Genomic DNA, 47,123 nt, shown 5'->3' on the forward strand with positions numbered 1-47,123 from the left:
TCACCGCCAGCCCAGCGGCCACACTCATCGCCAGCAGGCCCTCACGGGCCGCGCCGGCGACATCGGCCAGCGCGACACACACCTCGTCAGGCAGATCGGAGAAATTCATGGTGTCGGCCTGCGCGGCCGCGTGCAGAGTAGGTACGGTCTTCATGGCGGTCCCCTTCCTTCGGGTGTTCTTGGTCGTTCACCCGAGACCTACCACCAGGCAGGCCTCAGGTGGGGGACCGCCACCTCAAGTTCCACGAAGACCGGGACAACCTCCGTCCCAGGGTCATGACGTCCCGGGAAGAGGCGCAGTCGTTCGACCGGCTGGCGGCGCAGTACGACCGACTAGGTGAACTGAGCAACGATGCTGTCGGCGACTGGCTGCCGTCAGTGATCCCTGCCGGACCACAGCTCGGCCGGGCGCTCGACCTAGGCTGCGGCGCCGGCCGGCACGCAGTACGGCTGGCTGACCGCTTTGAGAAGGTGGACGCGGTCGACCTGTCCGCGGCGATGATCCGGCTGGCCCGGCGCAAGCGACCCCGCTCCAACATCTGCTACCTGGAGGCGGGGATCCTCGACGTCGAGGGCAGCTACGACTTCATCGTTAGCTCCGCAACCCTCCACCACGTCCCCGACCTGCCCGTAGCCCTCAGCCACATCAAGAGCCTGGTGGCACCGGGCGGGCAGGCTGTGCTCGTGGACACTGTGTCCCCGCGCCCAGCCAACCCGCGCTGGTGGCTGTACGGCGGCCAACTCCGCAAACTGGCCCACAACCTGGTACTGCGCGGGCGCGCCGAGGCCTGGGAGATCTTCAAGCTCTCCACTGGCGAATGGCTCGACCACCGGGTCAGTGACCGGTACTTGAGCCGCCAGCAGTTCGAGGAGATCTACGCAGCCGCCTTCCCCGGCGCGGGCTTCACCCGGGTCGGCAACGCCCACGCAATGCTCTGGGCTAGGGAGCGATGTTCTGGTTGAGGTGGAACAGGTTGTTGGGGTCGTACTTGCGTTTCACGTCCACTAGTCGCTCGTAGTTGCCCTTGTAGTTGTCAGCGATCCGGTGCTGGTCGTCGCCGGCCATGAAGTTGATGTAGCCGCCGGCCTCGGAGTGCGGCGACACCGCGTCGTAGTACCCGCGTACCCAGTCGATACCCGCGTCGTTCTGCGCCGGGTCCGGCCACATCCCCGCGATCACTGTCGCGAAGTTGGCTTCCCTGTAGGCGAAAGCGGTCGCATCGGCCGGTACTCGGTGGCAGGCGCCGTCGATCGGATAGATGTGCACTGTCGAGTTCACAGCCGGTAGACCCGGTGCATGCTGCAGGTGAGCCTGGATAGCGTCGTCTGTGAGCTCGGTGACGAAGTTGGCCTTCCAGTAGTGCTGCAGGCCTGGCGGCACGAGTGCATCGAACGCACTGTTCAGTGCGGGGTACGGCATCTGCCCCACCATCTCTGCGACCACAGGGGCGAACTGACGGAACTTGTTGACCTCCTGCTCGCCTTTCTCCGGATTACCTGCCCAGCAAGCCACTATCAGCGTGAAACAGTCACCGTGACGATCCTCGGGGATGAACGGCAGCGGTGGCGCCAACTGGAACGCCGGGAACCCGCCTAGCTGCTCTGGAGCATCCTTGATCAGGTCCCGGAATCCAGCGAGCACTGCGGCTCCGTCGGACATCTCGAACAGCATCGGCCCGCCGTAGACGGTGTCCACTGGCTCCAGCCGGAACTCAAGCGCAGTAACCACGCCGAAGTTGCCGCCGCCACCTCTGAGGGCCCAGAAGAGATCCTCGTGTTCCTTCTCGCTAGCCGTCAGGAACCGGCCGTCGGCGGTTACTACGTCTGCGGAGATCAGGTTGTCGCAGGACAGTCCGAGCCCGCGCGCCAGGTAGCCGATACCGCCGCCGAGCGTCAGCCCGCCGACACCGGTTGTCGAGATGATGCCGCCAGTGGTCGCCAGCCCGAAGGCGTGAGTCGCCGCATTGAAGTCGCCCCACGTCGCGCCGCCGCCGGCGCGCGCAGTACGGGTGACTGGGTCGACTCGGACGTTGCGTAGTGTGCTCAGGTCGATGACCACGCCGTCGTCACAGGTACCGAAGCCCGGCACGCTGTGGGAGCCGCCACGGACCGCCAGGTCCAGGTCATTCGCGGCCGCGAAGGCGACGGCTGCCATCACGTCACCGGTGTTCTCACAGCGCAAGACGGCCCGCGGGTGCTTGTCGTGCATCGCGTTGTAGACCTTGCGCGCCTCGTCGTAGCCCTCGTCCGCGTCCGTGAAGACAGGGCCTCTGGTCCGTGCCTTCAGGTCCTCGATCGTGTACTCACCCATGACTCCTCCACGGTCCTGCGGGCTTTCCCGATGTTTCGACCGGCGCGCGGTTCGAGACAACGCCGACCAGACCGGCTAGCCACCCCTGCGAACGCGATGCGTGAGTTCCCCCAGTGAGCATGTGTTCCCCCGGACGGCTGCCAGACCTCCCCCTGACAATTCCGCTAGCCCGAATCTCCCCCTCGCCCCAGCCATAGTCAACCCCTGCCCGTGCGCCCAGGTGTGGATCCGGCGGATCCCAGCCGGACCCTCCGCTACGGCGATGGCCAACTCGCCGGCAAACGCGCCCAGGTGATTGTCACGACCGGTTCGCCGCCAGAGCCCCTCGGTCCGCGCGGCATCAACGGCGAAGATCTCGTACTCCGGCCCGAGCACGCACCCGGAGAGAGCGGTCTCTCAGTCCATCGCCAGTAGCGGCGCCCTGGCAGCAAACAATCTTTGCGCCTCCCCGGAGTCAACCTCACCCGGGCGGCTGCCGTAGCCAAGCAGCTCGCCACCCCAGCTCATGCCGAGGTAGCCGGCACTCAACCGAAGCGTGCCGAGCAGCGGATCCACGTCGACCACATCGTCCGCGGTGTGCGCCGTCACCGCCCACATCGTCTTGCCACGCATCCGCTCCCGGAAGTCCACGCCAGGAACGCGCATCCACGCCGACCAGTAGTCCAGGTACAGCTTCACGCTCGTGGACACGCTGTACCAGTACAGCGGACTCGCGATCACCAGATCCGTCGCCGCCAGGGTTGCGTCGAGCAGTTCCCGCTCGTTCCCCACCGGCTCCGGATAGACCCCAGAACCCTCGTGCCGCAGATCACGGAACGGTGCCAACGGCAACTCCGCCAACCGCAACCACGTCTGCTCGACGTCGGGAGCCAGCCCAGCAGCCGCCGACCGCGCCAGCGCTTCGGTGTTGCCGTTCGCCCGGCTACTCCCGAGCAGAAACAGAAATCTCTCAGCCATCATCAACTCCATGCTCATGCAATTATTGCACGAGCCTACAACCTGCATACGCCGTACGTCGAGGGTCTTGGTACTGGATTGCACTATTGGGATATGAAGCTGCGCCGGCTGGGATTCGTCGCTCTGGTCCTCTCGGCGGCCGTCGCCTGCTCGTCGACTCCGACGGCCGACCCCACTCCGAGCCCTCCGCCGTCCACAGCGCCCACCGCCCCGGCCCCCTCGAGTGCGCCGCCGAGCAGCAGCACCCCGTCCACTCCCGCCGACCCCGTGTCCCTCCAGGCGCTGATGGCGAAGAAGTACGACGGCCGCGACCTCCGTCCCGGCCGCGTCCTGGCCCGCACCGACGCCTACACCCGGTACTACGTCACCTACGCCAGCGGCAAACTCACGATCTCCGGCATCCTCAACGTCCCGCTCACCCCCGGACGCCACCCCGCCCTCGTCCTCAACCACGGCTACATCGACCCAGCCGTCTACACCAACGGTCGTGGCCTGATGCGCGAGCAGGACTACCTCGCCCGCCGCGGGTACGTCGTACTGCACACCGACTATCGCAATCACGCGCAGTCGTCGAAGGACCCACAGTCCGAGGTCAACGTGCGCCTCGGCTACACCGAAGACGTCATCAACGCGGTCCTCGCCCTGAAGGCTTCCCCGTACGTCGACCCGCAGCGCGTCGGGTTGTTCGGCCGGTCGATGGGCGGCGGCATCACCTACAACGTGCTCGTCGCGCAACCAGGTCTCGTCAAGGCCGCGGTGGTCTACGCGGCGGTCAGCTCCAACGCCGTCGACAACTTCAACCGCTGGACCCGCCCGGAGCCCGAGATCGCAGCGGCCGTCATCCGCGCCCACGGAGACCCGGCCAAGAACCCAGCCTTCTGGCGCAACCTGTCGGCCGTCAACTTCTTCGACCGGATCACCGAACCGCTACTGATCCAGCAGGGCTTGGCCGACTCCACCTGCCCACCGATCTGGGCCCAGCAAACCCTTACAGCGTTGAAGAAAGCCGGCAAACAAGCCACCCTCCACACCTACCCCGGCGAAGAACACGCCTTCGCCGGAGCCTGGCCGACCTCAATGGCCAGAACCGTCGCCTTCCTCAAACAACAAGGTGTCTAGGGCAACGACGGCAGGTCCCATTCGTCGTTGCGTAGCTTGAGGATCGCCCACCCCACCGCGGCGAATCCGACAGCCTGCAACCCCCACCCGATCAGGTCGAGCGTGTGGTTGGGAATGATGACCGCGGCAACGAAATGAATCGGCTGCGACACGATCACCGCGACCGCCGCCCACCGCGCGACCACCTGCGACCGCCACAGCGCGACACCGAGCAGGATCGTGCCCAAGACGTGTCCCAGGACGAAGATCACGGCGGCGAGCTCGCCGGTCGGATGGACCGCCTCGGCGATCCGCGTGAGTGCGTTGGCATCCAGCCCGGCGTCTGCGCCAGCCCAGAGGAGCTGATCCGCCCCGCCCAGCCAGCCGAGCGACAGATAGCCGGGAACCAGCAGCGCGAGCGCGACCAGGGTCAGCTTGGGCGCCCGCCGCCGAGTCAGCTTGCCGGCAGCAAACGCGGCCGGCACCAAGGTCAGTACTGCGACGAGCCCGAACCACAGCACCGCCGATGCGCGCCCCGGCTCCGCGATCGCCTTCGCGGACATCGTCGAGATGTCGTCGACCGTGTCGTAGGGCAGCACGTACCGCAGTACTGCGACCGCGGCCGGGCCGATTGGCAACAGGATCGCGGCGGTCCAACGGCTGATACCGCGGGTGTCGGCCACGGTCGTAGTACCGGCTGTTGCGGTGGTCATCGCGCACCTGCCAACTCGCGAGCGGGCACCAGCAGGAGCGCCGTACCCAGCGCGGTCAGTCCGACGGCGAGCGCCGCGGCGATCACGGCGGCCGCGGGCACATCACCCGCGAAGAAGGCCGGTACTGCGCTCAGCGCCGACAGCACCCGCAGAACGATCAACGGTACGACGGCCCGCCGGGCGCCGCGCCAGGCGAACCCCACGAGCACCAGGCTGGCCAGCCCGAGCGCGGATCCGATCAGCGCAACCTCCATCGGCGGGTGCTCGCCATCGGTCAGCAGCGGCGCGGCCAGATCACCCAGCGACAGCAGTCCGAGCACGATCAGCCCGGCGCGAAATGTTCGAGACATCGTCCAACCTCCCCTGTACTGCGGCCCGGTCGGGCCGTTCCCTCACGATCAGGCCCGGGCTGGTCCCGACGCCTGAGGTGCGGGTCACTGACCAGCAGGAGATCGCCCGGCACCCGCGGGAACCCGTTCCCGGGACGCCGGGACGCCTCAGGGCGCACACTGATTCTCATGACGGACGGCAGCGAGCGCACAACCCACCGCCGGGTGCTGGCGGGCGGGCTGGGTGGGCTCGCGGTGGTCGAGGTTGTGGCCGGGGTGGTTCTCGCGGTGGTGGTCGGCTGGTCCTTCGACGCCGCACTGGACAGCTTCCTGATCACCAACGGGCTGATGGGGCTCACCTTCGCGACCTGCGGCGCGGTGATCGCCTGGCATCGGCCTTCAAATCCGATCGGGTGGCTCTTCATTGCCGACGGCATCGGTCATGCGACCACCGCCTTCGGCGCGCCGCTGGCGCAACTGCTGCATGACAACGCGGCGCCGCTCGAAGCACAGCGCGTGCTCGCAACAATCATCATGTGGTCCTGGCCGTGGTCGATCGGCTTGTTCCTGCCGCTGGCGCTGTTGCTGTTCCCTACCGGCAGGCTGTTGTCGCCGCGCTGGCGGCCCGTTGCCATCGGCATCGTCGTCACGGCGCCGCTGTTCGCCCTCGAGATGGGTGGCGGCTCGGAACCACTCTTCGACGGTGGTCCGGCGGGCTACCCCCAGTTCGCCTCGTACGACGACCTGCAACCGTTGTGGACGGCAACCGAGCTCCGCGGCCTGCTCGCCTACGGCCTGGCCATCGCCTGTCTCGTCATCCGCTATCGACGGGCTTCTGAAACGGGCCGGCGGCAACTCTTGTGGTTGCTGCTGGCAACCATTCTGGTGATCGCCTTCATGACGCCGTGGGCCTTCGTGACCGGTACGCCGATCCTGGTTCTGCTCGCGATTCCTCTCATCCCGATCTCTGTCGCGGTCGCGATTCTTCGCCATCAACTGCTCGACATCCGGCTGGTCGTCTCCCGCGCACTCACCTGGGCCTTGCTCTCAATCGTTGCCATCGGCGCCTACGCAACGCTGGTCGCCATCACCGACTCCTTCATCTCATCCCGCTTCGGCCGCTCCGCCACCGTGACTGTGCTCGTCGCGCTGCTGATCGCGCCCGTACTTCCACGCCTGCAACGGTTGGTCGATCGAGCCATGTACGGCGATCGCCGCGACCCGGCTCGCGTTGCCTCCCTCGTCGGTGAAGAGTTGTCGTCAGGGGTGGCCGGCGGCATGTCCGGCGTTGTCGAGGCGGTGCGTTCCGCTTTGCGTCTCCCGTACGTCGCGGTCGCGGCCGATGGGACGCTCGTGGCATCCGCCGGGGTCGCGGGCGACGTAGTACCGATGGAGCTCTCGTACGGCGGTACTACGGTCGGCTCGCTGCTGGTCGGGTTGCGGTCGGGTGAGTCCGGGTTGTCGCAGACCGACCGGAACGTGCTCGCGCTGGTCGCAGTACCGCTCGCTGTTGCTGTGCACGCGACCTCGTTGTCGTCGGAGCTGCAGGCGTCGCGGGAGAGGTTGGTCGCGGCGCGCGAGGAGGAGCGGCGGCGGTTGCGGCGGGATCTGCATGATGGGCTGGGTCCAACGCTGACTGGGATCGCGTTCACGGCTGATGCTGCGGCAAATCTGGTCTCGGCCGATGCTGAGCGGGCGTCGGAGCTGTTGGGGACGTTGCGGACGGATACGCGGGCGGCGATCTCGGATGTACGGCGGTTGGTGGATGACCTTCGTCCGCCTGCGCTGGACGAACTCGGGTTGGTGGGTGCGTTGCGCCAGCGGGCGGATCAGCTGTCTTGGCGTGCGGACGGGGCGTCCGTTTCGGTGCAGGTGTCGGCGGAGGGGTTGCCCGCGTTGCCGGCGGCGCTGGAGGTTGCGGCGTACCGGATCGCGACTGAGGCGCTGACCAATGTCGTCCGGCACTCGCGGGCGACGGCCGCAGTACTGACGTTGCGCTGCGGCTCGGAACTGGAGGTCGAGGTGACCGACGACGGCCCACCGAACGGCGCCTGGAAGCCCGGCGTCGGCCTGCAGGCCATGCGCGAGCGCGCCGCCGAACTAGGCGGCCACTTCGAAGCCGGCCCATCGCCCACCGGCGGCCGAGTCCACGCGAGCTTTCCTATGGTGAACTCATGACCACCGCCGACTCCACGCCCTCACCTAGGCCGTCGCCACCTGCACCCGCGCCGTCGCCTCCATCCCCACCTGGCCCCAGGCCGTCGCCCTCGCCTGCGCCGTCACCCCCATCACCACCTGGCCCGAGGCCTTCGCCCGCCCCGTCACCTCTATCGCCACCTGTCCCCGCACCCTCCCCTTGGCCGCGACGCCCGGCTTCGTCCGCGTCTTCCTCCACACCTCCGCCTGCACTCAGGCAACCTCCTTCGCCTTCGCCCGCGCCCACGTCTTCCCTTTCACCCCCGCCTGCGCCTTCGGCGGCGGACACAGGTGACCACAGCGCAGTGCGCGTTGTGCTGGCAGACGACCACCCAGTGGTGCGCGCCGGTCTCGCCGCGCTGCTCTCATCCCTCCCCGGCATCGAAGTAGTCGGCGTCGCCGCAACCGGCCGCGAAGCCATCCGCGAGGTAGTGACGACCCGCCCCGACGTCGCAGTTCTCGACCTGCAGATGCCCGACCTCGACGGCTTCGCCGCAACCCGCGAACTAGCGCGCTCCGCCCCAGAGGTCGCAGTACTGGTCCTGACGATGTTCGACGACGACGACTCGGTCTTCGCCGCCATGCGCGCCGGCGCCCGCGGCTACCTGGTCAAGGGCGCCGAACAGGACGAGATCGCCCGAGCCATCCGTGCCGTCGCCGCCGGCGAAGCAATCTTCGGCCCCGGCGTCGCGCGCCGCGTACTCTCCTTCTTCGCCACACCCCCTGCGCCAGCAGCAGAACCGTTCCCGGACCTCACCACCCGCGAGCGCGAAATCCTCGACCTCTTAGCCGCCGGCCTCTCCAACACCGCCATCGGCACCCGCCTCAGCCTCGCCTCCAAGACCGTGGCCAACAACGTCTCCACCATCTTCACCAAACTCGCCGTAGCCGACCGAGCCACCGCCATAATCCAAGCCCGCAACGCCGGCCTCGGCAACGCCTAACTCGACAGTCCTTCGACGACCGCTCCCCGTCGGCCGCTCGGAGCGCATCTGTTTGACGGCCAACCCCAAAGCCGGTTGATCAAGCGGTTTGCGAAGGCCACCTACCGAACAAGTCCTCCCTCACCCCCGGTCCAACGCGCGACTGACCTCGACTTTGACCACTAGCCGCCTACAGTGCGCCAGCCGTCAGGCGGCGCGCCACGCCAACCACTGAAGACGCCCGCCGTGCGCAAGATGCGGGCCGGTCGCGGACCGCCACCACTATCAAACCCGCCACCAACGCCCCGACACGCCGGGGGAAAGCGCTTGCGAGCCAGGTTTGACAGTGCTGGCCGCCCGCCTGACCTCCCGTCTTGGGAGCTGGCTCCGCAGCTCCGTCCAGATCACGATGTCCGCCACCCGCGTCAACGCCATCGGCTGCTCGCGCACCTGGTATTCCGCCGCCAGCCTCCCCCAACCACCCGCGGTTGGCGATCAAGTTCGCGTGCGCGAGCTTAGGCATCGCCGCCTGCTCCTCCGTGCAGTCCTCCAACGGCGGCAACCCCCGAGCCTTTCAACTCCCCCACCGACCTCGGCTCTCGTCACTTACCCATTGCCTCTCCTACTGCTCGATCGCCCGGCGATACCGCTCTCCGATCACCTTGAGATGCTCCACCAGACCCTGCGGTGCAGTGACCTGGAAGTCGATACCCAGCATCCCGATATACACGGCCACCACCTCCAAGCTCTCCGCGCCCGTGATCAGCACGCACGTCTCGTCGTCCACCGGCTCGACGATTCCCACCGCCGCGTGGATCCGCGACAACACCTCCTCGGCCGACGCGAAGACAGTGATCCGCGCATGCACCTTCCACCCGGTAGTCGCGACGTCCCGCAGTACGAAGTCCATGTAGTCGTCCTCCGGCATCGGCCGCGGCTTGTACCGGCGCCCGGTCGCCATCCGCAGGTCCATCCAGTCGACGCGATAGGTGTGCCACTCGCCGGCCTCATCGCGCGCCACCAGATACCAGTACCGCTGCCAACTCACCAACCGATACGGCTCCACCAGAATCGGCAACGAGGGAGCGCTCTCCGGTACTGCGTAGTCGAACCGCAGGTAATGCTCATCCCGGATGGCCGCCGCGATCGTCGTCACCACCGCCGGATCGACCTCAGGATCCGGCACGTTGGACCCGGTGTTGTCCGGCCCCTTCGACAGCGTCGTGTGGATCGCGTTCACCTGCCGCCGAAGCCGATGCGGCAGCACCTGCTCGAGCTTGGCCAAAGCGCGAGCACTGCTCTCCTCCATCCCACTCACGCCGGCGCCCGTCCGCAGCCCGACGGCGACAGCAACCGCTTCCTCGTCGTCCAGCAACAGCGGCGGCAGCTTCGCCCCCACCCCCAACTGGTAGTACCCAGCCGCACCCCGAGTCGCATCCACTGGATAGCCGAGCTCGCGCAACCGATCGATGTCGTTGCGAATCGTCCGCGTACTGACCCCCAACCGCTCCGCCAGCTCGGACCCCGGCCAGGCCGGCCGCGACTGCATCAGGGCCAGCAGCGACAGCAACCGCGACGAAGTTTCACGCATGCGAAAAATAGTACTTCAATTGGGAATCTAACGTTCCTATATGGCTTCTACGGTAAAGCCATGAACAACAACGGCAGCTCCCCCGCAGAGATCCGCTCCTTCCGCGTCGAGATCGCCCAGGCCGACCTGGACGACCTGAACACCCGGCTCGCCCGCACCCGCCTCCCCGAGGCCGCGCCCGGCGACAACTGGGACCTCGGTACTCCGAACCACTACCTGAGCGAAATGGTCGAGCACTGGCAGAACGGGTTCGACTGGCGCGAGCAGGAGGCGCGGATGAACGAGTTCCCGCACTACCTGACCGACATCGACGGCCAGACCGTGCACTTCATCCACGTACCGTCCGCCGAGGCCGACGCGACTCCGCTGCTGCTGATCCACACCTACCCGGGCTCGTTCGTCGACTTCCTCGACATGATCGGCCCGCTCACCGACCCGGTCGCCCACGGCGGCAAGGCCGAGGACGCGTTCTCCGTTGTCGTCCCGTCCATCCCGGGCTTCGGCTTCAGTACTCCGCTCGTCGACCGCGGCTGGACGATGGCCCGGGTGGCCAAGACCTTCGACGCCCTGATGCGCCGCCTCGGCTACTCGGAGTACGGGTCGCACGGCAGCGACGGCGGCGCGATGATCTCCCGCGAGCTCGGCCTGCTGAACCCGGAGGGCTTCCTCGGCCTGCACGTTCTCCAGCTCTTCTCCTTCCCGAGCGGTGATCCGAGCGAGTTCGAGAAGTTCACCCCCGAGGACTACGCGGCCCTCCAGCACCTCGAGTGGTTCCAGTCGGTCGGCGGCTACAACGCCATCAACTCCACCCGCCCGCAGACCGTTGCCGTCGGCATCTCCGACTCCCCGGTCGGTCAGCTCGCCTGGAACGAGCTCTTCAACAATTTCGGCAACGGCACCAGCCTCGTCAGCCGCGACCAGATCCTGACCGAGGTCTCCCTCTACTGGTTCACCAACACCAGCGCCGCAGCCGGTCGCTACCACTATGAAGAAGCCCACGCGGGCACCGAGCCGGCCATCAACTCCGCCCCCACCGGCGTAGCCGTCTTCGCCGACGACTTCAAAACCATCCGCCCGCTGGCCGAACGCGACAACACGAACATCGTCCACTGGAGCAACTTCAAGGACGGCGGCCACTTCGCCAGCCTGGAACGCCCCACCGACGTCACCGAAGACCTCCGCACCTTCTTCGCCGGACTGCGCAACGCCTGATCGACCCAAGAGAGCGGGGCACCTCACCAAGGTGCCCCGCTCTGGCATCTGCCCAGCTACCTCTCGACCTGGATCCCGCCGATGACCTTCGGGATCGTGGCGTCCACGATCAGCACGTCGTGCTCGTAGTTGTAACCCCCTGCGTAGATGCGCTGGTTGTCATGGCTGACCTCGACCCTTATCGCCACGCCACCGTCGCTCTCAGCCGTTCCGATCACCTCACGCGCCTTGGTATCGATGACGGTGATCATGTCCGTGAAGCGCTGCCCGTCAGACCGCGCACTCAGTACGACGTACCGGCTGCCATCGTCAGTCAGTGCTGCATCCCTCGACCCTCCGGACAGCGGCACAGGCGCCGGCCGGGGACTCTCGACGTTCGTGTTGACGACGGAGTACGAACCCGCCGACAGCACATACAGGTAGTTGTCCCGCGTGATGCTCAGGTCGATCGGTTGCCCGGTGATCTTGTATGGCGACCGCGCCGGCCGCATCGTCTCCGCGTCGAGCACGGCAACGGTCGACGATTCGCGACTCGCTACGTAAAGGCGCTTGCCGCCCTGTCCCACGATCAGGGAAGACGGCGTGTCACCACTGCTGACAGGACCTCCGACCGTCGCCAGCTTCTCCGTGTCGACGACCGTGATCGTCGCCGCCTTCGAACTGAGCACGAACAATCGCTTGGTTTCCGGACTCAGTGCCAGATCAATCGGTTCAGGCCCGACCGGTATCGGTGCGCCGAGGACCTTCCAGTTGTCGACATCGATCACCGACACCGAGTTGGACCGGGTGTTGGCAACGTACAACCGACGTCCGTCAGGAGCGAGCACCAGCCCGAGCGGGTCCTTGCCGACCTTGAGGGCTTCGCCTTCAGTGTGCTGAGAGTTGGTGTTGATCCTGAGGATCTCGTCGTTGCCGGAGTCGGCCGCATAGAGGACGTCGTTGTTCGGTCCGACCGTCAGTGCGATCACGACCGGCGTCAATGGACCTTGCGGATCCACGACGATCACCGCACCACTCAGTACCACGGGAAGCGCGAAACCCGCACCGATCCCGGCCAACCACCGGCGCGCCGGCTTCTTCACGGACTCGACAGCCGCTTCATCGCGCTCGACAGCCACCTCATCGCGCCATCCGACGACGGCCAGGACCCCGAGCGACACCCACGCGGCGAACAGTACGACGACCGCCATCGTCGGCAATCCGAATCCCGCGACGTCGCGGTAGATCCCGATCAGACCCGCAACGCCCGCCAGCACCCAACCACCCAGAAACGCACGTCCCTGCTTCATCAGAACCGCGATCAGCGGTCCGGCGATCGCGAGCTCGGTGGAGATGATGGTGAGCGCGACCGGATAGAAGCGCCGCCACTGGAAGTCCAGGCGCGACTCGTAGCTCACGGAGTACTGAATCACCAGCTGAGCCAGCGCACCGATTCCGCCCAGCGCGATCACCAGCCAGACCCTGCGACCGCGCAACCGTCGTACGTCGACCCGCAGCTCGCCGGCGCGACGGAGCTGCCACAGACTCGCCATGCCCGCACCGATCCATGCAGCGTGCCCGACCCCTGCAAAGCTCGCAACGATCGGTAGCGACCGCAGCTCAGCCCCTTGAACGATCCAGAGCTGATGCCACGACAACCCAACCAGAAGCAGTGCGCCCAGTACTCCGAACGCTGCGGTTCCGGCGGCCAATGCGACGCCAAGGCGCCGCTGAAGAACAACAGACGCGCAGAGCACGACGGCTGCGGCAACGAGGTACCAGGCGATCCGGGTGCTCCAGTTGTTCTCTGCGAATCCGGCCACCACCGCTCCCACCAGCGCCAGCGCGGCCACCAAGCTGAGAATGGAGATCGGCCAAGGGACAGTTGCCGGGATGAGGCTCATCCCACGGCTCACCCAGCGGCTGACCGACTCGCCCAGCACCGCGCCGATGGTGACGTTCGTCGGCTCAGCCCACGTTCGCTGCCTGGTTGGTCGCGGACTCGGCGTGGCGATCGGCAGCGGAGGCGCCGGCGCGTCGAGAGCAGCGCGGGCTGCTGCGGACACGGCTCGGCTATCGTCTTCGAGGAGTTGCTCGAGGCGGCTGTTCGCAGTACGGCGGACAAGGTCGTTGCCGGACCATCGCAGCTGAGCGAGCTGTCCCACCGCTGCTTCTCTTGCCCCAGGCAACGGACTGACGACAGCCTCGGCCAGATGTCTCGGCAAAGTCCAGTTGACGTTGGCTGCGATGATCGTCCGGCCCTCGACCTGATCCAGCTTCTTCGGCCGCTGGTTCGGCTGCTCGGCGGTGACCCGGTCGTAGACAAAGTTGTAGAGCTCGTCGACGGTGATGTCGCCATCACCGTCCAGGTCCGCAGTACCGTCTCGCAGCCCGTCGACCAGGTGACGGGTGAAGACCGACTGCGCCGCCTCCCCGTGAATCGTGCTGCCCTCGAACGCGTACTGGGTCGAGTCCGATGCGGTCAGAACCGTTCGCCCGCGGCCGCCGAGCTTCTCCAACGTGTGGACGGCAGAGTCCGATTTGGCGAACTGCTGGGTTTCGTACGAGCCGCTGTAGCAGCAGTCCAGGATGAGGATCTTCTGGCGGGACAGGCTGTCGGCCATGGCCTCGTCGACGAGCTGCGCCGACAACGCTGTGAACCTCAGGCGATCCCGCTTCGTGTTGGACATGGCCAGATGCAGCCGCCCGTTGTCGTCCTTGAGCCCATGACCGGTGAAGTAGAGCAGCGTGAGATCGTCGCGCCGGCTCTCACCGTAGAACTCCGCGATCGCCTCACCGACCTCATGCGTCGGCGCATTGACGAGAGTGCGTACTTCGAAGCCCGCGATCTCAGGATCCTCGAGCACGGTCGCGAGTGCTTCCGCATCGTGCGCCGGGGTGGTCAGTCTCCTGAGCCCGGTGTCCTCGTACTCGTAGGTGGCGATCAGCAACGCAAGCCGGCGGCCCATCGACTACCGATCCGCGTGCTTGGCGAGGAACACCTGCAGCAACTGCTCACGTTCGCTGAAACTCGGCCGATCCAACTCGATCGAGTCGTCCCCGACCTTGATGCTGATCCGCTCAGGCCCAGTTCGCCGGCCGAGCCAGTCCCGCAGTACCGCGATCAAGGTCGGGATCATCCCGCCCGCTCCGACCAGCGCCACGGCGATCGCTCCGGTCGTCGCGGCATCGCCCTTGCTGTTGCCGGGAGCATCCGCAGCCACCGGCCGGGTATCGAACTCCTGGTCGGCAAGCTCGCTCCGAAGCTGCCGCGCGAGCCGGTCCACGCGTTCCGCATCGAACTCGTCATCGCCCAGCACGACGATCTCGACCCACCGCACGTCTCCCACGAACTCCCCCACCTCATCAGCCGCCCCCGCGTTCCGGCCAACATGATCCTCGGCTGCCCACCCACCCACAAGCACCAACACCTAACAGCGGGTGACCGGTGTCAGCATCAGTTGGATGAATGCTGCCGGGTCGGGCTGCCGCTGCCGCCGTTTGTGGTGTTTCCTCGAATCAAGGGAGACAGCCATGACCGGTTCTGACCCATCGCAGCCGGCCCGGCGACGTACGCGACCGGCCGTCATCATCGCCGCGGCAGCGGCGGTCGCCTTGGTGTCCGCCGTGCTGTCCGGCCTCGCGACGGGGTACTTCGACCGCCAATCGGAGTCAGGCGGGCCTGCCGTTCCCTTGCCTGCGGCCAGTACTACGCCGACGCAACGGCCGTCCACCGCCACCCTCACGCCGAGCCCCACCACGTCGAAACCTACGCCGACGGCCACGTCGAAACCCACGTCGGCGCCCACCTCGACGCCCATTGCGCCGAGGCCGTTCAAGTACCAGCCGCTCTGGCCGTTCGCCTCGGTGGACGAGGCCGCGGCGTGGCAGCGTGAGTACCGCAGCGGTGGACAGCAGCCGTGGCATCTCGACGCGGGCCTGACCGCGCTCTCTTTCACCAACGGCTTCCTTGGCTTCAAGGAGATCGACCAGGTCGTATCCCGCACGATCCGAGGCGACGACGCGCAGATCAGCGTGGGCTATCACGCAGACGAGGGCCCCTACAGCGTCTCCGCCGTCATCCACCTCGTCCGAATCGGCCAGGGCTCCGATGCCCCCTGGGAGGTCGTCGGCACCATCGACAACATGCTGACGCTGGAGCGACCGAAGTACGGGGCAAGCGTTCTCTCCCCACTGACGGTCGGTGGCCGCATCACCGGCGTCGACGAGAGCCTCCGGGTGGAGGTGCGGCAACCATCGTCCGAACAGCCGCTCGGCACCTACTGCTGTCTCCCCGGCGGCGGCACCCGCCAACCCTGGACCGCCAAGGTCAGCTATAAGGGCGCAACAGACCCCGCCCTCACGATCGTCGTCTCGACCGGCGGCCACATCCAGGACGTCGAACGCTTCGCCATCACAGGCGTCCGCCCTTAAAGAGATCTGCCGTACCCCAGGCGTCGTCAACGGGAAGCACCTCAACCGACTGCGGCGCCTCAAGGAAACCAGCGGCGTTGATCGCAGCAACCGTCTCCAAGTACTCACTGGCCTCAGCCAACGCCTCGACTGCCTCCAGATCCCGCCAGAACGTAATCACCGCTCGCCCACTCTCGGTCCGCGCAAACAGCACCCCGCGGCACCCATCCTGCCTCTTGAACATAGGCAACGACCGCTCAGCCGCAAACGCCTCGTACTCCGCGGCCCGACTCTCATCGAGCCCGGTCCTCCAGATCCGAGCAACTCCCTTCATGGCAACAGATCCCGGCCACCATCAACCACAATGCGCTGTCCCGTGACGAACCCCGCACCTTCGGACACCAGAAAACTCACCGCATGCGCAATGTCCTCCGGCGTCCCCATCCGCCCCACCGGCACAGACGCCTGGTACTCCGCCCGCTCCGCCACCGACACACCCACATGCCTCTCAACCGGTATGAACCCAGGAGCCACCGTATTCACAGTGATCCCATCCGGCGCCAGCTCACGCGCCCAGCTCCGCGTAAGCCCAACCTGCGCAGCCTTCGCCGTCGCGTACGCCGACCGCCCCGGCGGCGACCGAAACGCAACCTCAGAATCGATCTGCACGATCCGCCCGTACTTCCGCTCCCGCATCCCCGGCACGATCTCCCGCCCCAACAACACTGGACTCTTCACAAAGAAGTCCAACTGCTTCAGGTGCTCCTCCCACCCCACGTCGAGCACGGCTCCATTCGGCTGCGGCCCGGTCGCGTTGACCACCAACACATCCACAGCACCCAGCCTCTCCCCGATCGCCGCGACCAACTCTGCCACCGCGTCTCGATCGGTCACGTCGCCCTCGCACACCTCGGCCACGCCACCCGCATCCTTGATGTCCGCAACCACTCCATCCGCTCGCCCATCCCCCGGCAGCCCATTGACCGCCACCGCAAACCCCTCACCCCCAAGCCGCCGCGCAATCACAGCCCCCAGCCCTCGAGAACTCCCGGTCACCAACGCCACCCGCCGCTCATTACCCATGCCCGCGATCCTCGCACTGGCCGGTCGCCACCAACTGTTGGATCGCCAGGAGGATCGCATCCCACGGAATCGGTCTTCCGTCTTCCTCACGAGGTTCCCTGAGAGGCCAGACATCCTCGCCATACAGGAGTTGCACGCCCGCGCCTCGCAGTACATCCAGATGCGACTGCCACGACGGATGCCGCGCATGCGCCGCATTCACCCGCGGAAACACCAACATCGGCGTACTGGCGACACTCTCACAAAGCACAGTCAACGCCTGGCTATCCCCAATCCCAAGCGCCAACTTAGCAACCGTATTCGCCGACGCCGGCACAACAGCAAACACATCAACCTCCGGATGCGGCCGCGCCTCCCCAGGCAGCCGCCCCTCCGCCCGCACCGGCAGCCCGGTTACAGCCTCAAGCTTGCCGATGTCACCAACATGCTCCAGCCACCGCCCAGCCGTCGGCGTCAAGCTGACCGCCACTGTGTGCCCCAAAGCAACCAACGGCTCAACCACCCCAACTCGCAGATGCTCGACACCCCCAGCCGAACTGGCAACGACCCCGATCACGCTGCTCTTGCCCATCAACAAATCCCTTCAGGACGGTCGAACCTGGACCAATCCTCCCAGCCAAGTCGAGCAAGCGCTTCAGCCGAACGCGGCTACCTATCACGCCACCTCCTGTGGATAACTAAGGAGGGATCGGCACCGCCGCGCCTATTCTGAAGGGAAGTTCGATGCGGAAGGATCTTTGATGAACTCCGAAACGCCCCACCTACTCCCTGACGGCGAAACCGCCTGGGTGATCCCCACTGAGGAAGCCTCGAAACACCTGGCGAATCTGCTCCGCCTGTACCGCGAAGGTCAGGCCGAGCCCTTGATCTTCGGCGACGCCGGCCAGCCAGAGGCCGTCGTCATCCCGTTCACGGTTTGGCGCGCACTCGTTGCCGAAGCCACCGACGAGGAAGGCTTCGACTCCAGCTACTCGCTCGTGCGCCACAGGCTGGCGAATCCGCAGCCGTCGATACCGCTCGAGGACGTCGCCGCAGAGCTCGGATGGGATCTCGATGAAGACATCGACGATTCCGACCTGAAACCGCGATGACGCAGTACCGCCTCCTGGTCCGACCGGAGGTGATGCAGCAATTGAAAGCCCTACAACGAGCCGCCGAGTCACAACAGCCCGGCGGGCTTCGCGATCGCGAGCTCCGAGCCCTCAGACTAGGCCTCCGAGCCCTGGCCAACGGCCAGGAGGAAAGCTTCAACGGCAAGCGCCTCCGCCACGCCACTCACGATCTCAGCGACTGCGCCGAGATCAAGCTCTCCGCGATTCCCGAATCGCGTGGCAACCAGGAACTCGGCCCTTCCCATCGCCTCCTGTACCGCGAGTTCGAACCCGAGGACGGCGGCCCGCCGTACCGCGAAGTGATCTCCTTCGAACCTCGCAAGGACGACCGCCCTTTCCAAGTCGCCGCCACCCGACTGGGCCGCCAACTCGGCTACAAACTCCAAACCCTCCACGCCAGCGCTGACTCGCGCACCACCCTGAGCCCTACCTCCACCGGTGGACCGGCCCCAATCCGCCAACCCCTCCCACCGGACCTACGCAAAGCCCTCGCCGCAGCCTCCAACGTCGCCCCGGCCCACGGCGCCGTCAATATGCCTCTCGCCGGCACCACTCGACCCGCCTTGCATCGAGATGGCCCACCTGAGTCAGACCGGCAGCGCTAACCGCTCCCGTACTTCGCCCCTCACGCAGCCTGGAGCGAGGTGAGATAGGCCAGATGGTGAGAGGTCCCGATGGCTACCGGCTTGCTGTTCGAGCCCAGGGCGTTCCCCATCCCGACTGCCGCACGAGATATCTCGTTGTCACCCCATGAGAACCCGGGCCCTGTGAAGCTGTCCGACTCGGCCAGGCTCCGACAGACTCTCTCCGTGGTCGGAGCGCGATCGGTCGGATTCTTCATCCGCTCGCGAACGAAGAGCCAATGCTCCGGGCAGGTGTACTTCATGTTCACGTGGTTACTACGGAAGTTCAGTCCTGGCCCAGGGTGCACGACGCCGTAGTCGCCCAGCCGAACCTGCCCGACTCCACCATCGACCGCACGCCACAACAGCTCCTCGAACCGCGGCCGCTCCCACAGCGCCGTCTGATCCAGCGTGGCGGGAACGGGACCGCTCAACAGCGTCAGCGACCTGAACTGCCCGAACTTGCCCAGGTCATCGAACGTCAATGAAGCCCAGTCGACGGCCTGAGGGGTGAAACTATCGACGTACTGCAGGTCCAGGATCAGATCAAGGTTCTCGACAGCTACCTCAAGGCCCACGATCACCCGCTCGAGCTCTGTGGGCTCCGCACTGGCCCGCCGGACGCGAACGGCTCCTCCGGCACCCAACTCATTGCATAGCCGACCGATCCACGCGACCTGATTGGCCGGCGAACCGGTCCGGACGACGGGGATGAACGGGACCTGCTCAGGATCCAGAAGGTCGACCGCCTGGAGGCCGTCAGTCAACTCGGCGAGACCACCAGGTATCTCACCACCGACAGTGGGCACGCCCTTCAGCTCGGTCGCATCAACCATGATCAGCTGACCGAACTCGTAGAGCCTCCTTGCGACCTTCACCAATTGCCGAATCTCACCCTCAGGTGAATCCTTGGCCCCATCCAACTCGAGCAGCGGCTGAACGCTACCCCCATCTGGCAGCGCATTGAGCGCGGCGAACTCGCCTTGCTTCGCCCGAAGCGCCACGAGCGTCCCGAATTCCCCAGCCGCAGCCATCGCCACCTCCGGTCGCCGATCGTTCACGCTAAGTCACATTCGACCAGCGTAGATCGGGACAGCTCGCCTCGCACCCGCCGGTGGCGATTCGTCGCCATCCGGAGCCCAATGACACCGATCGCCAACCTCGGGCACAGCCTCCGCCAGCTCCGATGAATTCCATCCGGTCTGCGCGTAAAGCGCCTTCCGCACCAAGCGCGACAGACGCGCGGCTACTTAGCGCCGGACCGAGAGGGGTGCCAACTGGGCAGGTGAGCGGCGTCGCGAGGATAGGCCCGCTGATCGTCCTCAAGGAGATCGTCAGACGCCTCGCCGTCAAACGGCGGCGTCTCATAATCGAACTCCGCCTCGAGCCCGTCCACGGGGCTCAACACGAACACAGCGTTGTACCAGGTACCCGAGCCCTCGTTGTACATGGCATCCCGAAGGTCATCGCAAAGCATCTGCGCCTCTACGTCGAGGCTGAGCGAACCATCGACCGAGCCATCCAACATCTCAATCGCCAACTGCGTATCCATCGTGGCCGCCACCGCGGACACCTTCAGCACAGCTCGCCCCCATCCTTCAGGAACCACTTTGGCCATGGCCGAACCGATGGTATCCAGAACTGCTTGGTCAGGAATCGGCATCGTTGGCCTCCCGTGTTCGGCGTGGCGTATTGCGGATGGTTTGCTGCTTGACGACCCCGTTGATCGAGTACCTCAGCGCGATCACGTCGGGACGATTCTTGCTGGTCCGATAGACAAGGTCGATCTGGACCTCCACATCTTGGCCGGCTTCGAGCGCTGTCCTCCAGGCATTCTCGGCCTTCTTGTAGGCGCTGAGATTGACCTTACTTCCCATCATCGGTACCAGATTCATCATCCCGACCGGCCCGCGAAAGATCCGCGCGAAAAGGTGGCCGGCGTGATCGCCCGGGAGCTTGTCAGCCAACTTGCGCTGAGCCGCCGTGTCTCGGGGATGCATCACATCGACGATGTCCAGCAACGCCTTCGCCCGTACGACCCGGCCAGCCTCGTCGGTCTCATAGGTGAATCGGCCGTCGACCCTCACTGTCTTCTTTACGGGAGGCCGATCCAGAAGGTCCTTGTGATCCGGGTTAGTCGTTGATAGTTCGAGGATCGAGTCCGAGGTCCTTCTCCCTGTGCTCACTGCATCTGGGCGACTCGCGCACGGCGGTGTTCCAGGTGCCCGCACGCCGGCCACCATGCGGTCCGCCCAGGCTCGAGCCTTTGGCGGCGTCTCGGAGGCAAGGTGTGCAGCCAACTCGCAGGCATCAGCGGCCGCCGCCAGCTGATAGGCCGCCTGCCGCGCAGCGGGGTTGCCTGATGCAAAGTCCGCGATGAAGGACGCGTTGTCTCTGCACTGCGCCGCGAGCCGGCGAAGGTAGCCAACCATCGCCGGCACCTGGTCTAGGCACTCAACCAGGCCCTGAGCTACTCGCTGCAGCTCGGAAGGCATTCGCGCTAGATCTGATTCGCATAGCTGGCACAACCCGCCGCGGCGATCTGGAGAGTCTGTACTGCGTCGCCTACAGCCTTGCTGGCCGCATCGAGCAACTGACAGATGTCGCGATCGGTGCCTGTCGCAGAACCGGCGATCAGCGCTTGAACCAGGGCACTGCTCTGGCCGAAGTTGTTCTGGAAACCTCCCAGGCTGCCCGCCGCCCGATTCGCTTCCATCGACATGTGATGCAGCTGTTCTTTCAACTGCTGTACGGCTGACATCGCTACTCCTCGAGGTTCAGACCAAGTCAATGCCTCCATGTTGGGCGGAGCGCTCCGGCGGGGAAATTGACCGAATCCGTGGACTCGTTCCACAGTTCGGAAGCATCCCGCTACCCTCTGTGGGTGGCGTTCCACAGCTGGGGAGATGCGTGACTCGTCGAAGGATGTTCGATCCGGGCGTCGTACCGGCCTCGTTTTGGCGCGAGGACGTCGTACAGGTTGCGCTGGCCCGGCGTGATGTCGCCGAACTCTTCCGGGCTTACCTGACGCAGTTCACGGATTGCACTCAGACCCAGTTGGCCTTGCTCACCCAGCATGATCGATCGGATGTGTCGAACTGGATTCGTGGCAGTCGCCACGGTCAGGTATCCGACATCAACGTGTTGACTCGCATCGCCGAGGGCCTACGGATTCCTGACAGCGCACGGATCCTGATGGGTTTGGCGCCCGCGGATGCCTTGGTGTCGTCTATCCGAGACGAGCGGGAGCTAGCTGATGCCGACCTACAGCTTGTGCCGAACGCAAGGCGGCGTGTTGACGGAGCGGATTCGTCTAGCACACGAATCGCGATCTGCGGCAGTCGAACGTCCTCTGCCAACCATCAAGTCCTCGACGCAGCCGTGAGGTCCCTGGCTCGGCTTGTCATGGTGCGGCGGCTTTTGGTTAACCATGGACCGATTGGCGTGGGCATCGAAGTGATCACTCACATCGCGGATCACTACCAGCCCCCGGGCCTGCGCGCGGCGGTCGCGATCTTCGGCCGTCGCAACGTCATCCTGGACGCAGAGTACGTCGTCTTCGTCGGAGGCGGTAACGGAACTCAAGCTGAAGCGGACATCGCCATGTCGCTTGGCAAGCGGATCCTGCCGCTCGGTGCCAGTGGCGGCTCATCTAAGGCCATTTACCAGCAGATCCTCCGTACGACGCAGCTGTCTGATTGGATGTCCGACGGAACGCGGGCGGCACTGGAAAGCTGCGCGAACCTCGCCCCTGACACCGGGCCGGGCGACATAACCCGGGTCACGGATGATTTTGTTGACCTCATCGACAACCTTGTCGACGCCGACCAAGGAGACCTGCGTGACTGATCGACCCTCCGTCTTGCTGTCGGTGGCAGCTTCGATCGACGGCTACATCGACGACAACACCGATCAGCGACTCCTGCTGTCTAACGACGAGGACTTCGATCGAGTCGACGAGGTCCGAGCGGGAGTCGATGCAATTCTGGTCGGCGCCAATACGATCCGCCGAGACAACCCTCGCCTGCTCGTCCGCTCAGCCGAGCGGCGTGAGCAGCGCCAGGCGGCTGGCCTGACAGAGTCGCCGATCAAGGTGACAATCAGCGCCAGTGGAAACCTGGATCCTTCGGCCAGCTTCTTCAGCACAGGCGACGTCGACAAGATCGTTTATGTCCCGAGCTCCGCGTCCGCTAAGGCCACCCAGACCCTCGGAGAGATCGCCACGGTCGTCGACAGCGGCCCCACTGTCGACCTCGCATTCGTCCTTGATGACCTCGGGAGGCGCGGCATCAAGCGGCTCATGGTCGAGGGCGGTGGAACCATGCACACCCAGTTCTTGTCCGCAGGTCTCGCAGACGAAATCCACCTCGTAGTAGCGCCGTTCCTCATCGGCGATAGCACAGCTCCCCGCTTCATCAGCGATGCCAAGTTTCCGCAGAACTCATCACATCGGATGAATCTGGCCGAGGTGAAGCAAATCGGCGACGTGGTCCTGCTGCGTTACCTCCCGCGCGGAGCCGCCAGTGTCTGAGCTCGACGACCGCAAGTGGCTTCGGCAAGCCATCGATCTCTCCCGGTCGTGCCCACCCTCCGAGACAGCCTTCTCAGTCGGCGCGATCATCGTCAGTGCCGACGGGGAGGTCCTCTCAGAAGGCTACTCCCGAGAGACTGACCCGCATGACCACGCCGAGGAAGTGGCCATCGCCAAGCTTGCCGACACCGGCGCATCGCTGGCCGACGGCACGATCTACACCAGCCTCGAACCCTGCAGCAAACGCGCCTCCCGACCGCGGACCTGCACGGAACTCATCATCGCCGCTGGCATCGGCCGCGTAGTACTGGCATGGCGCGAACCCTCCCTCTTCGTCGACTGTGAAGGCGTGGAACTCCTCACCACCGCCGGCCTACAGGTCATCGAGTACCCCGACTTGGCCAATGCCGTCCGCCAAGTCAACGCCCACCTGCTCGCCTGATCTCAGACGAGGTCGGGCGCGATCCAGGCAGTGTTGACGGGCAGCACCTCAACCGACTTTGGCACCTGCGGGCGCATCTCCGGTTGGTTAAATCTTCTCCGGCGCCTCGCCGTGGACCTCCGCGGCTGGGAATCGTTCGGCTGAGTTCTCGAGCTTCTTCCTGGTGGCCTCAGCCAGGTCGACATCCAGTACATCGGCTAAGCGGACGAGGTACGCAAGTACGTCCGCCATCTCTTCCCCGACCCGCTGACGCAGCGGGTCGGCGGCAGCCAGTTGCACAGCACGATCCGCTGGCAACCACTGGAACAGCTCCGCCAGCTCACCGACCTCGCCGACCAGGGCCAGCACCAGCGACTTCGGATCATGGAACTTCGCCCAGTCGCGCTCATCGGTAAAGGCCCGCATCCGGTCTCGCAGCTCATTCAAATCTGACACGCCGCGAGCATGACACGGCTCCCACCGCGGACGCTCAGTGGATAGAGTCTGTGGCGCGGCCCGACGGGCTTCCGCCGAGCGTCAGCGTTCACAGGACATGCCCCCACCCGCACGACTCTGTTCGTGCTGCCTGGGGGACTTCACCCGTGACGCTTTTCCGCCATTCTGCCGTCGGTATCGCCGACCTGACGACGGACGGAACCTTGGCCGCGAGGATCGCCGAGCAAATGCGCTACCACACCGGCCGACGTGCTGCCCCGGCAGAACTCAGGTCTTGGGAACGCAGCCTGCCGGTCCTCGCGCAAGACCTGATCCAGGCGGGACTGGGCAACGTCGAGGTCCTGATCGAGCACCACCTCCCGCTGACTTCGAAGCGCGCCGACGTGGTCCTCGCAGGACGCCACCCGAAAACCGGCGGCTCGTCGTACGTGGTCATCGAGTTGAAGCAGTGGAGCCGTGCCGCAGCGTGGCAGGACGACCGCGAACTGGTCCTCATCGAGGGCTACCCCAACTCGCCCCGGCTCCACCCCGTCGCCCAGGTCCGCGGGTATTGCGACTATCTCGCCGACTTCACCAGGTCCCTCGACGGTCAACCGGATGCCGTTGCCGGCGCCGCCTACCTGCACAACGCGACCGCCGAGTCTGCAGTACACGATCTGTATGAGTACCCGCAGGATCTACGCGGTCGACTCTTCATCGGTGCGCGCCGTAGCGAGTTCACCGATTTCCTCCGTGAACGGCTCGATCCGTCGGTACCAGGCAGCCCGTACGCCGACCAACTGATCGGCTCGGCGGTAGCTCCGTCGAAGCAACTGCTCGCGGTTGCCGCCGACGAAGTACAGAGGCGGGAGCAGTTCGTCCTCCTGGCGGAGCAGAAGCTTGCTCATTCGCTGGTGGTCCACGAGGTCGAACGGATTCGACGGGCCGACCAGAAGTCGATCATCATCGTCACCGGCGGACCTGGCAGCGGCAAGAGTGTGATCGCGCTGTCCCTCTTCGGCGAGCTCTCCCGCCGCGGCCGAACCGTCTTGCACGCCACAGGATCCCGCTCCTTCACCCTGACACTTCGCAAGGTCGCCGGAGCACGCCAACCGCGCGTGCAGCGAATGTTCAAGTACTTCAACCAGTTCATGGATGCCGAGGCCAACGAACTCGACGTCCTCATCCTGGACGAGGCACATCGCATCCGCGAAACCTCCGTGGACAGATACACACCTGCCCAGTTCCGCACCGGCCGTCCCCAGATCGAGGAACTAGTCGCGGCCGCCCGCGTACCCGTCTTCTTCCTCGACGAGAACCAGGTCGTGAAACCCGGCGAACTCGGAACCGTGGCAGACATCCAGCGGTACGCCGCTTCGGCCGGCCTGCCAACGCCCATCCACATCAGCCTCGACGGCCAGTTCCGCTGCGGCGGCAGCGAGGAATACGTCCGATGGGTCCTGCAACTACTCGAACTCGATGATGGCGGCCCGGTCCCGTGGACAGGCGACCCGTCATTCGAGGTACAGATCGCTGACACACCAGAAGCCATGGAGGCGACCCTCAAGGCCAAGATGGCTGAGGGATACGGCGCCCGCATCGCAGCCGGCTACTGCTGGCCGTGGAGCGACCCGCGCCCCGACAAAACCCTCGTCCCCGACGTCCAGATCGGAGACTGGTGCCGCCCCTGGAACGTGAAGGGCGACCGCAAGGTAGGCGAAGCACCCCCAGCCGCCCTCTGGGCCTCCGACCCAAACGGCTTCGACCAAGTCGGCTGCGTCTACACAGCCCAAGGCTTCGAATACGACTGGAGCGGCGTCATCCTCGGCCCCGACCTCGTCTGGCGCAACGGCCGCTTCACCACAATCCGCGACGCCAACAAAGACCCCGCCTTCCGCAACCGCAAAACCACCGACGACCCCACCTTCGACCGCCTGGTCCGCAACACCTACAAGGTCCTCCTAACCCGAGGCATGGTCGGCACCATCCTCTACTCCCCCGACCCAGAAACCCGAGACGCCCTCCACCAACTCGCATCGGGCGATCTCACCCGCGCCTGACCAACACCAAAGCAGCGGCCCGACAGGCTTCCACCCACGGACATGCGACGACGCCACGAACCAACGGCTGCTCCTCTCCAACGACGAGGACTTCGACAGAGTGGACGAGGTACGGGCGGGCGGAGGCGCAATCCTCGTGGGCGCAAACACCGTCCGCCAGGACAACCCGCGCCTCCTAGTCCGCTCGCAGGAACGCCGCGACCGCCGAGTCGGCGCCGGCCAGCCCTTCTCCCCGACGAAGGTCATGATCGCCCTCCACCGGCGACCTCTCCCCCACCGCCAACTTCCTCACCGAGGGCGACGTCGACCAGGCTCGTCTACACGCCCACACCCGACAAGGCCTCAGCCTCTCTCGGCTCGGCGGCCACCAACATCGAAGCCACCGATCTCCTGTCCGTACTACGAGACTGCACAGGCCTAGCGGAAGGTCGACCTCGCGCGGGTCGAAGACTCGATCGATGCGATCGTCTGCGCCTACATCGCAGCCTATTCAGTAGCGAACCCCACCGCTGTCCGGGTCATTGGCGACATGACGAGTGGCTACATCTTGAACCCCGGTCACAGCGGAAGTCGCCAGGGACTACGACTCAGCGTGAGGACTCGGGTCGATCGCGAGTACGGAGAGATCTATCCGTCGAGCGCTGGCCAACTCACCCTCCGCAGACGCGTCGTCACGGGGTTGGTTCTGGTAGACATCGACTGTGAGTGAACCAGCCTTTGACCTCGAGTTGCGTGAGGCTGCGATGACGTGGCTTGATCAGAGGCGTGACGAGCTTCTAACCGCCGCCGGCCTCGCAACGTTTCACTTCCGAGGCGAGCGGGTGGCCCTCATGGACAGGCAACGGGGCATCCGAAAGCCGGCCGTGCTCGACGCGGCACTCTCGTTTCGGACCACGTTCACCCTGCCAGGAAAGACTCCGCCGTACGCCGATCAGGAGGGCGCGGACGGATTTCTGCGCTACAAGTATCGAGGTGACGATCCGCAGCATCCCGAGAACGTGGCGATGCGCAGGTGCTATCAGGATCGGTTGCCGGTGATCTGGTTTGTTGGCATCGACCGCGGTCGATATCTAGCCCGCTTCCCGGTCTACATCCTCGCCGATGAGCCAGAACAGCTTCAGTTCGCGGTGGCTGTCGATCCGGAGCAGCTCTACCTGCCATATGGCAGCAACGCAAACGAAGACAGCCGCAAGTACGTCGAGCGGATTACTAGGTTGCGCCTCCACCAACCCGTCTTCCGTGCTCGCGTTCTGCACGCGTACGACGGCCAATGCGCGATCTGCAGGTTGAAACATGTCGAGCTACTCGACGCGGCTCACATCCTGCCCGATGCGCACCCACTCGGTAAGCCGGTCGTGCCCAACGGATTGGCCCTCTGTAAGATCCACCATGCTGCCTACGATCAAAACATCATCGGCATCCGCCCGGACCTGGTGGTGGAGGTTCGCCGCGACATCCTGGCTGAGGTGGATGGGCCGATGCTCAAGCACGGCCTCCAGGAGATGGCAGGCACTCGCCTAACAACGCCCCGAACCCTGAGCGCGCGCCCGGACAAGGACAACCTCGAGGAGCGATACGAGTCCTTCAAGGCTGCAAGTTAGGAACCTCTGCGTGGATCGCGACGCTTGTCGGTGCGATCTGGCAAGCTCTCCGCGAGGTGGTGGCCAAGATGAAGCCTGGAATCTATGACGCGCTCGTGACGCACGGCCTGCTGGAAGGACTCCAACAGGCTGAACAGTTGACAGCTGAGCTCGACGGTGTGATTGATGCTGAGCAGCCCGAAGTGCTCGCGCGACATGTTCGCGACGCAGTACTGCGCAAGCTCGCCGGCACCCGACCGGACGACCGGGTCGCGCTCGTCAACAATCTCCTGCTCCAACTGGCATCGGCGGATGACCTCCTGCCCGATGACAAGCCACGACAGCTTCACGCACTCCATCCGGTGGCCGGACCCGGAGTGCACCAGTTGGGCGAAACCCGTCCGGTGACCCCTCTCTCGGATGCCGCCTTGCTCACCAATGCTCACGGCGAACCGGCACTCGGCTCGGAGTTGCGAGCAGAGATCGATTCATCCGACGAGGTTGATCTCCTCTGCGCGTTCGTCATGTGGCACGGGCTGAGACTCCTCGAGTCGCCGTTGGAGCGGCTCAGGTCACGCAACGCCCCATTTCGGGTGATCACCACGACCTACCGAGGAGCCACCGAGCGCTCCGCCCTGGAGCGGCTTGTTCGGGAGTTCGGCGCTGAGGTCAAGATCCAGTACGACCTAGACCGCACCAGGCTGCACGCAAAGGCTTGGCTCTTTCGCCGACAGACTGGATTCGATACCGCCTACGTCGGCTCATCGAACTTGTCGCGGGCGGCGCTACTCGACGGAGTCGAATGGAATGTCCGACTCTCCCGGGTGGCTACTCCAAATCTCCTGAACAAGTTCGGCGCTACCTTCGACACCTATTGGAACGACCCGTCCTTCGAGCCCTACGACCCGGACCGAGACCGTGACCGACTAGATGATGCGCTGGCACAGAGCGGTGACCGCCGAACTAGCAATCGAGCCATCATCTCCCTGGCCGGCTTGGAGGTTCGCCCCCACCCGTATCAGGCTGAGATGCTCGAGACGCTCGCGGTCGAGCGTGAAGTTCACGACCGACACCGCAACCTCGTCGTTGCCGCAACTGGGACCGGCAAGACCGTAATCGCAGCACTCGACTACCGGCGACTCCGCGACGAGGCGCTCGAGCGGGGCGGACAACCGCCCACGCTTCTATTCATTGCCCATCGCAAGGAGATCTTGCAACAGTCGATCCGTACCTATCGCGAGGTGCTCGGTGACGCTTCCTTCGGTGAGCCGTACCACTCCGGTTCGCGTCCGGAGCGCTGGAAGCACGTCTTTGCCTCGGTACAAGCGCTCAACGGGTACGACGTGGCCTCAATGCCAGCCAACTTCTTCGACATTCTGGTAGTCGACGAGTTCCACCATTCAGCTGCGCCCACCTATCGGAAGCTGCTCGATCACTTGGAACCTCGTGAGCTCCTCGGTCTGACTGCAACGCCTGAACGTACAGACGGTTTCGACGTTCAGGCGTACTTCGATGGTCGCACAGCGGTCGAACTTCGACTGTGGGACGCGCTCTCCGACGGTCTGCTCTGCCCGTTCCACTACTTCGGCATCGCAGACGGGGTGAGCCTCACTAATCTGCAATGGAGACAAGGCAGGTACGACGAACGCGAACTCGAGCACCTCTACACGGGTAACGACGCGCGAGCCAGGATCGTACTGAGTCAGCTTCGCGGCAAGCTCAGCGACGTAAATAAGATGCGTGCCCTTGGCTTCTGCGTCTCCGTTGCCCATGCCGAGTACATGGCAAAGGTGTTCAACGAGGCAGGAATTCCAGCTCTGGCCGTGTCTGGCCAATCGTCGGCCACTGACCGCGACCAAGCGTTCCGCGACCTGAAGGCACGGCAGGTGAACGCACTGTTCGCGGCTGACCTCTTCAATGAGGGTCTCGATATTCCTGAGGTCGACACGGTTCTCTTCCTCCGCCCGACTGAGAGTCCGACGGTCTTCCTTCAGCAGCTCGGCCGCGGCCTGAGGCAGTCGCACGGCAAGGCGGTCCTCACCGCTCTCGACTTTGTCGGCCACCAGCGCAAGGAGTTCCGGTTCGACAAGCGGTTCAGGGCCTTGACTGGCGACACTCGAAAAGGCCTGGAGCGTCAAGTCGAGAAGGGGTTTCCGTTCCTACCATCCGGCTGCCAGATCATTCTCGACAAGGTCGCGCAGGATGCCGTGCTGCAGAATCTCCGCGACCAGGTTACCGGACAGAAGCGTGAGATTGTCGCTGAGTTGCGAGCCCACGGCGCCCAGGATCTACCGACCTTCTTGCGCGAATCTGGCATCGAGCTCACCGATATGCTGCGTGACAAACGAAGCTGGACCGGCCTCCGACGAGAGGCCGGCATACCAACGCCCAGCGGCGGAGCTCACGAAGCTGCCCTCCTTCGACGAGTACGCGCACTTGCTCACGTCGACGACCCGACCCGCATGCAGGCTTACCGAGCCCTCCTCGCCGACAACGCACCGCCGTACAAGGATCTGGACGCGGAGCACCAACAGCACGCGCAGATGCTCTTCTTCTCGCTCTGGCCGAACGGGGGTGGCTTCCAGTCGTTCGACGCCGGCCTCGCGGCGCTCAGGGACGAACACGCACTCCGCGACGAACTGAGCCAGGTCATCGACTACACGATGGATCGCGCCCGTCATCGGACGCTCAAGCTGGCTGGGAAGCTCGCCAGCTTGCCTCTCCGAGTTCACGCGAGCTACCAGCGGGAAGAGATCTTGACCGCTCTTCGCTTTGCAAACTTGGACAACCGCCGCCCAAGCACCTATGTACAGGGTGTCGTGTACTCACCGGAGATCGACACCGACGCGTTCCTAATCACGCTCAACAAATCCGAGGCGGACTACTCCCCCACGACGATGTACCGCGACTACGCCATCAGCCCCATGCTTTTCCACTGGGAATCACAAAGCGCCACCCGGGTCAGCTCTGAAACCGGCCAGCGGTACATCAATCACCACCAACGGGGATCCAACATCTTCCTCTTCGCCCGCGCCCACAAGGGAACCGAAATGGGCACCTCGCCCTACATCTTCCTAGGCCCAGCAAGCTACGAAACCCACACCGGCGACCGACCCATCGCCATCACCTGGAAACTAGACCACCCCATGCCCCCCGACCTCTTCCAAACCGCCTCCGTAGTCGCCTAGCTGTAATGTCCCTCTGCTGCCCGTCCGCAGACCAACGCAGAATCGTCAGCTACGGGGACTAAGTCCCTGCTCGATGTGTTCGAAGATGTCGGCGTCGGTTTGTTGTTGCCAGGTGGGGAGGTCGTCCCAGTCGGCGACGTAGGCCGGTTTGGGGTCTGGGAAGTATTTGTGGATCTGGGCTATCCAGCAGAGGGCTACGAAGCGGCCCTTCTGGGCTCGGGCGAGTTTGCTGGTGTTGCCGGCTGAGATGTCTACGAAGGCGCGGACCTGCTCGTAGACGGCCGTTGCGCTGGCACGTTCCCAGTCCGGAGTTTCTTCCCACGAGGTGATGTAACCGGGCTTCGGTTCGCCGGGGAAGTGTTTCTTGACACCGGCGATCCAGGCCTCGCGGAAGATCCGACCCTGTTCATACGGCAACGTAGCGCTCCTCGTGGTGGGGGTCGCCCCTGTCCGTCATAACGGGTCAACCCAGTTGGCAGCCGATGGTCGATGGGATGCCATGATCGACACCAGCGCCGTCGAACCCGGATGTTGCGTAGGTGCTCGGATGCGATCGCGACTCAGGTCAGCGGCTTCCAGTCTGGCCATGGCCGCGTTCCTCGCAACCCGCGCAGAGAGGCGACTCGTAGAGTGGCCTCTTCGCGGAACTTCTCGTTTTCACTCGCGCATTGAGCGGCGTAGCAGGTAACGCGCAGTTCGCGGACGTCCCGCAAAGCCTCGAAGCCGGGCCACGCCATGACGTCATGTCCATAGGCCTCGGCAAAGACGCCGTAATCCACGGCGGACATGGTCCCGAAGGTGCTGTGGCGGACGGCTGTACTCACCAGATCCCACTCCGGCGGTCCGACTGAGCATCGTTCCAAATCGAGGAGGATGACGTCGCCTCTGTCGGTCGCCACAACATTGCCAGCCCAGGCATCGCCGTGAATAACGCTCGTCGGCAAGCCGGACGGTAGCTCCGCGTAGGACTGTTGAAGGTCGTCCAGCCGCCGGCGTAACCAGGCTCGATCGTCGTCGCTCAGGGTTGAGGCGCCGTCGATGCGCTCCGACAACCGAACGAACGGTGCGAGGGGCGCTAGGTCGAAGTCGGTCGGCATCGGCGCGGCGTGCAACTGCTTCAGGGCGGCGGCTACTTCGGCAAAGCTGCCGTGACGGTGGTCGGGCAACTCCCACCAGAACGTCACCGGTAGTCCATCGAGAACCACGGGCTGTTGAATCTCCTCAAGCGCCTCAACGGCGTTGATCCCGACCGAAGCGAGCCAGCGCGACACCGCTACTTCCTTCTTCGCGGCGTCGACCTGTCCCAGTCGAGCGATCCGCACCACCACGTGATCGGGCAGCCGGTAGAGCGCGTTCTCCCCCTGGCGAATCAGCTCGGCGCCATCAGATGACAAACCTACCCGCGCGCAGGCCTCTTTCAGCATGGCCTCCAGCGTCACGAGCGTCACGAAGCCGCCAACACATTGCGGATGTCGTGGCGAAGGGAGGCGACTTCGTGCACTCCTTCGTGAGCGTCGGCGCGTCGAGCCAGATCACGGAGATCGTCGGCCGCTCGTCGAGAGCGCAGCGACCGGGCATCCTTGAGCGCCTGCTCACCAGCAACCGCGGCCTCCTGGGGGTCGCCGACTGTCATCGTCAGCGAGGCCAACTTGATTCCGCTCATCGCTCTTGACCGCACGTAGGTATCGGTGTGGCCGGCAACCGCGCTAGCCAACCTGGACGCTGCCTGGTCCTCCGCTTCGCCGTGCCTCACTGCCAAGTCCCATAGGGCGTGACCGGTATCGCCCAGATGCTGAGCTTGGTCGTAGTAGCGCATCCAGTCGGGGTCATTGACCGGATCGGCTTGGGCGAATTGCTCGTCAGCTAGCCCGACTGTGCGCAACGCCTCCTGCACCCGGCCGAGTTTGGCGAGGGCACGAGCTCGAGCGGCCAGCAACATCGCCCGTTCGGTGGCCGTCAGTCGATCGGCCCGGACGAGCGCCATTTCGGTCAGCGTCAAACCTTGGTCCGGATCACCACACCAGATCGATTGCCGGGCCATTGATGAGAGTGTCTTGGCGCGCAGGTTCCAGTCGCCAGCCTCGTCGGCGCAGGCCTGCGTGAAGCGGAACATGCGGCGGGCATCGTCGTGCGCGTAGGCATCGAACGCCATCATGGCGCAGACATGACCGAGGAAGCCGACTGAGGCGAACAGTTCTGGGCGGAGATTGTCAGGGCAGCGCACATCCAGCATCTCTGCCGAGTGGCGCAATTGAGCAATCACTGCTTCTCGCGCCAGGCCGCCACCGTAGTGGTTGTCCCAAGAGCCGAACACGCGAGCGGCCGTCCGTACGCCGTCAATGTCTGCCTGGGTAATGAAGTTCGGTACAGGAGTCGCCTCAGCAGGCGTCAGCAGCTCCAGCAGCGGCGCGGAGGAGACAGCAGCCGCACCAACGCCGATGACAGCGCGAATGAATTCTTTTCGGTCCACGTTCTCCACCGGAGGAGGCGAGTGACGACGCACCCGGAAGCCCAACTCGGGATCGGTACGCACGCCGGTGACAGCCCTCAACGCGGCTCGATAGTCAGCCTGAGGGCTTCGGATCAGTCCCCGTTCCAACTTGCCGATGTAATTGGCGTCAACGTCAGTCCGGCGGCCACGGTGCTGCCAGATCCACTCATTGACCAGCTCGGCCATGTCTTGGCGTGATGCAGGTTGCCCCGGGGCGTGATGCGACTCCACGCGCTCACGCGCGTGGCGAAGCTGATCGTTCGCCTCCGTCACTCCCCGATCGTGCCACAGGCTGTGACCGTCAACCACCTGACGGCGACTATTCCTCCCCAATTCATCCCGGCGGCATCCCCACCAACATCCCTCCCCGGGATCCCTCCCGGACGCCATGGTTATCGGCATGACAGCCAGTACATGGGTCCTCACGCTCATCGCCGCAGTGCTGTGCGCGTTCATGATCCGCGACATCGTCCGGGAAGTGCGTGGCGAATGACCACGATCGCGGAACCCACACACCCAACCGACCGCCGCTTCGCCAGCCTGCGGGTGACCAACCAGCCGGCGGTGGTGCCAGATGCTGAACTCTCGTGAAGGGACAGCGTCGGCGCTGGTGGGACCGATTTTGGGAGCGGTTGAACGCCAAGTTCCGGCAGTGGCGAGACGAGGAGCGTTGAGCGAAGTCGACTACACGCGCCCGCTCCTCCTCGGCTACGTCTTGAAGCATCTGCTGATGACGGATGGCGAGCTGATCGATATCAAGGTCCAACTGGAGCAGTTTGCGGCGCTTGAGGGGTTCTCAATGGGCACCATCTACGTTGAGGAGACCGCGACGACGCCGGCGGCGTTTGAAGCCCTCATCGCGGCAGTCAACCGCTACGAGGTGACCACCGTGGTCATTCCAAGCCGTCTGCATTTCGCTGCGCTCGCCGTGACGCACGACGTCAAAGGCACCTTTGAGCGTGCGACTGGTGCTCGGGTCGTCATCGCGACGCCCTCCCCCTGATCGTCCCTGTCTGAGCTCCCCGGCCCTGTATCCCCTGACGGCTCAGATGGGGACCCAAAAGCCGGCTGGCGCGGCGCGGAGACCAACGCCGCTCTGCGCCAGCCGCTCCAAAGACCGCGAATCATCATCTGATAGTGAGGTCCCTGATGTCTGAGATACAGCAGTTGAAGATCCAACTCCACCAGGTCTCAACTGACGCACGGCAGGCGGCCGGCGGCCTGGCTGGCTTCAAGACAAAATTCAGCCAGAGCAGCACTCACGTGCAGGCGCTCATCGCGGGTACAGCTACTAGAGCCGATCGAGACATCTCAGAGCTACTCGACGCGGCTGGCCAGGCTCTCGATCATGCCGTGCAGTCTCTGGAGATCGCCGCAAACGGCTGCCGTACATACGCCGAGCAGATCTAGGTGACGTGTGCCGTCGGATCTTGAGCGCGTCGCGCAGAGCCTCGTCGAGTCTCTCGACCAGGTCCCACAGGTCGTGGGGCATCTCCAGCGACTGGCTGCTCGTTGTCGCGAGCAAGCGTCATTCGTCGCTGATCTCTCTCGCGGAAATCCGGCGGCTAGAACAGCCGCGCTCCAGCTAGACGTTGCTTCCCGGTGTTGTGAAGAGGCTGCGCACCTCGCCGCGATGACGCCCGCGAAGGCCAGAGATTGGGCGATGGCAATGGTGAACGGCGTGGGACCTCACAGTTCGCCGGCCGACACGCCTGACCGGAACGGTCTACAACTCGATCTCTCTGATCTGAAGGGAAGACTGCGCCCTGCTGGCGAAGAGGCTCCGGTCAAACCAACGGCGACGTCAAAGCCTGCCCAGCCAGGAGCGATCATCGAACTGTCCACAACCGATCCGGACCACAAGAAGTCTTTGAACCAGCCTCCATCGAACTCGACCATTCGGGTCGACGAAAAGTTCACCTTCGAGACCGACGACCTAGGACGTGTCATCCGCGCCAGCGCGATCCTGGACGTCCTCGACCTCAACCATCCTCGCGACCTGACCGCGCAGCGCAAGCTGGCCGGCAAACTCCCCGGAGACCACGCGGGTCACATCTTCGCCCGCATCTTCAGGGGCCCCATCGGCAGCATGAACCTGATTCCGATGGAAGCCACCAAGGTCAACCTGGGGCAGTACGCAGTACTCGAGAAGAGGTGGCGCAAGGCAATCGAGAACGGCGAACAGGTGGAGGTATCTGTCGATCTCAGCTACGGCGAGCGCCGGCATCGCCCCGATATCATCGTCGTCTACCAGAAGATCGGCAGTGGCAAGCGCCTCAGACTCCGGATACGAAACGTACCCAAAGCAGAAGAGGAATGACGATGTCCCTCGACAGGAACACCGAGCTACTCACCGCCATCGGTCGGTCGATGGTCGCTTCTGCTCCCGCCCAGTGGGAAGAACTCACTCTTGTCGTGAGCGCTGTTCACTCCATGATGGAGTCTGGGTTGGAAGCCAAGGCAGGCGACGGAAGCGTAATCGATACGGAAACCATCGACGACGCTGGCGAAGAGGCGGTCGAAGAGCTCCGAGAGGTTATGTACCAGCCGGGTAAGGGAACCTGGTACGGCGCTAAGTTCACCGTTGACGCGGCAGGTAAGTTCGAGGCGGACTTCGACTACGACAATCCGCCGCTGGATGGCGACGCAACGGCAGAGATGCTTGCCGATGATCAACAGCGGTTCCCACGGTCTCCCGACCATCTCCCCGACTGGCACCCGGCCAAGGCCGAGGTCTGAACCCTGCCGGAGGCAAGGGAACTAGGTCATCAGTCGGCTGGTGTAGCCCGCATCGACTAGACGCTCGTATGCATCGCGTACGTTGTTCGGCAGGTCTTGCTCGAGAGCGAAGCCGAGAGCTGGGTACTCGATCACGCGTTGCAGGTCGCCGACCAGCATGTCGAGAACGAGCCTTGGGTTACCGATGCCGTCGATGTAGTCGGCGAGTTCGATCGGCTCTGATGCGCAGATGACCTCGACGTCTGGCCATACCTTCTGGCAGGTCGCAAAGGCTCTGCGCTCCATGTAGGGCTTGGAGATCAGCAGTACTGATCCGACAGACGCCATACTGTCCGCGAGGAGATCGCGCGTGAAGGCGAGGTTCTCACCGGTATTCGTCGCCCGAGGTTCGACGAGCACATCAGGAGCCGGTACGCCGAGCCCGATGGCGTGTTCGCGGTACTGGACCGCTTCACCCCGAGGAAACCGAGCCGCGGTCGTTCGGCTATTCGCACCGGTGAAGACAAGAGTCCGGAACAGCGCTCGATGGTAGAGCTGAGCTGCGAAGGTCGCGACGCCGAGATCGTGGCTGCCTAGGCCGATGCCTACATCGACAGGCCGAAACTGGTGATGCATCTGGTGGTAGTCCCAGATCAGTTGGGCGCATTTGATGTGCTCACCCGTCGGGTCCTGCTCGGCTTTAGCCACCTGCAGGGCGTTTGCGGGCTGCGTCGATCAGGTCGTCGATCGTTTCGGAGACGATGGTCGGGTCGTCCTTCTGGACGTAGTGACCGCCGCGGCGGGCGACCTTGTGGGTGGCACCGAGGTCGGCGGCAAGGGATTGGTGATGGCGTTGCCAGCGTTCGTCTAGGTCTGACCTGGTGAAGGGGCGCCAAGGCTCCGGGTTCACCTCGAGCCAGCGGTGGACTCGGCTTGCGATGACGACCGTCGGCACGTCGAGGTGGCGCCTGCTGCGGGTGACCTCGGCCGCGCTGGCACGTACGTCGAACGACATGTAGTCGTCGCGGTCGCCGTCGTCTGCGAATAGGCGAGGTTCTTCGATGTCGAGATTCAGGTTGATGTCGGTTGCATCAACCAGGACAAGGCCGACTAGACCTTGTGGTCGTTGCGCGGCGAAGGTCAGTGCGACGAGAGCTCCAAGGGAGTGGCCGACCAGTATCAACGGCCCCGCAATCTCGGTCGTCACGAGTAGTCGGTGTAGCTCATCCGCGGCCGCACCCACCGAGCGGGGTGATGTGTCGCTCGGCATCTCGCTGTCGGCGATTCCTGCGCGGGCGTAGGTCAGGATCGTCGTCGAAGACCGCAGAGCCGAGATGGCTGCCTCCCACGATTCACCGGCGTCGCCACTGCCTGAGCTGAAGACGACTGTCGGGGTCCCTTCGCCTGAAATCTCGGTTGCAAGCTTGTAGCCGCCGACATCGAACTTGGTGGTCGCCATGGGGATCAGCTTATGAGATCAGCGGGCTCGGCAGGCGGACACGCAGTACGGCGTACTGGGCATGAATCGTCGGCGACGTAGGCCAGCTCGGAAGTGTCGTGGCGTGACGTCCGTGCTCAAGGGGCGAGAAGTTCGGCCGCCTCTTCGAGTCGTTCGAACTCGATGCGTTTCGCTTCGAGGCCCTGGCGGCCTCCCGCCTGATGGCAGGTCGAGGGAGCTGAGCTGCTGCCCGCTGATCGATTGCCTGAGTACCGACGCTATCGAGGAATCGCACAGGGGAATGCCGTGCCGCTGGAGGACTACCGCCGGTCCGATTGAACGATCGGCAGAAGGATCTCGGGGAAGCCTCGCCTCGCCACCATCTGATCAGTGCGGATCCCGGCTACTGACGGTCCGCCCGTCGCCGAAATGTCGGTGCGGCTGGTTAACGTCGTCGCATGGAGTAGGCGGAGGCGAGGTGTTGGTGGGATGAACGACGAAGTACAGGGGCTGCTGGACAGGATCGCTCGGGCGCTCTTTCGGTCTGCTCCGGAGGGATTGGCGTGTGTTGACGCTGAGGGTCTCCTGCGCCGGTGGCATGACCTCGACCGGGTACATCGCGACTCGAACCAGTGGGACTCTCAACCGGAATGTTCGCCTCGTCGACGACGGTCATCTCGCTGCGCTGCTGCTTCGCCCAGCTATGCATCAACCGGGCAAGGGCAGTTGGTACAACGCGGTCATAAAACTCGACAAGTTCGCGCAGCTCCACGCCGTCTACGACTACGACAACCCGCCATTCGCCGGTGAGGTCGAATCCAGGTTCCTGATCGAGGATCAACGCCTGTATCCACGCGAGCCGGCCACGCTGCCCTTGTGGCATCCCTGCCGACCCGGTGGACCAACCGTGGTTCTGCTGAACGATGATGACGATTACTACTGACCCTCTGGGGACTCAGAAGACTGAGTGATCGAACTGAGTGGATTCTTCTGTTGGAAGTCTGAGCTGGGATGAGCGAGGTTGGGAGGTATGGACTTCACTCAGCTTGGGCGTACGGGACTGAACGTCAGTCGGATCGTGTTGGGGACTATGAACTTTGGGCCGCATACGAGTGTGGAGGACTCGCACAAGATCATGAGTGCGGCTCATGAAGCAGGGATCAACTTCTTTGATACGGCCAACGGGTATGGGCGGCCTATCTACCCGGGGCGGACGGAGGAGATCGTTGGTGAGTGGTTCGCGAAGGATCCTGCTAACAGGCACAAGACGGTGTTGGCTACCAAGGTCTATGGGGACATGGGCGACGGGTGGCCGAACGAGGGGAAGCTGTCGGCGCTGAACATTCGGCGGGCGCTCGATGCCAGTCTGAAGCGGTTGCAGACGGACTACATCGATCTGTATCAGTTCCACCACGTCGACCGGGCCACTCCGTGGGAGGAGATTTGGCAGGCGATGGAGGTCGCCGTACAGCAGGGGAAGATCCTGTACGACGGGAGCAGCAACTTTGCTGGGTGGCATATTGCTCAGGCGCAGGCCGAGGCTGCTAAGCGGAACTACGCCGGGCTCGTGAGTGAGCAGTCGATCTACAACCTCATCGTGCGGGATGTCGAGCGTGAGGTGTTGCCGGCGGCGCAGGAGTTTGGGCTTGGTGTGATTCCGTGGTCGCCGTTGCAGGGTGGGTTGTTGGGCGGCGTACTGCGGAAGGACGTCGAAGGGGTGCGCCGGCTTGAGGGGCGCGCCAAGGAGGCTGTGGAGAAGATGCGGCCGCAGATTGAGCAGTACGAGGCGTTTGCTGATGAGCTCGGGCATGCGCCTGGCGACATCGCGCTCGCGTGGCTGCTGCACCAGCCGGCGGTGACCGGGCCGATTGTTGGGCCGCGGACGATGGAGCAGCTCGAGTCCGCAGTACGGGCTGTTGATCTCAAGCTCGACGACAGGGCGCTCGCTAAGCTCGACGAGATCTTCCCGGGATACAAGACCGCACCCGAGGACTACGCCTGGTGAGTCACCGTACGTCGGGTGTGGCGCGAGGTGCACCACACCCGACGAAGCGGGTTGCGAAACGCCGGGGTCTGCCGTGCCGGTCCGGTCGGTTGGCTGGCTACTGTCGTTTGGGTGGCAATCTGGGGTGGACTGGAAGCTGACAAGCTGCGCGCTCGGATACGGATCCTGGAAGCGGAGCTCGACGAGTATCCCGACGAGCGGGGCGAGATTCTGCGCGATATCGCGGTCGCCAGGCGCAGGTTGGGTGAGATGGACCGTGCGGTCGACATCTGGCGATACCTGGTCGCCCAGGGTGGCGACGAGAGGGATTTCGCGCGGGTCGAGCTCGCGGAGTACTTGTTCGGCCAAGGCCAAGATGAGGATGCTCGGGCCGCGCTGGCTGCCGTGAAGGCGGCGGGGCGGAGGTCGGGCGCCGTGTGGACGCTGGTGGCCGAACTGCTCGAGGAGCGAGGCGAGCAGGCTGAGGCGCTGGCGTGGTACCGAGTTGCCGGCTCGCCAAATCACTGACTCGTAGCAGAAGTTGGCCATAACGGCGTCAACTTGCAAGAGTTGGACCATGCCGAAGAGCCGCGGTCGCAAGAAGACGAACAAGAAGCCGAGCAAGAACCAGTCACGGGGGCGGCTCCATGCGGTGCCGGACCAGGAAAGCGTGATGCGGCAGGTATTCGAGCAGTTCGGCCGGACGGCCGACGAGGCGGATCCAGTCGAGGCGGAACTGCTGGTCTCGATGTTTTGCGGCCATGGGTGGAAGGCGGGTGAGTTCGGTGAAAACGACCTCGAACCCCTGGGAGCCATGCTCGAGGAGGCACGCAGGAGGCCGGGTACGGCCGGTGCGGTCGCGCTGGCTCGCGCTACCGTGTTGATCGCTCCCACACCGGAGCTGACCGCGCAAGCGCTCGATACCGTCGACGACCTGGTCTTGCAGGGCGCACCGGAGCCGGCCTGGTCCGCGATGACTGATCAGCTGCGAGCCAAAGGCTGCTGGGTACTGCGGGATGCGTACGGCGACTCGGCCACTGTGCTCTGTGTCTTCGAGCGGGCCGGTCAAACACATGGGCTATCGGTCCTGGTGGACTTCAACCATCTCGGCGGCTGGGCGAAGGACATCTTCCTCGCCGAGGACGTCGAAGAGGTAGTCACCCTGATGCGCGAGATGGCGGCTGATGGCGGTGGAACCTTCGACGAGATCGGCCAGGTCGAGGCCCGGCGGCTCCTCGAGGATGCCTTTGCCGCCACTGATCAGACCTGGCAGCCAGAGGTCTCAGAAGACTTTACAGCGCTGCGGGCCCTGGCATTGGCCCGGCTGCGGGCGCTTCCCGAGTCGCCACCCGCAAAGCCGGCCGAGGTCGGCGACGCAGCACGCGAGCAGGTCATACGGGAGTTCGTCGCCTCACCAGAAGCAGCTGACCTTCCGTCCGGCGACGGCCTCGAGTATTGCGCACGGCTGATCGTGGACTATGGCGCCGATTACGACGGTGGGAAGGTGCTGCGGGTCAGCCCTGCCAAGATCGAGATCTTCCTACTGGGCTGGCTTCCGAAGAAGGCAGTCCTGGAGCCCGAGGACCGGGCATTGATGCCGCGGGTGATGCAGGCGTGGATCGGCTGGGCGGGATCCCGGCAGGGTCTGTCGCCAGCTGCGCTCGACGAAGTCCGCCAAGTCGCCCGAACGTGCGCCGAACAGTTCGACGGAACCTACGACGAGAAAGTGCCGGTCGGACGCGCGCTGCTGGCCGGCCTCCCCGAGGCCGACAGCATCGACGACCTGCAGGACGCGATCGAGCGGCGGATGTTCGCGATGCCGTACTTCGGTACCCGTATTGGTGACGAGGACTTCCCGCAACTGGATCCGAACGATCCGGACGAACGCGCCATCCTCATCCAAGGTGAACATCCCGAGTACCACGACGCACTCGCCGACCCCGGCTTCGAGGGTGAGATCGATGGTGTAAATCCGCGGCTGCACCTGGTGATGCACGAGATCGTCGCGAACCAACTTTGGGACAACGACCCGCCCGAGACGTGGCACACAGCGCGCAGACTTCGTGACCTCGGCCACGACAGGCACGACATCCTGCACGCCATCGGAGAGGTGGTCATGAGGCACGTACACGCCAGCTTGATGGGCCAAAAGGACTTCGACCGCGAGCGATACCGCGCCGAGCTCGATCAGCTTGGCCGCGAGCGGCCCTGAGGTGACGAGGTCGCTACGGCTCTCAGTCGATACTGACTTCGGTGAAGAAGCCGTAGTTGCCCGGTCCTACCGACCTGTCGAGGGTGCGCATCACGCGGGTGGGGTTGTCGTAGGGCCCTTGCTGGAAGTACGGCTTACCGCGCAGTCCGAATCGGATCTGGCTGGGCGGCTGCCATGCGCCGAGGTGAGGTTTGGCGAGATAGAAATCCGGATCAGGGTCGAAGCCCAGGCCTTGGGCATACTCGACAGCGCCGAGCACCACGTTCTGGGCGAGTTCGATCGGGGCTGGTAGCGGCTCCCTGTCGTACGCACTGAAGAAGTGGGCGAGATATCCGGTGAGATCGCGTCGGTCCATCATGTGTGGGGGAATCGCGTTCTTGACACCCTGGCAGTAGGTGTCCACCAGGTATCCGCAGACGCTGACCTCGTCGTCGCTGTGCTCGCGCACGACTGCAACGCTGGGAAGACCGGCGCCCATGGCCTGAGGAGGCAGATCGTCGTCGTCGATCCAGTCCGGCGGTCTGTTCTCGATGGACAGTCCGTTGCTCCACTGCCGGGTGATCCAGCAACCGACGAGTCGCTTCTCGACGGTGGTCATGGCGCGTTCCATCCGTGGACCCGCGCCGCTGTGTACCAGCTCTACGGCCTTGGATCGTGGGATGCCCAACGTGCGGGCGATCTGTTTGGGTGTGCTGCCGGCCGCTCGCAGGGCATGCACGTGCGACCTCAGTTCCTCGCTGTCCACAGCACCATCGTTCCCGCAGTACCGTGACTACGTCAAAACGCCGCCGCGTTAGCGGCAGGACGAGTCGGGTCTCAGAGGCTGCGACTGGTACGCCGGTACGTCGGCCTACGCCAGGCCGCGCCGGGCGCGAAGGGCGGCCCTGGCGAACGTGACGCCTTGCGATGTGGGTTTGCCGGACCTGCGGTGGATGCCTGGCTCATCGATGTAGGCACCGAGGCGATGCAGGACGGTACTGGTGTCCCAGGTCGCCTGGCTGGCCATCGATGGTGTCATTGGTGTTCCGTCCATGCCCATCCAGCCGATCGCCGCGAGGACGTCCGCAATCGTCCTGCTCGCATTGTCGGTGGATCGTGCGGCGAGAGTGGCCAGGAGGATGAGGCCGGCTTGGGTTTCGCAGGCGTCCCTGGACTTTGGTGGCATCTGTTCGGCGAGATGCCACCACAGTGCGAGCGGATCATTGCGGACGGCACTTCCGCGCTTGGTGAGTACGAGTGTTCCGCGGTGCTTGCGCAGCAAACCCATCGCCTGTGCTGATTCTCGCAGGTGCAATACAGGCATGGTTTGGATCTCGCGATTGCCCTTGCCGATCCATTCTTCGCCCAGTCCGAGGTCGGCCATCGCAGCTTCCACGTGGACGGGCGGCAAGTAGCCGGCCCCGGTCAACTTGATGCCGTCGTCCCCGACACGATCCAGCAGCCAGCTGTACGGCGAGACCATCCGGGTCGCGGTGTCGGCGTCGATGTCGATGTCGGCGTCCAGGTCCGCGTCTTCGATCAGCTTCTGGAACAGGTCTCTCTCGGCTTTGAAGCGAATCGCGTCCGTGAGCTCGCCGAGCGGCCCGGGGAGCCCGAGCGGTTCGAGGAGCTCCGGTCGGCGGTTTCTGGGATCTGCCAGGTTCTCGTTGATCCACTCCAGGTCGAACGGGGTGGGAGCGTAATCCCCGGGGTCGGCGTCCTCGCCGTACCGGTCGGCATATTCGTGGAACGCCTCCGCATGCTCAGGATGGCGTGTATCGAGTGCGGCGGAAATCAACTCATAGCCACCTACCCCGCCACAGTCCTCGCTCGGGCCAGGACGGCGGCCGTCGATGCAGACAGCTTTGGGAGCGGAATCGTCCCGAGGCTGCTCGGCCTCGAGCTTGATGACGTGCATCCAGTCGTCGCCGAAGTCGTACAGGTAGAAGAGTTTGTCTCCCGACTTCGCGAGGACCTCGTCGAGGCGTACATCCTGTTCCGGTATGCCGATCGCACCCTCGTCCACTTGGAACGGACAGAGGTAGTGCTCGGCGGAGCGGTGATAGTAGTCCTTGCCCGAGGCGAACTCGTGGAGGTGGCTGTCAGTCCAGCCGAACGCGGTCTGGAGAATTACGTGGACCTCATCCAGGAACAGGTCGGAGGCGAGCTCCAATCGCCGCCAAACCGGCGGGCTTGTCTCCGCGAGATCGACACGCACCTGGTAGGTGGTCACCTTCTTACGGCGGGCTCGCCGACTCGACGGTGGTGGCGTCCGGCCGAACGGATCCGACCCGGGCATCCCGAACGAACCCAGTTGTGCGCCAAGAAGCTGCGGAATCAGCTTGCCGAGTTCGTTCGCGTTCAGGCCGGGCCCGAGCTGCTTCAACAGTTCCTGCTCGGCCGAAGACAGATGCGGATTGGGTTTGCGCGCCATGCGAGCAAGGCTATCCAACGCCCGCCCTGAGCAAACTGCGCCACCGGCGGTACGGCGTACAGGCGGAGCCGTTGTTGCAGCTTAAGCGCGAGTCACGGCGTTCCGGTTGGGCTCAGGATGGACTTGACCGTTGGAGCCGGCGCTGGTGGGAAGTAGGCCAATCAGGGCGTCGGCGGCTAGGGAGGCTGCGGAGCCGGTCGGGATGGCTACTGAGACCTGCCACGGGTCTGCCGACTGTGGGGCTAGGGGGACGGTGACGTGGTCGCCTCGCTTGGCGGCAATGCGTTCGGGGACCAGGGCGACGCCCAGGTTGTGGCTGACGAGGGCCAGGAGGGTGTGGACGTCATTGACCTCGATGGTGACGGGGTGGGCAACGCCGGCCGTCGCGAAGGCCTGGTCGGAGATGGCTCGGGCGCCCCAGGTGGGATCGAAGTCCACGAAGGCCTCGCCTGCCAGGTCAGGGAGCGAGACTGAATTGGCCGCAGCCAGACGGTGTTCGGCGGAACAGACCATGACCATCGATTCCTTCGAAAGCGGACGGAGATCCAGGCCGTCGATGGGGTGGCCGGCTGTGGCTACGAAGGCGAGGTCGAGGCGGCCGGAGGCTAGTTCGTCGAGCATGGGGGTGGAGCCGCCCTGGCGTACCTCGATTTCGACGCCTGGGTAGGACGAGCGGAACTTGGCCAGGAGCGCCGGTACGTCGACTACGCCGAGGCACTGTTCCAGGCCGACCGACAGGTGGCCGCGGAGGAGGCCCTGTACTGCGGCGACCGCGTCCTTGGCTGCTTCGGCGGCGGCTAGGGTGCGGCGGCCTTCGCAGAGGAGGGCTCGGCCTGCCTCGGTTAGTTCGACGCTGCGGGTGTTGCGGACGAAGAGGGAGGCGTGGAGCTCGCGCTCTAGGGCGCGGATCGAGGCGGAGAGGCCGGACTGGGAGATCGACATCGCCTCCGCGGCGCGGGTGAAGTGCTTCTGTTCGGCGACGGCGACGAAGTGCTCGAGATGCCTCAGCTCCATGACTCAGAAGTATAGGTTATCGATTTCCCGGGATTCTTCGGTCTCAGATGTTACTGTGCGCGATCGAGGCGGGTTGTCCACAGCTTCAAAGAAGCCCACGGCCGAACGAGCCGAAGTCCATATTTTCTCTGGCATGAAGGACTCCACAGCGGACGAGCTCCGCGCCTGCCTGTCCGCCATGACTGTCGATCGATCGGAGGACCTGCTGGAGAGCGCCCAGGACTACGTCTACTGCGGACAGCCTGACCATGCTGTCGAGATCTGGGAGCAACTCATCGCTGAGGGTGGTGAGGACGCCGACCAGGCTCATCTCGACTATGCCGAGCATCTGTTCGATGAGCATGAGGATGATGAGGCCTATACAGAGCTGGGCGCCGTGCTGTCAGCTGGACACTTCAGCGCTCGGTGGCTGCGCGCAGTTGACATGGTGGAGGACCATAAGCCGGCAATGGCACTCTGCCTGTATCTGCTGGCGATCGAAACCATCACAGCCGAGGAGCTCCGAAACCCCGCACGAGCCCGCCGCTACCTTCAGCTGGTGGCCGCTCGCCGCAGGCTGAAATGGGAACTTGGCATCCCTCTCTCCGATGTCGATCTGCACAGCGGGATCGGCGACTCCGAAAGCCGAGTCAAGTGTTGGGAACTGCTCAGGCTCACAACGGAGGTCCAGGCGGTCGACGGGCAACTTCGCTTCTGGGATCGCGGAGCGCTAGCGGCGCTGAGCCAGACATGGGGACGTCATACATTCCCGGAGCGGCCCGACGCCTACTACCTCGAAATCAAGGCCGTACTTCAAGCCCGCGGCGGAGGGCGGGCGGGCGCGACCCGGATGAGCATGGCCGACTGGAAGCGGCTCGCAGGTCTCGCCCGCGACGCCAGGCATCTCGACGATCTCCCGGCCATCGTCAACCGGTACGACGGGGGCACGACGGTCGAATGGCCGCCGGGGCGTAATCAGGGGTGTTGGTGTGGATCTGGGATCAAGTACAAGAAGTGCTGTGGGTGGCCGCCTAGTTGATGATGCGGGGATTTCGGGTCTGCCGTCGGTAGGGTGTGGCTATGTCTGATGAGTACCGCGTTGAGGTTGAGTTGGATGACGCTAAGCATGGGTTGTCGTTCTGGGAGCGGTTGCGGGCTCTTGATGTGGATGACGACGCGCGGAAGCGGCTCGGGGGTCAGGTGACTGTTACGCGGGACGGGTCGCGGATGCTGATCTATGCGAACACCGAGGCGGATGCTCGTGAGGCTGAGAGGACTGTGCGGGAGGTCATCTCGGCGGATGAGCTGAGCGCTACCTACACGCTTACCCGGTGGAGTCACGCCCAGCAGGAGTGGGTCGATCCGAGCACTCCGGAGGACGAGGCCGGAGCGCCGGAGCCGAGCTATGAGGGTGTCGAGACGCCGGACCCGCGGTACGTCGTACTGCAGGCCTACAAGCCGGAGTTCCTGCGCGACCTCGGGCTCTAGCCAGCCCTGAGTTTCGGGCTCCAGGCAGCTTCGAGGGATCTGTTTGCCAGTTCGGGAAGGTCCGGCGGCCGGGCTTGCCGGCTTCTGGCGTCCCGATCGACAGGACATAGTGGTCGAATTCGGTTGTTGCGGCCGGCCGCTGAGCGTGGCCTGGCTAGCCCGAAGTTACGTCTGCTGTGACATGGCGAACCCCCTGCTGAGCAGGGGGTTCGTGGTTTGTGCGGGTGGGGGTTCTGTCTACTTCAGGGTCAGCGGGATGACGGTGTTGAGGAGTTCGAAGGCGCGGCGTTGGGTGTTGGTGGGGATGGCCAGGGTGGGTACGACGGGTCCGTCGGGGCCGTATTGGATGTCGTTGCGGGTCAGGGTGGCCAGGTGGTCGAGCAGTGCACGGAACGACCTGACGGGTTGGCCGGTGTGGTCTTTTCGGCGGGAGGCCTTGCGGGTCGCGGCGTCGGAGCGTTGTGCGGGGGCGACGGGGTCGGTGGGTGTGGGTCGATCTTCGTCGGTGAATGTCAGCGGGGCCAGGGATCGGCGCAGGTGCCAGGTCAGGTAGGCGGCGAGCATGACGATGAGCACGTGGGCGCGGACCCGGTCTTCGAGGCGGTGGTAGATCGGGCGCAGGTCGAGGTCG

General features: G+C 64.7%; 49 protein-coding genes and 2 pseudogenes. 25 read left to right on the forward strand and 26 right to left on the reverse strand.

Features of this window, described 5'->3' with window-relative positions; all coding sequences use genetic code 11:
- A pseudogene (locus A3ES_RS54635) lies at nt 1–154 on the reverse strand (IS256 family transposase); the annotation flags it as partial.
- Between the two features lie 122 nt (nt 155–276).
- Here A3ES_RS54635 and A3ES_RS0139155 point away from each other — a divergent pair.
- A complete protein-coding gene (locus A3ES_RS0139155) occupies nt 277–963 on the forward strand; it encodes a class I SAM-dependent methyltransferase (protein ID WP_051084910.1) in 687 nt (228 codons plus the stop codon).
- Here A3ES_RS0139155 and A3ES_RS0139160 read toward each other — a convergent pair.
- Nucleotides 941–2,311 carry an FAD-binding oxidoreductase gene (locus tag A3ES_RS0139160; protein ID WP_020392301.1) on the reverse strand — a complete coding sequence of 457 codons (1,371 nt, stop codon included), beginning with the start codon at nt 2,309–2,311 and terminating at the stop codon, nt 941–943. The two genes, A3ES_RS0139155 and A3ES_RS0139160, sit on opposite strands and share 23 nt — an antisense overlap.
- Before the next feature lie 396 nt (nt 2,312–2,707).
- On the reverse strand, nt 2,708–3,268 hold the full coding sequence (locus A3ES_RS0139170; RefSeq protein WP_026163608.1) for a flavodoxin family protein: 561 nt from the start codon (nt 3,266–3,268) through the stop codon (nt 2,708–2,710).
- Nucleotides 3,269–3,361: 93 nt separating this feature from the next.
- On the opposite strand from A3ES_RS0139170, the gene A3ES_RS0139175 reads away from it, so the two are divergent.
- The gene (locus A3ES_RS0139175; protein ID WP_020392304.1) at nt 3,362–4,387 is read left to right on the forward strand and encodes an alpha/beta hydrolase family protein; all 1,026 of its coding nucleotides are present in this window, start codon (nt 3,362–3,364) and stop codon (nt 4,385–4,387) included.
- Here the strand turns inward: A3ES_RS0139175 and A3ES_RS0139180 are convergent.
- Together A3ES_RS0139180 and A3ES_RS0139185 are read right to left on the reverse strand one after the other, a co-directional pair.
- A complete protein-coding gene (locus A3ES_RS0139180) occupies nt 4,384–5,079 on the reverse strand; it encodes a DUF4386 family protein (RefSeq protein ID WP_020392305.1) in 696 nt (231 codons plus the stop codon). The genes A3ES_RS0139175 and A3ES_RS0139180 overlap by 4 nt on opposite strands.
- Nucleotides 5,076–5,429 (reverse strand): hypothetical protein, encoded by a 354-nt coding sequence (locus tag A3ES_RS0139185; RefSeq protein ID WP_020392306.1) that lies wholly within the window; start codon nt 5,427–5,429, stop codon nt 5,076–5,078. Before A3ES_RS0139185 ends, A3ES_RS0139180 begins: the two co-directional genes overlap by 4 nt.
- 168 nt (nt 5,430–5,597) lie before the next feature.
- Between A3ES_RS0139185 and A3ES_RS0139190 the strand changes: the two genes are divergently transcribed.
- Nucleotides 5,598–7,586, forward strand: coding sequence for a sensor histidine kinase (locus tag A3ES_RS0139190; RefSeq protein ID WP_020392307.1), 1,989 nt, complete (start codon nt 5,598–5,600; stop codon nt 7,584–7,586).
- A gap of 24 nt (nt 7,587–7,610) precedes the next feature.
- On the opposite strand, the gene A3ES_RS53610 is transcribed toward A3ES_RS0139190, so the two are convergent.
- Nucleotides 7,611–7,817, reverse strand: a complete 207-nt coding sequence (locus tag A3ES_RS53610; protein WP_020392308.1) for a hypothetical protein — start codon at nt 7,815–7,817, stop codon at nt 7,611–7,613.
- A gap of 101 nt (nt 7,818–7,918) precedes the next feature.
- On the opposite strand from A3ES_RS53610, the gene A3ES_RS0139200 reads away from it, so the two are divergent.
- The gene (locus tag A3ES_RS0139200) at nt 7,919–8,548 is read left to right on the forward strand and encodes a response regulator (RefSeq protein WP_020392309.1); all 630 of its coding nucleotides are present in this window, start codon (nt 7,919–7,921) and stop codon (nt 8,546–8,548) included.
- A 601-nt stretch (nt 8,549–9,149) separates the two neighbouring features.
- On the opposite strand, the gene A3ES_RS0139205 is transcribed toward A3ES_RS0139200, so the two are convergent.
- Entirely contained in the window at nt 9,150–10,118 is a 969-nt protein-coding gene (locus A3ES_RS0139205; RefSeq protein WP_020392310.1) for a helix-turn-helix transcriptional regulator, read from the reverse strand.
- A gap of 60 nt (nt 10,119–10,178) precedes the next feature.
- Here A3ES_RS0139205 and A3ES_RS0139210 point away from each other — a divergent pair, with 60 nt between their 5' ends.
- A complete protein-coding gene (locus tag A3ES_RS0139210; protein WP_020392311.1) occupies nt 10,179–11,330 on the forward strand; it encodes an epoxide hydrolase family protein in 1,152 nt (383 codons plus the stop codon).
- A 56-nt stretch (nt 11,331–11,386) separates the two neighbouring features.
- Here A3ES_RS0139210 and A3ES_RS51930 read toward each other — a convergent pair whose 3' ends face one another.
- Nucleotides 11,387–14,278 carry a caspase, EACC1-associated type gene (locus A3ES_RS51930; RefSeq protein ID WP_020392312.1) on the reverse strand — a complete coding sequence of 964 codons (2,892 nt, stop codon included), beginning with the start codon at nt 14,276–14,278 and terminating at the stop codon, nt 11,387–11,389.
- A 3-nt stretch (nt 14,279–14,281) separates the two neighbouring features.
- Nucleotides 14,282–14,659 (reverse strand): effector-associated constant component EACC1, encoded by a 378-nt coding sequence (locus A3ES_RS0139220; RefSeq protein ID WP_040456643.1) that lies wholly within the window; start codon nt 14,657–14,659, stop codon nt 14,282–14,284.
- 184 nt (nt 14,660–14,843) lie between these two features.
- Here A3ES_RS0139220 and A3ES_RS50020 point away from each other — a divergent pair, with 184 nt between their 5' ends.
- On the forward strand, nt 14,844–15,743 hold the full coding sequence (locus tag A3ES_RS50020) for a hypothetical protein (protein WP_083933982.1): 900 nt from the start codon (nt 14,844–14,846) through the stop codon (nt 15,741–15,743).
- On the opposite strand, the gene A3ES_RS0139230 is transcribed toward A3ES_RS50020, so the two are convergent.
- The 3 genes from A3ES_RS0139230 to A3ES_RS0139240 are packed head-to-tail and all read right to left on the reverse strand — an operon-like array spanning nt 15,724 to nt 17,376.
- Nucleotides 15,724–16,056, reverse strand: coding sequence for a hypothetical protein (locus A3ES_RS0139230; protein WP_020392316.1), 333 nt, complete (start codon nt 16,054–16,056; stop codon nt 15,724–15,726). The two genes, A3ES_RS50020 and A3ES_RS0139230, sit on opposite strands and share 20 nt — an antisense overlap.
- Complete coding sequence (locus A3ES_RS0139235; protein WP_020392317.1) at nt 16,053–16,805, reverse strand: SDR family NAD(P)-dependent oxidoreductase; 753 nt, start codon at nt 16,803–16,805, stop codon at nt 16,053–16,055. The genes A3ES_RS0139230 and A3ES_RS0139235 overlap by 4 nt, the downstream gene beginning before the upstream one ends.
- Nucleotides 16,798–17,376: a flavoprotein gene (locus tag A3ES_RS0139240; RefSeq protein WP_020392318.1), complete on the reverse strand. Its 579-nt coding sequence runs from the start codon at nt 17,374–17,376 to the stop codon at nt 16,798–16,800. Before A3ES_RS0139240 ends, A3ES_RS0139235 begins: the two co-directional genes overlap by 8 nt.
- A gap of 169 nt (nt 17,377–17,545) precedes the next feature.
- Here A3ES_RS0139240 and A3ES_RS0139245 point away from each other — a divergent pair, with 169 nt between their 5' ends.
- Nucleotides 17,546–17,896 carry a hypothetical protein gene (locus A3ES_RS0139245; protein WP_020392319.1) on the forward strand — a complete coding sequence of 117 codons (351 nt, stop codon included), beginning with the start codon at nt 17,546–17,548 and terminating at the stop codon, nt 17,894–17,896.
- On the forward strand, nt 17,893–18,522 hold the full coding sequence (locus tag A3ES_RS0139250) for a hypothetical protein (RefSeq protein WP_020392320.1): 630 nt from the start codon (nt 17,893–17,895) through the stop codon (nt 18,520–18,522). The genes A3ES_RS0139245 and A3ES_RS0139250 overlap by 4 nt, the downstream gene beginning before the upstream one ends.
- Nucleotides 18,523–18,542: 20 nt before the next feature.
- Here the strand turns inward: A3ES_RS0139250 and A3ES_RS0139255 are convergent, their stop codons facing one another.
- The 4 genes from A3ES_RS0139255 to A3ES_RS0139270 form a co-directional block, all read right to left on the reverse strand.
- A complete protein-coding gene (locus tag A3ES_RS0139255; protein WP_020392321.1) occupies nt 18,543–19,601 on the reverse strand; it encodes a beta family protein in 1,059 nt (352 codons plus the stop codon).
- A gap of 185 nt (nt 19,602–19,786) precedes the next feature.
- A complete protein-coding gene (locus tag A3ES_RS0139260; RefSeq protein WP_157630992.1) occupies nt 19,787–20,203 on the reverse strand; it encodes a hypothetical protein in 417 nt (138 codons plus the stop codon).
- Nucleotides 20,190–20,627 (reverse strand): DNA/RNA non-specific endonuclease, encoded by a 438-nt coding sequence (locus A3ES_RS54640; protein WP_020392323.1) that lies wholly within the window; start codon nt 20,625–20,627, stop codon nt 20,190–20,192. The genes A3ES_RS0139260 and A3ES_RS54640 overlap by 14 nt, the downstream gene beginning before the upstream one ends.
- A 413-nt stretch (nt 20,628–21,040) precedes the next feature.
- Nucleotides 21,041–21,301, reverse strand: coding sequence for a hypothetical protein (locus A3ES_RS0139270; RefSeq protein ID WP_020392324.1), 261 nt, complete (start codon nt 21,299–21,301; stop codon nt 21,041–21,043).
- Between the two features lie 164 nt (nt 21,302–21,465).
- On the opposite strand from A3ES_RS0139270, the gene A3ES_RS51935 reads away from it, so the two are divergent.
- The 3 genes from A3ES_RS51935 to A3ES_RS0139285 are packed head-to-tail and all read left to right on the forward strand — an operon-like array spanning nt 21,466 to nt 23,513.
- Nucleotides 21,466–22,389, forward strand: a complete 924-nt coding sequence (locus tag A3ES_RS51935) for a hypothetical protein (protein ID WP_020392325.1) — start codon at nt 21,466–21,468, stop codon at nt 22,387–22,389.
- Nucleotides 22,382–23,071 carry a RibD family protein gene (locus A3ES_RS0139280; RefSeq protein WP_020392326.1) on the forward strand — a complete coding sequence of 230 codons (690 nt, stop codon included), beginning with the start codon at nt 22,382–22,384 and terminating at the stop codon, nt 23,069–23,071. Before A3ES_RS51935 ends, A3ES_RS0139280 begins: the two co-directional genes overlap by 8 nt.
- Nucleotides 23,064–23,513 (forward strand): deaminase, encoded by a 450-nt coding sequence (locus A3ES_RS0139285; RefSeq protein ID WP_020392327.1) that lies wholly within the window; start codon nt 23,064–23,066, stop codon nt 23,511–23,513. Before A3ES_RS0139280 ends, A3ES_RS0139285 begins: the two co-directional genes overlap by 8 nt.
- Before the next feature lie 87 nt (nt 23,514–23,600).
- Here A3ES_RS0139285 and A3ES_RS0139290 read toward each other — a convergent pair whose 3' ends face one another.
- Nucleotides 23,601–23,948, reverse strand: a complete 348-nt coding sequence (locus tag A3ES_RS0139290; RefSeq protein ID WP_026163611.1) for a nucleotide pyrophosphohydrolase — start codon at nt 23,946–23,948, stop codon at nt 23,601–23,603.
- A gap of 146 nt (nt 23,949–24,094) precedes the next feature.
- Here A3ES_RS0139290 and A3ES_RS0139295 point away from each other — a divergent pair, with 146 nt between their 5' ends.
- From A3ES_RS0139295 to A3ES_RS0139305, 4 genes are all read left to right on the forward strand, one after another.
- On the forward strand, nt 24,095–25,987 hold the full coding sequence (locus tag A3ES_RS0139295) for a DUF2075 domain-containing protein (RefSeq protein ID WP_020392329.1): 1,893 nt from the start codon (nt 24,095–24,097) through the stop codon (nt 25,985–25,987).
- Between the two features lie 100 nt (nt 25,988–26,087).
- On the forward strand, nt 26,088–26,408 hold the full coding sequence (locus A3ES_RS53150; protein WP_237745179.1) for a dihydrofolate reductase family protein: 321 nt from the start codon (nt 26,088–26,090) through the stop codon (nt 26,406–26,408).
- Nucleotides 26,409–26,688: 280 nt separating this feature from the next.
- Nucleotides 26,689–27,588 carry an HNH endonuclease gene (locus A3ES_RS0139300; protein ID WP_202806691.1) on the forward strand — a complete coding sequence of 300 codons (900 nt, stop codon included), beginning with the start codon at nt 26,689–26,691 and terminating at the stop codon, nt 27,586–27,588.
- A gap of 59 nt (nt 27,589–27,647) precedes the next feature.
- Nucleotides 27,648–30,755, forward strand: a complete 3,108-nt coding sequence (locus A3ES_RS0139305) for a DEAD/DEAH box helicase (protein WP_020392331.1) — start codon at nt 27,648–27,650, stop codon at nt 30,753–30,755.
- A gap of 45 nt (nt 30,756–30,800) precedes the next feature.
- On the opposite strand, the gene A3ES_RS0139310 is transcribed toward A3ES_RS0139305, so the two are convergent.
- The 3 genes from A3ES_RS0139310 to A3ES_RS0139320 form a co-directional block, all read right to left on the reverse strand.
- The gene (locus A3ES_RS0139310; RefSeq protein WP_020392332.1) at nt 30,801–31,172 is read right to left on the reverse strand and encodes a hypothetical protein; all 372 of its coding nucleotides are present in this window, start codon (nt 31,170–31,172) and stop codon (nt 30,801–30,803) included.
- Between the two features lie 143 nt (nt 31,173–31,315).
- On the reverse strand, nt 31,316–32,203 hold the full coding sequence (locus A3ES_RS0139315; protein ID WP_020392333.1) for a phosphotransferase enzyme family protein: 888 nt from the start codon (nt 32,201–32,203) through the stop codon (nt 31,316–31,318).
- Nucleotides 32,200–33,519: an NsdA family TPR-like regulatory protein gene (locus tag A3ES_RS0139320; protein WP_237745180.1), complete on the reverse strand. Its 1,320-nt coding sequence runs from the start codon at nt 33,517–33,519 to the stop codon at nt 32,200–32,202. The genes A3ES_RS0139315 and A3ES_RS0139320 overlap by 4 nt, the downstream gene beginning before the upstream one ends.
- A 397-nt stretch (nt 33,520–33,916) precedes the next feature.
- Here A3ES_RS0139320 and A3ES_RS50035 point away from each other — a divergent pair, with 397 nt between their 5' ends.
- The 4 genes from A3ES_RS50035 (at nt 33,917) to A3ES_RS0139350 (ending at nt 35,985) form a co-directional block, all read left to right on the forward strand.
- Nucleotides 33,917–34,249 carry a hypothetical protein gene (locus tag A3ES_RS50035; RefSeq protein WP_020392337.1) on the forward strand — a complete coding sequence of 111 codons (333 nt, stop codon included), beginning with the start codon at nt 33,917–33,919 and terminating at the stop codon, nt 34,247–34,249.
- Nucleotides 34,250–34,395: 146 nt separating this feature from the next.
- Complete coding sequence (locus A3ES_RS0139340; protein ID WP_020392338.1) at nt 34,396–34,656, forward strand: hypothetical protein; 261 nt, start codon at nt 34,396–34,398, stop codon at nt 34,654–34,656.
- 223 nt (nt 34,657–34,879) lie between these two features.
- A complete protein-coding gene (locus A3ES_RS0139345; RefSeq protein ID WP_083933988.1) occupies nt 34,880–35,566 on the forward strand; it encodes a DNA/RNA non-specific endonuclease in 687 nt (228 codons plus the stop codon).
- Nucleotides 35,567–35,568: 2 nt separating this feature from the next.
- On the forward strand, nt 35,569–35,985 hold the full coding sequence (locus tag A3ES_RS0139350; protein ID WP_040456638.1) for an immunity protein YezG family protein: 417 nt from the start codon (nt 35,569–35,571) through the stop codon (nt 35,983–35,985).
- Between the two features lie 21 nt (nt 35,986–36,006).
- On the opposite strand, the gene A3ES_RS0139355 is transcribed toward A3ES_RS0139350, so the two are convergent.
- Together A3ES_RS0139355 and A3ES_RS51940 are read right to left on the reverse strand one after the other, a co-directional pair.
- Nucleotides 36,007–36,672: a YdcF family protein gene (locus A3ES_RS0139355; RefSeq protein WP_020392341.1), complete on the reverse strand. Its 666-nt coding sequence runs from the start codon at nt 36,670–36,672 to the stop codon at nt 36,007–36,009.
- Nucleotides 36,665–37,423, reverse strand: a complete 759-nt coding sequence (locus A3ES_RS51940; protein ID WP_020392342.1) for an alpha/beta fold hydrolase — start codon at nt 37,421–37,423, stop codon at nt 36,665–36,667. The genes A3ES_RS0139355 and A3ES_RS51940 overlap by 8 nt, the downstream gene beginning before the upstream one ends.
- 544 nt (nt 37,424–37,967) lie before the next feature.
- Between A3ES_RS51940 and A3ES_RS0139365 the strand changes: the two genes are divergently transcribed.
- From A3ES_RS0139365 to A3ES_RS0139380, 4 genes are all read left to right on the forward strand, one after another.
- Nucleotides 37,968–38,345 (forward strand): hypothetical protein, encoded by a 378-nt coding sequence (locus A3ES_RS0139365; protein ID WP_020392343.1) that lies wholly within the window; start codon nt 37,968–37,970, stop codon nt 38,343–38,345.
- A gap of 87 nt (nt 38,346–38,432) precedes the next feature.
- Nucleotides 38,433–39,407, forward strand: coding sequence for an aldo/keto reductase (locus tag A3ES_RS0139370; RefSeq protein WP_020392344.1), 975 nt, complete (start codon nt 38,433–38,435; stop codon nt 39,405–39,407).
- A gap of 111 nt (nt 39,408–39,518) precedes the next feature.
- Entirely contained in the window at nt 39,519–39,914 is a 396-nt protein-coding gene (locus A3ES_RS0139375; RefSeq protein ID WP_020392345.1) for a tetratricopeptide repeat protein, read from the forward strand.
- A gap of 49 nt (nt 39,915–39,963) precedes the next feature.
- Nucleotides 39,964–41,598, forward strand: coding sequence for a DUF1841 family protein (locus A3ES_RS0139380; RefSeq protein WP_020392346.1), 1,635 nt, complete (start codon nt 39,964–39,966; stop codon nt 41,596–41,598).
- A gap of 22 nt (nt 41,599–41,620) precedes the next feature.
- Here A3ES_RS0139380 and A3ES_RS0139385 read toward each other — a convergent pair whose 3' ends face one another.
- The 3 genes from A3ES_RS0139385 to A3ES_RS0139395 all read right to left on the reverse strand — a co-directional run bounded on the left by A3ES_RS0139385 (nt 41,621) and on the right by A3ES_RS0139395 (nt 45,025).
- On the reverse strand, nt 41,621–42,343 hold the full coding sequence (locus A3ES_RS0139385) for a helix-turn-helix domain-containing protein (protein ID WP_020392347.1): 723 nt from the start codon (nt 42,341–42,343) through the stop codon (nt 41,621–41,623).
- Nucleotides 42,344–42,448: 105 nt separating this feature from the next.
- Nucleotides 42,449–44,011 carry a plasmid pRiA4b ORF-3 family protein gene (locus A3ES_RS50045; protein WP_020392348.1) on the reverse strand — a complete coding sequence of 521 codons (1,563 nt, stop codon included), beginning with the start codon at nt 44,009–44,011 and terminating at the stop codon, nt 42,449–42,451.
- Between the two features lie 81 nt (nt 44,012–44,092).
- Nucleotides 44,093–45,025: a LysR family transcriptional regulator gene (locus tag A3ES_RS0139395; RefSeq protein ID WP_020392349.1), complete on the reverse strand. Its 933-nt coding sequence runs from the start codon at nt 45,023–45,025 to the stop codon at nt 44,093–44,095.
- Nucleotides 45,026–45,158: 133 nt separating this feature from the next.
- Here A3ES_RS0139395 and A3ES_RS0139400 point away from each other — a divergent pair, with 133 nt between their 5' ends.
- Nucleotides 45,159–46,043, forward strand: a complete 885-nt coding sequence (locus A3ES_RS0139400) for an SEC-C metal-binding domain-containing protein (protein ID WP_020392350.1) — start codon at nt 45,159–45,161, stop codon at nt 46,041–46,043.
- A 41-nt stretch (nt 46,044–46,084) separates the two neighbouring features.
- Nucleotides 46,085–46,492 carry a hypothetical protein gene (locus tag A3ES_RS0139405; RefSeq protein ID WP_026163614.1) on the forward strand — a complete coding sequence of 136 codons (408 nt, stop codon included), beginning with the start codon at nt 46,085–46,087 and terminating at the stop codon, nt 46,490–46,492.
- A gap of 237 nt (nt 46,493–46,729) precedes the next feature.
- On the opposite strand, the pseudogene A3ES_RS0139410 reads toward A3ES_RS0139405, so the two are convergent.
- Nucleotides 46,730–47,123, reverse strand: a pseudogene (locus tag A3ES_RS0139410) (IS1634 family transposase); the annotation flags it as partial.

The organism is Kribbella catacumbae DSM 19601 (assembly GCF_000372465.1).
GTDB lineage: Bacteria > Actinomycetota > Actinomycetes > Propionibacteriales > Kribbellaceae > Kribbella > Kribbella catacumbae.

Coding starts and splice junctions, on each gene's coding strand:
- A3ES_RS0139250 (WP_020392320.1), top strand. CDS start 17,893: ATGACGCAGTACCGCCTCCTGGTCCGACCGGAGGTGATGCAGCAATTG.
- A3ES_RS0139405 (WP_026163614.1), top strand. CDS start 46,085: ATGTCTGATGAGTACCGCGTTGAGGTTGAGTTGGATGACGCTAAGCAT.
- A3ES_RS50045 (WP_020392348.1), bottom strand. CDS start 44,011: ATGGCGCGCAAACCCAATCCGCATCTGTCTTCGGCCGAGCAGGAACTG.
- A3ES_RS0139260 (WP_157630992.1), bottom strand. CDS start 20,203: ATGCCGATTCCTGACCAAGCAGTTCTGGATACCATCGGTTCGGCCATG.
- A3ES_RS0139370 (WP_020392344.1), top strand. CDS start 38,433: ATGGACTTCACTCAGCTTGGGCGTACGGGACTGAACGTCAGTCGGATC.
- A3ES_RS0139245 (WP_020392319.1), top strand. CDS start 17,546: ATGAACTCCGAAACGCCCCACCTACTCCCTGACGGCGAAACCGCCTGG.
- A3ES_RS51930 (WP_020392312.1), bottom strand. CDS start 14,278: ATGGGCCGCCGGCTTGCGTTGCTGATCGCCACCTACGAGTACGAGGAC.
- A3ES_RS0139190 (WP_020392307.1), top strand. CDS start 5,598: ATGACGGACGGCAGCGAGCGCACAACCCACCGCCGGGTGCTGGCGGGC.
- A3ES_RS0139345 (WP_083933988.1), top strand. CDS start 34,880: ATGACGCCCGCGAAGGCCAGAGATTGGGCGATGGCAATGGTGAACGGC.
- A3ES_RS0139270 (WP_020392324.1), bottom strand. CDS start 21,301: ATGTCAGCCGTACAGCAGTTGAAAGAACAGCTGCATCACATGTCGATG.
- A3ES_RS0139160 (WP_020392301.1), bottom strand. CDS start 2,311: ATGGGTGAGTACACGATCGAGGACCTGAAGGCACGGACCAGAGGCCCT.
- A3ES_RS0139350 (WP_040456638.1), top strand. CDS start 35,569: ATGTCCCTCGACAGGAACACCGAGCTACTCACCGCCATCGGTCGGTCG.
- A3ES_RS51935 (WP_020392325.1), top strand. CDS start 21,466: ATGTTCGATCCGGGCGTCGTACCGGCCTCGTTTTGGCGCGAGGACGTC.
- A3ES_RS0139240 (WP_020392318.1), bottom strand. CDS start 17,376: ATGGGCAAGAGCAGCGTGATCGGGGTCGTTGCCAGTTCGGCTGGGGGT.
- A3ES_RS0139210 (WP_020392311.1), top strand. CDS start 10,179: ATGAACAACAACGGCAGCTCCCCCGCAGAGATCCGCTCCTTCCGCGTC.
- A3ES_RS0139185 (WP_020392306.1), bottom strand. CDS start 5,429: ATGTCTCGAACATTTCGCGCCGGGCTGATCGTGCTCGGACTGCTGTCG.
- A3ES_RS0139380 (WP_020392346.1), top strand. CDS start 39,964: ATGCCGAAGAGCCGCGGTCGCAAGAAGACGAACAAGAAGCCGAGCAAG.
- A3ES_RS0139235 (WP_020392317.1), bottom strand. CDS start 16,805: ATGGGTAATGAGCGGCGGGTGGCGTTGGTGACCGGGAGTTCTCGAGGG.
- A3ES_RS0139175 (WP_020392304.1), top strand. CDS start 3,362: ATGAAGCTGCGCCGGCTGGGATTCGTCGCTCTGGTCCTCTCGGCGGCC.
- A3ES_RS0139395 (WP_020392349.1), bottom strand. CDS start 45,025: ATGGAGCTGAGGCATCTCGAGCACTTCGTCGCCGTCGCCGAACAGAAG.
- A3ES_RS51940 (WP_020392342.1), bottom strand. CDS start 37,423: ATGGCGACCACCAAGTTCGATGTCGGCGGCTACAAGCTTGCAACCGAG.
- A3ES_RS0139170 (WP_026163608.1), bottom strand. CDS start 3,268: ATGGCTGAGAGATTTCTGTTTCTGCTCGGGAGTAGCCGGGCGAACGGC.
- A3ES_RS0139340 (WP_020392338.1), top strand. CDS start 34,396: ATGTCTGAGATACAGCAGTTGAAGATCCAACTCCACCAGGTCTCAACT.
- A3ES_RS0139180 (WP_020392305.1), bottom strand. CDS start 5,079: ATGACCACCGCAACAGCCGGTACTACGACCGTGGCCGACACCCGCGGT.
- A3ES_RS0139155 (WP_051084910.1), top strand. CDS start 277: ATGACGTCCCGGGAAGAGGCGCAGTCGTTCGACCGGCTGGCGGCGCAG.
- A3ES_RS0139400 (WP_020392350.1), top strand. CDS start 45,159: ATGAAGGACTCCACAGCGGACGAGCTCCGCGCCTGCCTGTCCGCCATG.
- A3ES_RS50020 (WP_083933982.1), top strand. CDS start 14,844: ATGACCGGTTCTGACCCATCGCAGCCGGCCCGGCGACGTACGCGACCG.
- A3ES_RS0139205 (WP_020392310.1), bottom strand. CDS start 10,118: ATGCGTGAAACTTCGTCGCGGTTGCTGTCGCTGCTGGCCCTGATGCAG.
- A3ES_RS0139230 (WP_020392316.1), bottom strand. CDS start 16,056: ATGAAGGGAGTTGCTCGGATCTGGAGGACCGGGCTCGATGAGAGTCGG.